Genomic DNA, 57,671 nt, shown 5'->3' with positions numbered 1-57,671 from the left:
CTCTGCTGCAAATCGGCAATCTGACTTTGGCCGGTGAACTGGCCAGCACTCTCTATGACTGGCCGGTGACCGACCATCCCATCATCGCCTATCGCACTGAAGCAGCCTACAGCTCGTTTATCTCTGATATTCCGACACGCTATTCAGTCAGCTGGAGTGAAGGACGCCAGGGCAGATCGGGTACACAGTTCGAATTCAACCGCCAATTGGTGGTCGGTGTGGGAATGAAACTCAACCCGAATGCTCTGTTGACTCTGGAGTACGTCCGCAGTCTCGGCTTCGCCCCACTGATGAATATTACGACGGTTAGCGACAAAAGTGTTAAACAGGACAGCCTGGTTGCCGGCCTGACGATCGTCCTGTAATCATATGAACACCGTTCGAACAGCAGACACTGCTGTCCGAACGGTACTCGCTGGTTTACGAACTTCACGACTGTCGAGCAGAAGCGAGACTGTCGATACATTTCGAACGTGCGGACTCCTTCCTGGAAACCTGCGCTGATGTTATCCGGATCTTTCGTGGCGCCGGGTGCGTGATCGGCACGACACCAGTCGGGATCGGGCCACCAACGGGCAATACTACATTTCAGCCCGGTCCGGATTAGATTGACGGTCCAGTCCGGGTTTTGTCTCTGTGGTCGTGCTGCTCACGATTCATCCGAGAGAATCTATGATCCTTGCCGCCACTGAGTCTCTGCCGTTAATTGTCGATTCGACAGCATTGTTCGTATTCTTTTCGGGTTTCGTTGCGTGCATTTTCTTGGCGGCACGGACGCCAAAAACGGCCGTTTTATTTCACTATATTCCACCGATTGTGTGGATCTATTTGCTTCCGGTTTTCGGTACAACATGGGGGATCACTCCTGCAGAGTCCCCGCTGTACGACTGGTGCAGCCTGCATCTGCTGCCGGCAGCGCTGCTGCTGTTGACGATCTCCACCGATGTCAAGGCAATTGCCCGACTCGGACCGCTGGCAATCGGCATGCTGCTTGCCGGAACTGCGGGGATCGTGGTCGGTGGTCCGATTACGTTGGCGATTTTTCAGTCGCACCTGGATCCGCAAACCTGGAAAGCAATGGCCGCGCTGGCCGGTTCATGGATCGGTGGCGGCTCAAATATGCTGGCGATTAAGGAAGGCGTTCACTGTCCGGATGACATTTTCAGTCCGATTATCATCGTTGATTCCGTGGTCGGCTATGGATGGATGACGATTATGATTGGCTTCGGCCGGTATCAGGACAACGTCGATCAATGGAATCGCGCCGATCGCCGCGTTCTCAACGAATTGAACACACGTCTGACTGAATACAAAGCAGCCAACGCCCGACCGATTACATTGCCGGGTTTTGCAATGATATTGGGTACCGGGTTCGTCGGCGGCTGGTTGTGCATGTGGGGTGGCAATCAGATTCCGGAGATGGGGTCGGTCCTGTCACACTATACGTGGGGAATATTGCTTGTTGTGGTCGTCGGACTGGTATTGTCTTTCACACCGGTCCGCCGCATCGAACATGAAGGCGCTTCGCCCGTTGCCTATGGAGGACTGTATCTGCTGGTTGCCACCATGGGAGCCACTGGTAACCTGCGGGCAATTGCTGAAGCTCCACTGCTGTTACTGACGGGAGTCGTCTGGATTGGAATCCACATTCTTTTCCTGACCGTTGCTGCCCGAGTGCTGCGCGCTCCCTGTTTTCTGTTTGCCACCGGCAGCATGGGAAATGTCGGTGGCGTTATTTCGACTCCCGTTGTCGCCGGCGTTTACCAGCCGGCTCTAGCACCAGTCGGAATCCTGATGGGTGTACTCGGAAGTCTCGTCGGAACTCCAGCCGGTTTGCTGTGTGCCCAGTTAATGTCGTGGGTCGCTGCTGCACATTTCGATGAAAGGGTGATTAACGGACTTCCCTGACCGACGTCCGCCAGCTCATTCATTACGATCACAATTGACGAAAGACGCAGGGGGGTCACAAAGTACGTCACAGTGATTCCACTGGTCTCTGAAACCTGGCTACTAAAGCAACTTACCCGCTATTGCCGTACGAGTTTTTCTCAACATTTTCCTGAGCAATTATGAATTGAACTTCAGCGAGTACAGGTCAGCCTCCTGCATCATGAATCGCAATCTCACAGGCATTCCGGCCAGTCGGCTGAGATCACCGCCTGTCCACGTAACGGACTGCTCGACTGCATCTCCGACAAGAATCTGACACGCGGCAAGGTCGAATCCAGGCAGGGGCTTACCGTGGATCGTCTGCAGTTCAACTTTGAGGTGTCCGCCACCGCTGGTTGAATAATTCACCACCAGTGAACGACCGTCGAAGCGGATCGGATGCGTTACCATTTCGCTGCGGTCTGGGCCTGCGTGAACTGAAGCAAAACCATCCGTCCGCAGAGTAAAGCGACGGAAGGGCGTCGTGTAGATCGACATCTCACTCGAACCGGTGGGGACCACATTCAGCGCGGCGTAATTCGCGCGGTTGCCCCAGCGGTCGATGTCCAGTCCGGGTCGAATGAATGCTTCTCGAAAGGTGCGGTCATAGGGTCGGTCGCCTCGGGCGGTCATGAACACGATGTCCGTACTGTCGCCCCGACGGGGATGAAATCGAGTGGGCAGTGCCACATAAATATGAGGCGCGCGAAAATACGGATGAGTCTGATTCGTATACAGATGCTCGCCAGGAAAATTCGGTTCCAACACGACCGGTTCACTCCATGACAGAAAGTCCTTTGAAGTCGTGCGGCTGACGGATCGCAGTTTTCCGTGAGTTGTCTTCCATGTGCGGAAATAGCAGACGTAGCACTGTTCGGTTTGAGACCAGAATGAAACATTCTGCGAGTCAAACGCGATGTCATCGCTGGAGGTAATCACGGATTTGTCGCTCAGCTTCGTCCAGTGAATCCCGTCATCCGATGAAAACGCAAACAGGCCGCCGTTCGGACCGACACCAATCCCCCCCAGTGCCTTGAATCGACGGTCAACGGCAAGATGGTCGTTGGGAACTTCCGGACGGCCGGGAATCCAGAGTCCCGGTCTTGTATCGAGAAACGGTGAAAAATTATGGCAGGCCCCGACTTCGCGCAAAATCACATTGTTCTGTCGGCTGCCGTCGACTTCGTGCAGCCCCAGAACCGGTTTTGTCCAGTGAATCCCGTCTTTGCTCTCGCAGTACCGAGTGACCTCCGTAACGTCGCCGCTCTTGGTGGCACCACGTGCATCACGAGTATACAGCCGGAACAAATCGCCATCTTTGATGACAGTTGCATATTCCAGCTTGTCAGCCGGTTCGGTCATGGGCGGAGCCAGTTGGGGCTCATGGAGTTTGAGATGTGTTCCGTTCAGCCGATCAATCAGAAAATGATCCACAAACAGTTCACGTCTCGACCCGATATCAACAACATTCTCCGGTGTCGACGCACCCGTCCCGGGAGCACCGACGGCCTGCTTCACAAAGGTCGTGGCACCGATCGCCGTTGTCGTTGTCAGCCAGTCACGCCGTGTCAGAAATTGTTTGTCGATATTTTTCATGTTGACTCAGTCTGTGATGCCCGATTCGCTGTTACCAAACGGATCAGATTCAGATGTGGTGTCGATCGGCCGGGGCCTGACTCCCATTCACACCCATGTGGACTCAACCTCTTTTATCTTGGTGACTGAGGATTTGCCAGCACTCCAATCGCAGCATGTCCACCAACGGTCAGATAGCCCAGCTGTTTGGCGTTCGCATCCAGTGCCTGATGGTCCGGCCAGAAAGTATTGTATTTTTCACTAAGGAATCGCTGTTTCATCACATGAAGCATTTCGGTACGCCGAGGCGAAAATTTCGCTGCAAACGCCCACGATTCCGGATTTTCCGAACCACCAAACCAGCCGCGAACACGGAAGCGATGCATGATGTAGTCCGCATTTCTGTTCGGAGGATCGAGCAGGAAATCGGCCATCTTCGCGAAAAATCGTTCGACCCGGCGGTCTCCGGTTAATTCCCAGTAGTGCATCAGTGCCGGGTTCATGTCATATCGCGCCCCGACTCTGGCCTGGCGACTGGCGGCAAAATACCAGGCGGTTTCCACAAAACCATCCTCAGGGTCCTGCAGACGCAATCCGTAATCCGCCAGACGATGGGCTGTCTGCAGATATTTGTTGTCCCCTGTAATCTCATACGCTGTGCACACAGTCTGTAACGGCAGTCCGAATTCCCGTACCCCGTCATATGCTCCAAATGGCGGATGACTCTCCCCCCATCGACTCAGCACGACCTGCGAATAGGAACCATGCGGCGGCATATTGTCGAGCACGAAGTCTGCCATCTCCACCGCGGTATCTTTAAGCCGCTGATTGCCCGTTAACAGATGTGTCCACAACAGAGCATCAGCCCCATGAATATGTGCGAAGTTTGGCGGTTCGATCTGATGTCCTTCGCGGATGTCGCCGGAATGCGGGTGTGAGCCGCCGGTCCAGCCTTTTCGTGTGGAGTAATGGCAAACGTCAATATCTGCATAATGCGCCGACGCGGCCTCAAGTACAGCGAGCTCGGACAAATCTGCGGTGCGGACAAAGTGCCACACTTTGGCCGGTAACTGACCGTATTCCTGATTGCCCCACATTCGTGTTGTTCCACGAACGTAGCCGGATCCCTGAAAAACGTCTCCCCAGTGTTCATGACCGTAACTCATCGCCTGTGTCAGAGCTCTGCGGTTCATGTCCTCGATACTTTTTTCGTACGGCAAAAATTCTTCGACAGGGGCAGGAACCAGAGCAGCGTGAAACACCGAAGCATTGCAGTAATGAGCAGCGGGCAGGATGGCTCGCAGTGGATTCAGAATGGCGGCCAGCGCGACTTCACGTTGATTCCGATCAGTTCCTTCGTGAAGATAAATTCCCAGGTCGACCGTCAGTCGTGTTCCCTGAGACCAGCGGAACGTTTCGGCGTCGGCCGGCCAGATTCCGACCTGAACAGCCAGTCGTCCGTCTGAGTTTTCCACGGCCAGCGACTTTGGATATTTCTCTATAAACTCACGAACGGCGACCCCCACCCCCGCACTACTGCTGCAGATGTCCGTCCAGCCCTCGGTGCGACGGCCGGCTGCCCGCTGGTGTCCATCGACTTCAAGACTCCACTGTCCGGCAAAGGTCTCCAGACTGGGGCCACTGCCGTCCTGCCTGAGAACCTGTCGTCCTTCAGCCGGAAGGCTTCCGGACGGCCAGACCATTTCCTGTGGACAAACCTCGATGTTGTCAATGATCAGCTGCAGATCCCGAAGTCCCACTGCAGGTGAACAACCGGCGTCCGTTTGGTACTGTTCGTCGGACATGTTAACCACACTGAATGTGAGGCCCAACACACCAGGCGCCCGTTCTGCCAGCCATGCTTCGAACGCAACCGGACCAGCCACGCCGTCACGACCGAGATATCCGTGAGAATACAGGGTTGGATGCGGTCCGTTGTTCTCAATCATCACGTTGTTGGTGATAAGTTCATCAAGCACCATACCGGTCTCTGTTTCACACCGAATGCCTGGCCCTCCGCTGATCAGCGGCTTTCCCCGAAACAGAATCGTGTCCCAGACATTGTGTTCCGCACGGACTTCCACATCGCCCAGATCCAGTATTGCCTCGTTTCCAGCAGAACGACCGGCTTCATTTGGCAATGTCACGGATGATGAATCCGCTCCCTTCTCCAAGCGCAGAACACATTCCCTGTCAGACATATCGTTGGCCTGGAATTCAACGCCCAGCCACTTCACGCTTCCGTCGCGCCAGGAAAGCAGCGGTCTGGCAGTAAGATTCTTTGCAGCATCGCAGGAAACCCTGTCGGCCGGATTGAATTGTCCGGGTGCAAAAGGAATCCCGCACCAGACCCATTCATCCTTTCGCCGACTGACCTGCTGACTGACCAGACTTACGTTTAAGTCCAGCACGGACGAAGGAGTCTGAACCGTCTGTAGTTTCTGCGGCTGCTCTATCCCGTTCTCCGGTACATACACAGGCATAAAACGAACGTAATCCACGTAGATGGGGCCGGGATTAACGGAAGTCGCATGACGATGGTCGATCCAGAGTCTGAATCCGTCTTCACCCACGTCCACGAGCCCGAGGTTCAGTTCACCGTTTCCTCCCCGCACTGTTCTCCAGTGATGACCATCTAAAGATATTGCTGCGTCTCGGCAGGTGTCAGACAGAAAAACCTCATACTGACCACCGTAAAGACTTGTGCAGTGCAGCTGCAGAATTCCTGTGGTCCCTCCCTGTTCTCGTGGCGACGAGTCGGATTTCAAAACCGAATATTCGCTAAACAACCACGGATTTTTGATTGGGAACATTTTTGGATGTTCCGGCTGGGGCAATTGAATCAATGACCACTGTCCGTCTCCATCGACATCTTCTGAGGTAAGGAGCTGCAAGTCCGTCGCAACGGCCTCGGCCTCGAAGAGTCTGCCGGTGCGGAAGAATGTATCGCCGAACCAACGATGGTTCCTGATGCCGATCCCGGTTTCGAACGTTGAGACCGGTAACAGATTTCGGTAGACCGCTACTTCCTCAACCAGGGTCTCAATACCACCGCTGCCGGCAATCTCAATAAAAACCTCAGTCGCCCGGTCCGGGGCGAAAAACACGATGCTCAGATCGACGAACTCCTGGTGCGACGAAGGCATGGTGAACAACTGAGCAATCGACCTCGCTCGTTCACCGGCCAGACCAACGCGCATGGACGGTGAATGGGTCGGATTGAATCGATACGCCCGCGACGTTCTGTCCGTATCGGCGGCATCAACCAGATCGACTCGTATTTCTCCGTAGTAGCCCTGCATGCGCAGACGAGCCGTGAGCGTGTACTGCATCCGGGATGACAGTGCGAATGTCTGCCGACCTTTAAGTTTGAGGCTGGCTCCCTGGCGATTGTCAAAATACAGCCGTTTCACACCGGCCGGACTGTCTTCAGATCTGAGAACGGGGCGCTGAGTGCCTCCGGTGACTTCCACGTCCCAGTTTTCTTTCCAGTGCGGGTCCTCATCAAATCGGTAGCGATACACTTCCTGCAGGGAATCTTCATGTTGAGAGCCGCAGAATGCGGGTACAGCGGACAGCATCCCGATAAGGACACCGATGACCGAAGACGCAACAGGGCGTCCGGAGAGTAAAATTGCGTATCGTCCGGACTTGTTCATGATGATCCTCACTCAAACACCCCGTCTTCCGGCAACCGGAATCACGAAGCCTCCCCATACCCCCCTGCGGTACCAGCCAGGATTAATGCCGTTCCCGGGACTGACCCCGGTATTTTTTTGTCGCCGTATTTTCATTTGTTCTGTACGGGTCCCTTAAGGTTGGGGAAAGCCTGATTCGTGTCTGAGCTGCACAGATCCGGTTGCCCCTTTAACGCACTCCAACGACTCAGAGCTTTGCTCCGCGTGTACTCAAAATCCGACAACTAAGGATTCGTTCGTTATTCTGCATGGTGACATACAATTCCGTCAGGATTGTTTGCGGTCTACCACAGAACGTCCACCATTCGCATTGCTTCAGGAATGCATCACAATAGCCATGCTAACGTGACGTTTGCAGCACATCTAATAATCCCGTTCCAAAAAGATCAGGCCACACCAACGGCTGAGGTCCAGGCCGTGAACCGGCAGACTGATGAACGCAGCGGACCTGTCGGAGGAAACATGTCAATGACCGGTTTATTGAATTTTGTGTCGTTCCGGAGAGTCATTTTTCTGCTGAGCGTTGTGCTGCCGTCGGTGGGTTCGGCTTCCGACGCGCCCGGCAATTTTTCATTGACGCTGCAGCACTCACCCAACTCAGATACGGTGGTCGAGTTTGCCGTTTCGGAACTGAAGCACTATCTGGAACGGGTCTATCCCGTGAGCATTACGATTCAGGAACGGGAGAATCTGCAGCCCTGGGAGTTATGCCTTCACCTCTCTGATCTGAGGGAACCGAACGTTGAAATCCCGAACCTGCCGCCGCATCTGCAGCCAATCAAGCCGTGTCATCTTGAGGTTCCGGGGATTGACGCGTTCATGTGGAAGACGGGCAACGGAGTTCTGACTCTTGTGGCCACCCGAGGCCGGTCGTTGCTGTACGGAGTGTATGACGTGCTGGAAAAGGCCGCTGACTGCGGCTTTTACACCCTGGATCCCGGCGACGAAGTCGTGCCCGTCCGGCCTGCAAAGAAACTCAAGGTCTGGCTGACCACCAGGAAACAAAGTTTTGAACAGGCGGCCTTCTCGTTTCGCGGTCGATGGTATACGAATGAAGGAGCCGGTGAAGGACGAAACGAAAAGGTCAGTATCGAACGTTTAGAACGCGAAGCCGACTGGTTTGCAAAGTGCCGTGACAACGTTTTCATCTTCGACAACTGGTCCTATGTGCGCCATGAAGAGCTCTGGAAAGAAATTCGTCGGCAGGTTGTTCCGGAACTGTTGAAGCGGGGGATCATCATCGGAGTCGGCGGGCATGAAACCTATCGGATGTTTCTCCCGCCGGATCGATACGGCATTAAGCACCCGGAATGGTACGCGCTGAAAAACGGAAAACGACTGGCGGGATTCCGCAATCCACAGACCGACACCGGCTACCAGTCCTTCTGTACGACAAATCCCCAGGCAATGTCTGCCTTCCTGAACAACTTCGAGATGTTCCTTAACGAGAATCCTGAAGTCCAGGTCTTCAATCCAATGCCGCGTGACGGTCTGGAAGGCTGGTGTGACTGTCCGGAATGCGGAACACACACTGTTGCCAAACGTTACCTCGATCTCAATTCCGCTCTTGCTGAAAGAGCCCGGCGCGTGCGGCCAGGAATGAGAATCATGCACATCGCCTACGCCACCACAGTCGATCCGGATCCGATCGCCCGACCTACCGCTGCCATCGATGTGGATTTCGCACCATGGGGACGCAACTTTGCCTTTCCATTCCGAGACCCGCAGACAAACAGATACAAGTTCGGAAAGTACACTTATCAGGAAGCCTGCGACAAATGGCTGGAGATCTGTCGAGACACCGGAGCGGGCATGGTGTTCCATGAAAAATACATGCGTTTTCGATACCTCGGACTTCGGTTGATGCCGCTTCCGAATCTGGTGCAGGACGTACAATACCTCCGCGAACTGGGAGTGGACGGTTTCGAGCAGCACCAGGAAATGGAGGGCTGGTGGACCAAAAGTTACAACAAATTCGTGGTTCCACGTGTGACATGGAATCCCGACGTCTCTGTCGAACAGCTGGAACGTGATTACTTCCGCCGCTACTGGGGGAAGACCGCTCAGGAGATTCGGGACATCTACAAACGCGTCACAGCCGCGCTTCCGGAACTGCTTTACGGAAGTGGTGGTGGTTCGGCAACACAGTCGGCCTGGACACCGGATGAACCGCTCAGCCAGGAACGCAGGATGACGTACCTGAGAGACAAGGACCACGCCATCAGCGAGCTTCAAGAGTGTCTTGAGGAATTGAACGAACTGAAAGCCAAAGTCAGCGAGGAACGCCAGCTTCTGCGGCGCATTGACTATCTGCAAACCGCGCTTGATGGATCCGTTCTGACTCTTCAACTGACCCGGGCACTGGTCGCGCTGGATGAACAGCGGTCCAGAGCAAATGCCCAAAACGGCGTTGCCCGCAAAGCGACGATCCGACAGGCTCAACAAATTCTCGAAGAAGCTGAGACTGTGCGAGATCGTTTCCACGCTGCATGTCAGGAGGAAGAAAGAACACGAGAAGGTCTGCTGTGGTGTGGCTACACTGCCTGGCGAATCACCATCGACGAAGCTTTAGCGGAGTGGCAGGCCGAAGTAAAGAAGCTCGACGAATCCGGCTCAACCGAATGATTGATCATCTGAAGCGAACCAGGACCGTTCCGTTGCTATAAATGCGATATTGAAAAAACATTCAATCCCGGCGGTACTGTGCCTGTTCGGTTTGCCGGACCTGCGTTTGTGCCGAACGAAGACAAAACTCATCCCGAACTAATACAGTACCAGGCAGGACAGAGCGTTCCGGGAAAAGCGACAGGCCCCTCTGCCGCGGGTATCAATCGGCAATTATGAATCAGGCATCGATGGAAAGGTTCAATCATGACAACCGGTCGAGACTACGATGCAATTGTTGCAGGAGGCGGCCATAACGGGCTGGTTTGCGCCGGGTATCTTGCCAAAGCCGGACTGAAGGTCCTTCTGCTGGAACGCCGTTCTTTCGTTGGTGGTGCGGTTGCCACTGAAGAACTCTTCAGCGGGTACCGCCTGTCTTCCTGTTCGTACATTTGCCACCTGCTTCAGCCGAAGATCATCGATGACTTCAACCTGCATCAGCACGGATTTGAGGTGTATCAGCTGGATCCGGCTCGATTCCAGCCTTATCCGGATGGCCGCAGTCTGATGCTGTGGGATTCCGTCGAACGCAGCCAGGAATCAATCGCGCAATTCTCCAGGCACGACGCCGACGCCTATCCGAAGTGGCAGGCATTCTGGCAGCGGGCAGCCGAACTGATCTATCCCTATTTCCTCAGCTCCCCGCCAACCCTGTCCGAACTCGCCGCAAAGGTTCGGGGGACAGCCGACGAGCAGTTTCTGGACCGACTACTCACGACCAGCATGAAAGATCTGGTCACGGAATTCTTCGACTCCGATGCGGTGCGTGGGGCATTCATTCAGGCTCAGGACGTCGGTGACCCGGCCGCATCGGGCAGCGCCTGGTGCTACACCTACATCAAGTGTGACATGTTCAGTCGTCCCGCAGATGTTGGAATCGTCAAAGGAGGTATGGGATCCATCACCCAGGCGCTGGCCGATTCAATCCGCACACTCGGTGTCACGATTCAAACGGACGCCACCGTCGAACAGGTCCTCATCGAGCAGGGCCAGGCGATCGGCGTTCGGCTGCAGGACGGGACAGACATCACGAGTCGAATTGTTGTGAGTAACGCCGATCCGAAACAGACTCTGCTGAAAATGGTCGGCGAGAAACATTTACCATCAGAATTTTTTCGCCGGACGACCAGATTAAAAACCAACACCGGCTATCTGAAATTCCATGCTGCACTGAGTCGTCTTCCGGACTTTTCACAGTCTGTTGCTGAAGACTTCGACCCGCGCTGCCTGGCAAACATCAAGATCTGTCCGTCAGTTGAATACTATGAAAAGAGCTGGAACGACGCTCGTCAGGGGCGGCCCGCGGATGAACCCGTCATGGAAATCCAGATTCCGTCAGTCTACGATCCTACGCTCACTGCGGAGGGTCAACACGTGATGTCAATCTGGGCTCTCTACGCTCCCGTCCGGCTGTCCGAAGGGACGTGGGACAGCCGCCGCGAGGAAGTTGCCGAAAAACTGATCGATGTTGTCAGCCGGTATGCGCCGGACATCCGTGACTGCATTGTCGATCGGTCACTGTTCACGCCCATCGATATTCAGCGGAGAGTTGCCATGACGGACGGTAACATCCGGCATCTGGACATGGTTCCCGATCAGTTCCTTGCCAACCGACCGCTGCAGGGATGGTCCAGCTATGGCACACCCGTTCAGGGCCTCTATTTGTGCGGCGCGGGGACTCATCCCGGCGGAGAAGTCAGTGGCGCTCCGGGTCACAACGCGGCGCAGTGTATCCTGTCGCAGTGGCAGCAACCGGACAGCAACGGACATCCGTAATCGTCAGTACGAATGATACTCCGACTTTGAAGTCACCCGAAATCTGTGATGAACCACTCATTTGCGTCGTAGACAACGTTGGCCACCCGACCCATAATGATGGCCCGGTCTGCTTCATGCGGCCGAACAGGTTATCTCTTCTGAGGAATTCAAAACGCTATGTGTCACAGCCTTTTCACTCAACGTCGCTGCAGCAGAGCTGTCCTGCCTGGCAAACGAACGCTCCCCGCCCTCATTTTGATACTCAGCGTCACCGGACTGATCACCGGTCGGACGCCGCTTGTGGCGGCACCTCCGGAGGTATCGGAAACGGAACAGCCAGCGGACTACTTTCCGCCACCTGAATCTGAAGGCGGCTGGCGCAGTCTGCTCCCGTCTGACGGTGTCCCCAACGCAGTGCAGAAGCAAACAATTCGAGATAAAGCCGGCATCGACTGGGACGCGCTGCAGTCAGTCTGGGAGTACACAAGACTGGCGGGCGGGAACTCCGGTTTCCTCGTAATTCGACGTGGTTACGTCGTCGGTGAGTGGTATCACGGCTGCGACCGATCGGCGACATACAACCTCTACTCAAGCTCAAAATCCTACACCACTGCGGCATTCGGCATTCTGCTGGGCGATGTTCGAGCCGGCCGCCTGACCGGGTATGAGGATCTCAATCTGGAAACGAAAGTGTTCAACAGCAGGTACCTGCCCGAAGCACTGCCGCTGACCGACCCGCGTAAAGCCGACATCACTCTGCGGCATCTGCTCAGCATGACGGCCGGTTTTGCTGCTCAGTCGCCGCCGAAGACCATGCCGTTTGAGTGGACGTTCGGCGGAGTGGATGAATCACCGATGGCACAGCTGGCTGCGGATCCCGGTACAAAGTTCTATTACAGCAACGGCGGCGCTGCCCATCTTCTGCCTCTGTTTCACAGAATCGCCGGACAAGACCTGTTCCCGTTCCTCAACGAACGCATGTTTGTCCCCATCGGACTTCGGAACATCCGCTGGCTGCAACTGGGTGGAAACCAGGATATTGGCCCTTATAGCCAGGGATACAGCGGCGTACTCACCACAGCACGCGAACACGCCCGCTTCTGCCACCTTGCCCTCCATCGGGGCAGGTGGGACGGCCGGGAAATCGTACCCAAAGAATACTATGACTTCGCATGGCAGCCCACCGATCCTTATCCCGAGTATGGCGGTATGTGGTGGATCTATCATGTGCCTGAGCGGGTCGTCTGGACACGCGGTGCCCGTAAGAACAATGGTTTTGTTGTCCCCGACAAAGATCTGATCTTCATTCGCGTCGGTGATGCAACGTCCGATAAATTTCCCGAAGATTTTGGACGCCATTTGGCGACCAAAGTGGTCGCCACAATCACAGATTAGCGTCCCGCGACAAACAATCTTCAACTCGACACAGAATCATACAGCCGAACTGCAGGAGTCAGGATGAGAAGCAATCATCTGGTCCGCTGGAAATCCGCCAGTCTGTTTGTCGCTGCCTTACTGCTCAACGCAATTGCAGCCGGCAGTGAACCCTCCGCCGCAGACCGCTTATGCGTTAAATTCAGCGACGAGGGTGCGGAGATTTCAGAGGGAACATCGCGGATTCTGTTCTATCAGAAAAAGCCGAAGTCACTCAACGGTGAACATACGCGAGCCGGTTATGTTCACCCACTGTACGACCTCGACGGAAACGTACTGACTCAGGACTTTCCGGAAGATCACCTGCATCACCGAGGAATCTTCTGGGCGTGGACACAGTTGTATGTCGGCAAGACCCGCGTGGGTAATCCATGGTGGTGTCGTGACTTTCTTGCCGACGTCGAACGTGTGGAGTGCCTGGAGGACCATGAAGATTCTGCTGCCGTCCGCGCAACCGTCTACTGGACGTCCCCGCAGTGGACGGATCCGAACGGCCAGCCCAAACCGATTGTCCGTGAGGTCACTACAATCCGTGCTTACCGCCGTCAGGCTGACACCCGCGCTATCGATTTCGAAATCCAGCTGCTTGCTCTCGAAAAAGACGTAAGCATCGGAGGATCCGAAAATGCAAAAGGCTACGGAGGCTTTTCCCCGCGGATTCGTCTGCCGGACGGCATTCGTTTCACCGCCGACTACGGTGAGGTCGAACCACAGCGGCTGTCGGTCGAACCAAGCCCGTCGATGGAGATCACTGCCAAATTTGGAACGACAGACAAGCTGAGCGGGATTACGATGCTTGCTCATCCTTCGCTGCCGGACTTCCCGCCACGGTGGATTTTACGTAGCAGCGGCAGCATGCAGAATGCCGTGTACCCCGGCCGCCACGCCGTTCCCCTTTCCGATGAAAACCCGTTAGTACTCAGGTACAGGTTTGTGCTGCACCGTGGAAAAGCAGATCCGGCTGCCGTCGCAGGATGGACGGCTGACTATGCAAGTAATGACAAATTGAAAGTGAGATCCGGAAATCCTGTCGTGGTAGACCAATATGATGGACCACCGGCGGATGCAAACAGTCAGGCGTTTCACTTTGTTCGACTGCACCGGGCAGGCAACGGTAATCTTGTCGCGTTCTATCGTCTCCGTCCCGACGAATGGATCCCCGAGGATGCGAACCTCGAAGAATACCATACCGACGACGTCGGATACCGTGTCTCGACAGATGACGGACAAACATGGGGGCCCCGGCGATATCATTCCTGGGGAGGCATGGACGGCTGCACACTGCCGGATGGCAGCCTGCTGTTGGCGCACTTTCGCACATTTTGGGTTAATGAACACGAGTGTCGCACGGTTTTTCACCGCAGCTGCGATGGTGGAATCACGTGGAGGCAGGACGATGACGTCCGGGTACGATTTCCATCCGACCGTGTGTTGACTCGCCGCGGACGCAATGAATGTTCGATGCGTTTCTGGTGTGCCACCATTCTGGCCTGTGATCTTGACAGCAGGCACCTGCTGGCATCGATCCACGGAGCATTTCAAGACAGGGACCACAGTCACGCTGTGCTGATCGAAAGCACGGATGGCGGCCACACGTGGGATTTCGTTTCCTGCATTGCCGGAGACACAACACCGATCCACGGAGGTTATTTTGGTACCGCTATGGTACGGCTTGAAGACGAATCAATGCTGGCCGTCGTGCAGACCGAAGCCGCAAATCCTCGCATCCTTGTTCAGTGCCGCTCAAACGATGATGGCAGAACATGGACGGAACCGATTGTTTGTCCCAATATCCCTGGCCTGGACCCGGCCACGTTTCGCTATACGGCGCCGGACGGCCGCCCAGGCTCGTTCTCAGGTGCCTACCAGCATCCACAGCTTCTGCAGCTGGACAATGGTGTGTTGGCGCTCAATTACGGTCGGCCCGGAGTGCATGTTTCACTGAGCAGCGACGGTGCGGGACGGAATTGGGACACCAAACTGACAGTCGTGCCGCATGCCGCACCGTATTCTTACGCAACGATCGGCGCCAGCAGTCACAAGCAGGGAATGGTTTCCGGGGGACCAAACCGACTGCTGTTACTCCATGACGTTTATCGATACGCTCAAAACAGTACTGACACGCCGCGGAATACCGTTTTTCTCCGTGAAATCACAGTGCAAAAAATCACAGTGCAAAAACAGTAACGGGAGTACCTGGGTCCTGTCCTGGCAATTGTGCACGTTCACGTTTTGTTTCCAGCGTTTTTGTCCCTCAGAACACCACGGACAATTCACCGGGCGTCTTCATGCACAACCACGAGAATAACAGGTTGATCGGGGGTGAGGTTTTCCACAGCGAAACCAGGCAACTCACCGCCGGCGACCCGCACGGCAATTCGAATTCAGCAGCGCCCCGCAGCGCCGCACCTGATGTTTATGAGATGCTTGGTGTCTGCCCGATCATAAATGCGGCCGGAACAATCACGACCCTCGGCGGCTCACTGATGCCGCCGGAGGTTGTCACTGCCTGGCAGGCCGCATCCGGGCATTTCGTCAATCTGATCGAACTTCAGGACCGAATTGGCGAACGGATTGCCAAACTTCTCAATGTGGAAGCTGCGCTGGTCACGACCGGCGCAGCGGGGAGCATCGTTGCCGGCACATCAGCAGCGATTACGTGGAAGGACAGAAGCCTGATTCCGCAACTGCCTTTGCCGGCCACAACGGGCATTGAAGTGATCCGGCAAAAGTCTCACCGCGACTGTTATGACCATCAGATGACATCCTGTGGTGTGAAACTTGTGGATGTTGAATCGCGGGAAGATCTGGAACGATCTATCAGTTCCCAAACAGTGATGATGTTTTCCTACAACTTCCTGGAAGGCGAAAGCGCAATTGATCGTTCGGCATGGATCGATACGGCACGTCGTCACGGCATTCCAACACTGGTTGATGCGGCCGCCGACATTCCACCTCTATCAACGATCTCAGACTTAACGAACGCCGGCTATGATCTGGTGGCAGTCAGCGGAGGAAAGGGACTTCGCGGTCCGCAGGATACCGGTTTGCTGCTCGGACGTCAGAAACTGATCGAAGCTGCCAAACGGAATACGGCTCCGTACTCCGGCAACATTGGTCGCAGTATGAAAGTCAGCAAGGAAAACATGGTGGCACTGTGGGCAGCCATCGAACGGTTCGTCTCACTGGATCATGTTGCCGAAGAACGTGAGTGGAATCGTCGCATTTCCGTGATTGAAAAAAAGCTCGCCGACATTCCCACGGTCCGCGTTGAACGGATAACACCCCCACTCGCCAACCGCATACCGCACGCTCTGATTCACTGGGACGAATCCCGTGTCCGCACGACGCCCCCGGAAATGAGTGCTCTGCTGGCTGCCGGAAAACCGTCAATCGTCACCGCCCGGGTACACGGTACGGGAGACGAGGGATTCCTGGTCTCTGTGTTCACGCTTCAGCCACCCCAGGAGGAAATGGTTGGTGAGCGAATTCGCGACGTGATGAAGCGTACACTGGTATCCGCGTGATCAGGATTCGATGCTGTGACTCCGGACAGAAAATGGTCACTTCAGACCGGACAGTCGTGAGTGACCTCAGTTGCTGAGGATCGGTGAAACCACACTATGGAGTGCACAGCCGACCACATTGCCGGCGTTCCGCACTTAATGCCTGACCCGCCGCTTCGGAACCGGCACACGCCAGACCGGTTGTTTTTTCTGTTCACTGCTGAGCAGTAGATAAGTACCGTCCGCCGAAAAACAGACCGACTCCCCCTGCATCCGGGCAGGCACTCGGATGCGCTGAATCGAAGCTTTCAGTGCTTCTGCCCACGTCTGCTGTGCCGTACGTTGACAAATCCAGCCGTCCCACATCGTAACCGCCGCCAGTAACCGTCCGTCGCGGGAGATATCCAGCCCGGTGGCAAACGGGATCTGCAGCCGGACGATTCGTTTGGCCGTCAAATTCTGTTCGCGGACATGGATGTCCAGTGGCAAACGATACAAACCACAGGTGAAGGGCAATTCTTTCGTCAGCAGCAGGATTTCACGTCGTTCCACGTCCACCGCAATACCTTCACAGTTGTGAGGTCCGTCCTCGTATTCAAACCGGAACCGCACATCCCATTCGACGTTTCGTGTTTCTTTTATTGAGGGTTTCGGCTCACGCAGCAGATACAGGGTACACGGAGATTTCTTTTTCGTTCGTTGCACATGGTTGTCGCCAACATCACCAATCAGCAGATACGACTGGTCGTCCATCCGAAACGAACACATATCTTCCCAGTCAACAGCATCGGCACTCCTGATACGGCAGACACTCCGTGTTAAACCATCCTGCCCAACCAGAAACAAACGGGGTTGACCGCCCGAATCATTGTGCATCCAGACCGCATCATCCGTCAAACTGCTGAATGCCAGACCGCTGCACTCATCGATCCGCTCGTCCTGAACCAGGGCAAGCCGTTCCGGGTCCGCCGCCCAGGCAGACGAAATCAGACTGCTTAGCCCCCACAACAAAGCAGCAAGAAAAAAATTCATGGCCGGTCACTTTCCCGCTGCAACGGAATACTGACTCATTCAGTCCGGGCTGTGGATATTCCCTGGAGTCATTCCCGCGGCTCAAGGCGACATGTCGCCGAAACTCTGAAGTCTCGATCAATTGCGATCAACACAGACCTGTCCCCGCGCGTCTCCAACATCGTTCTTATCAACCATCTCTGTCCACCAAATCGGTACCGTGCAGCCGTTGATTTGTGATCGAAAACAGGCGGAATCCAGATGAATCATGCAACATCCCGGGCTTACTCAAGTGTTCCAACAATCTCGCTGACACTGCTGACGCCCTGTTCCTGCAGAACCTGCTCCAGTTCCGCCACCAATCGACTGGAAATACCGGGATCAAAAAAGCTTGCTGTTCCAACCTGCACAGCAACTGCACCCGTAACCAGAAATTCCAAAACATCATCGATTGACCGGATTCCGCCCACACCGATCACCGGGATATCAACCGCCTGAGCGACCTGCCACACGATACGCAGAGCCAGTGGTTTGATCGCCGGACCACTCAGTCCCCCGAGCCGGTTGCCGAGAATCGGTTTGCGACGTCTCCAGTCAACGGCCATTCCCTGAAAAGTATTGATAAGTGACACAGCATCACACCCGGCATCAGCCACTGCCTGAGCAATCGGTACGACGCTCGTCACATTGGGTGTGAGCTTGGCAATCACCGGCAGATCACCGGCACTGCAGACTGCGGCCACAACTTCACCCGCTAATTGCGGATCCGTACCAAAGTCGACTCCTCCGGACACATTGGGACACGAAATGTTCAGCTCGACAGCAGCAACTCCGGACTCTCCATTCAACACCGTCGCCATTCGATGAAATTCATCCATCGTTTTTGCGGCAATGTTCACAATTACGGGTGTACCAAGTTTGAGCAGATACGGCAGTTTTTCTTCGATAAACTGGTCGAATCCATCGTTGTCCAGACCGATCGAATTCAGCATCCCCCCCGTCGTTTCAACGGTGCGAGGCGGAGCGTTCCCGGGCCTCGGCTGAGGTGTCACGGTTTTTGGAATAATTCCACCCAGCGCCGCAAATTCAACGAACGCCGTCATTTCCTTCGCATAACCAAACGTACCCGACGCCACCAGGATGGGATTGGGAAGTTCGAGACGATTGAGTCGAACAGCAAGCGGATTCATCGGGGGACAACTGCAGAAAAGTGGACACGACCTCAGCGTGGATATCCACGGATGTTAGTGAATGTCTGCCGGAACCGCGGTCGTGTTCCCACAATTTTCCACCGACAGGGAATCGGAATTCAGTTTCGGTGTCAGCGACCACGTCTGAAAATCTGCCGGAATTCTGCTGTCGATAGTGGCCAATGATCACATTCAATGATTATCGCCGGAAAAGAAGCCTGACCGGCGTCACGGATTACCAGGCCTCCATCTGTTTAATGAGACTGAAGCCGCCCGGTTGAACGCCGGTCTGGAACTCCAGCAAACGGGATCAAAGGGTTGATGGCCCGGAGAATTCACAGCTGAAACTTCAATGTCACCGATTCACCGACTAGACTGAGACAGTGGTGGTATCGGACGCCGTTCGTCACCAAAGGAAAACGCTGAATCTCACCGTTTTTCGCATAGGCAATAAGACGATTCCGGCCTGCCAAATTTTTTTTTGAATCTGAGGTTACCATGATTCGTTTGCGACAAATTCCGGTGCTGTTGGTTTCTGCCGTTCTCTGCTGCCAAATCGGGGGAGCGGAGGAATCCGCTGAAGTCGTGGAAATCCCCGATGATGCATTACGAAAAGCGTTGCTTGAACAAAAACGAAAACGACAGAAGGAAGGCGACGACATCACCGTCGAAGACCTGCACGCCATCTATTCATTTGTGGTGGAAAACCGCGGGATCTCCGACCTGACAGGACTGGAACACTGCATCAATCTGGGAGAAGCCCGGTTCGGTAAGAACAACATCAAAGACGTGACGGCACTGGCCGGTTGTAAGAATCTGCAGTCACTCAGTATTCAGCACAATGAAATTGCAGATCTCACGCCTCTGGGGAAACTGGCAAAACTCCAGTATCTAAATTTTGAACACAACAAAGTTGCGTCGCTGGAAGGCCTGGAAACTCTGGATCGCCTGACATCACTGTACGGTTCCCATAATCAGGTCGAATCCCTCGAACCGACATCCGGACTCAGGAAGCTCTGGACACTGTCACTGAACCACAACAGGATCAAAGATCTGGCTCCGGTCACTGAACTTCCCCGACTGGACTCGATTGGTTTAGCGCACAACAACATCGAAGATGTGTCCATGCTGCCTCCAGGAAAAACAGTCTATTCGACCTACCTCCAGGGCAACAAAATCCAGAACATCGGACCGCTGGCCGATATGGCCCAGGCTGATGCCACAGGCAAACGCCGTTTTGCCTCATTCTGGAAGTTATATCTTGCCGGAAACCCCCTGAACGAAGAGTCGAAATCAACACACCTGAAAACCCTCCGGGACAGTGGAGTGCGACTGAATCTGGATTACGACAAATAACACGGATCGTCCGGCAGCAATACAGCGGATTTGTGTTTCCACGACTTGATTAGTCGGCAGGAGTTCGGCTTATCTGCGGGCTCGTTGAGATCTTCAAGGTGCGGTCAGAGTGATTCCGAGTGAGGTTCGTGCACCTGATTTGTCACCGGTGGCCAGCCCGGCTTCAGGCTGAGAACGGCCACGCTGTGTCCCTGCAGCGGGAAAAATTCGTTTGCCGACAACGGAGTCCGGGAAATTTCATGAACAGGAACGCTGGTATCCAGAATCGTGATCCATCGTTCGGAAGGCTTGTGTCGTGGAAGCAAAAACGGAACAGGGGCCGGCAAATTACTCAGCAGCAGCAGCAGTGTTTCTCCAACGATTTGTTCACCTTGTTCGTCCACTTCATTCATCGACTCTCCGTTCAGCCGTACTCCCAGTGAGTGCATGGCTCCCGAATTCCATTCCTGGTCGGTAATTTCACCTCCGTCCGGCATCAGCCACGCGATGTCTTTGACTCCCGCACCGCGGATCCGGCGTCCCTGAAAGAAGTTTCTTCGTTTCAGCACCGGCTGTTCGTGCCAGATCTGCACCACCGACTGGCAGAAGCTCAGAAATTCCTGTTGAGAATCATCCAGATTCCAGTTCAGCCAGCTGATTTCATTGTCCTGGCAGTAAGCATTGTTATTGCCATGCTGCGTATGACTCAGTTCGTCTCCGGCGCGGAGCATAGGAACTCCCTGCGACATCATCAGCGTCGTAATGAAATTCTTACGCTGCTTCAGACGAATTTTCCCGATCTGCGGATCGTCTGATTCGCCTTCCGCCCCGCAATTCCATCCATTGTTGTGGTCCTCACCGTCACGGTTGTCTTCCATATTGGAAAGATTGCGCTTGTGGTGGTAGGTGACCAGGTCACGCAGACAAAACCCGTCGTGTGCCGTAACAAAATTAATGCTGGCGGACGGACGACGTCCATTGTGTTGAAACAAATCGCTGCTGCCTGTCAACCGCGTTGCAAATTCGTTGACTGCACCTCCGTCACCCGCCCAGAATCTGCGAATTGTGTCTCTGTATTTTCCATTCCATTCAGACCACAAGTGAGGAAAATTTCCAACCTGATAGCCACCCAGACCCAGATCCCATGGTTCGGCAATCAGTTTAACCTGAGACAGCAGCGGGTCCTGCAGAATGATGTCAAAAAATGCACTCAGTTTGTCCACATCATGCAGTTCCCTGGCCAGAGCACTGCACAGGTCGAAACGAAATCCATCGACATGCATTTCCTGCACCCAGTACCGCAGACTGTCCATAATCAGCTGCAGGACACGCGGACACTGCATGTTGAGCGTGTTTCCGCAACCGGTAAAATCCTGGTAGTACCTCTGGCTGTTCGGCATCACCCGATAGTAGGAAGCATTGTCGATACCTCTGAGTGACAACGTGGGTCCAACATGATTGCCTTCTCCCGTATGGTTGTAAACAACATCCAAAATGACTTCGATGTTTGCTTTGTGCAGTCGGCGAACCATTTCTCGAAATTCGTTGATCACGTCAGCCGCGTTATCTGCGGCGGCATACCGACGATCCGGGGCGAAGAATGAGAGTGTGTTGTATCCCCAGTAATTCGAAAGACCGTTTTGTTCAAGATGGCGGTCATTGACATTGTAATGCACCGGCATTAACTCCAGAGCCGTCACCCCCAGCCGCCTGAGATGATCAATTGCCTGGTCTGACGCCAGCCCCTGATAGGTGCCGCGAAGGGCTTCCGGGATGTCGGGGTGCAGCTTAGTGAAGCCCTTCACATGAGCTTCATAAATAAACGTCTTGTGCCAGGGTGTCCTGAGCAGCGTATCCCCCTGCCAGTCAAATTCCGGGTCAACCACAAGACCCAGTGGCGCAAACGCCGCGTTATCGCTGGTTGAAATCGAAAGATCATGCTCGGACGTGATGTACCCAAACATGCTGTCCGACCAGGTGATACCGCGTCCAAGTGCACGGGTATAGGGATCCAGGACGACCTTATGGGGGTTAAATCGATGCCCCTGGTCGGGGAGGTAAGGACCGTGAATTCGATATCCGTAAAGCTGTCCCGGACAAATATTCGGAAGATAACCATGCCAAACCTGATGGGTTCGCTCGGTCAGTGACAAACGATGGGCCTCCTGAGTGTCCGACTCAGAGTCAAACAAACACAAATCAACAGCCGTCGCATGTTCCGAGAAGATGGCAAAATTGACACCTTGTCCGTCCCAGGTGGCTCCAAGCGGGTCGGGTTGTCCAGGCCATACTCGCAGCATGGTACCAGCAGGTTTCATGATTGACTGAGTTCCTGAATTGGATGCAATTGACGACACAGGATTCCATATTCGGGTTAGACACACGACCGGAACAAAATGTCAGAACAACTGCCCCCACTCATAAGCTGGCAACTTTAGTGTACATGCGTATACTATATATGTGAGAGTAGGATAAATACGTCACCTGAAGCGAACAGCATAATTATTCAGTCACGGACAAATATCCGGATTAGCTTCGTACTTACTCAGTCAACGTTGGCTGTGGTCGATATTCAGACAAGGGAGCAGGCTGCGCATGCATCGATTTGATCAATCGGCGGATGCGAAGCTTTGTTGCGACCTAACACCGATTTGGCCATCAACCTGCCGAGTGCCCGACTGGGATCGGTTTGTTATTCCAAATCGATTGGATGACTCACTTTCTGTTTGACTCACTTTTTGTGAGCTGCGTATAAAAGAGCCAGTTCCCTGCAAATTGGCGTCGTTTTTATACACACTGTGCTCACCGGAACAGTTGAAGCGTGTTTGGCAAGATCCTCCTTGTTTTTACTGCCGTTGTGTCGGTTCTTTTGGCCGGCGTGTCAATGGTAGCGTATTTTGCTGTGCCGGGCATGACACAGGCAATGGCAGAACTGCCTGACTACTCGTTTGAGCGCCAGTACGGGGAAACAGTCAGATGGAGTGTTTCGCGGCGACTGGGGGATCGCAAGTCTGTGGCCTCCAATCAGACAGTATTTGAAGCCGTGATTGCCGCAACAAACGATGCACAGGGGCAGTTGCAGGCTGAATCCGGTGAGGCTGCGACACAACTCCAATCAGTCAATGCACAACTGGAACAGCACAAAGCTGAACAAGCTCAGGATGCCGAGGCAATGAAGCAGAGAGGCGAGCAGCTCCAGTTAGTCGCAGTCGATTATGAAAAGCAGGTTACGGACATTTCGGGTGAGTTCCAGAGACTGTCGGTCGATGCTCGAATCGTACGTGACGAAACGAACAGTCGACGTCAGGATGTCGCCCGGCTGGATGAAGAACTGGAAGAACTGCGTACACACAAGTTCGAGCTCCGGGAACTGGAACGAACACTAACAGATCAGTTGTTGCGACTTCGACTGGACATTCAAAATCTGCAGCTGCGGGCAGACCAGGTCCGGCAGCAACTGGATCGCTGAGACTGATTTGTTCGACTTTGGATAGAACAGAAGACAAATTCAGCACATGTGCTGAACTGGAGAATCCTGGATGAATGCCGTCGGAAAAATGCTGATTGTCCTGCAGCTTTGTCTGAGTCTGCTGTTCGTCTGCTTTGCCGGAGCAGCGTATTCACTGCAGGATACATGGCGTGAGAAATTCAACGCTGCAAATACTCAAGTGACATCGCTGCAGGGAAATCTCAATGATGAAGTCAATCAGCGAAAAACAGAAGTACTTGCGGCCAATCAACTGCGTGAAGAGGCTGAAAGTTCGCGTGATACCGCCGAAGAGCAACTGAGGTCCGCCAGAACAACAACGGAAACTGCTGAACGACTTTTGGCCGACGAACGCCAGGCCCGAAACAAGGCAATTGCAGAAAGTGAGCGAGCTGCCGCAGAATCAGACGCCAGACTGGCTGAAACCCTGGCTCATCGCCAGGAGATTGAAGCCAGAGGCGTTCGACTGACACGCCAGCTGGCCGATATTCGCGAAAAAGACAGTCAAATCCTGGAACTCAACAAATCACTCAATGTCTACCGACAGGCGGAAGAGCGCTATCTTGCTGAAAATGTCCGGATGAAAGAACTACTGCGTGCAAACGGAATTGATTCCACACAGCGCGTCGCCGTCAAAAGTTCAGAACCAATTGAAAAGGTGGACGGTTATGTCGTGGATAAACTCCAGTCTCGAAGCCGCACACAGGAATTTGTAAAAATTAATATTGGCAGCGATGATACGATCCGGGAAGGAATGACAGTACACGTATTCCGTCAGGATCAGTTCGTATGCGACGTCCGGGTATCTCTCGTTGAACCGGACAGTTCCGTCGGTATCGTCGTAGCCAGTTCACGTCGGTATAATGTTCAGGAGGGCGATCGTGTCACCACCAAACTCTGATCCCGGTATCTACGATGGCCTGATGTTCGTCTCACTTGGCGCAATCGTCGTGGCAATCACGCTGCTGGTTCTGACGTTGAACAGCTACTCCTGACTCGAACGGGATTCGTTAACGCCCCGGGCATCCTGCGGCTGTATCGATCCGGGTCTGTTGACGAGAATTTCGACAGACACCGTGACCATCTCAGTGGAGTCATTCGCGTACAGTGTCACGACTCCTTCCCTCGTACCCGGCGATGGTGATTCACTGACCGTGAGGGCCAGACTCACTGTCTGCAGTGCGCCGTTTGATGTCTGCTGCCATTCACAAAGCAACTCGGGCGGGAAACAGTCAACATGTGAAATCACCCAGTGCTCGGGGATCTGCACCTGAACAAACTCCGGAGTAGTCTGCTCTGCCCGCAGTCGCAAACGGGAAGGTCTGACAAGCACCGGCTCAGTGCGTTCAGGTCCCTGAATTCTGACGGGCATCACGACCGTGGAAAACTGAGGATCATCCGTTTGACCATGAACCAGCATGCGATGCGTTCCTGCAGGAATTTCACCTTGAATCTCTATCCCAATCCGAGTCTCTCGCCCCCCGTCTTTGACCGACTGAATCCGGCCGTGAATCCAGGGTGACGACGACTCCACTGCCTCAACCCTGAGTGGTTGACCCCGATTGTCATAAACGGTGAAGTGGTGAGTGATTGGCTGCCCTGCGGTTCCGCGCTGTGAAACGTGCATTGCTCTGGGTATCACATGGATTTCAGGCTCCGGAAATACGGCCTTGATAAGAACGGTTTCATTCCGTGGTTCAGGGGCCGTGTAATGAACGGTCAGCTGGAATTCATGAAACCCCTCAGACTGCTCGGCCAGAGGTACGGAGACCTTCATTTCACCGACTTCACCTGGTTCAAGCCGGCGATGGCTCAATTCCGGAGTCAGGCATCCGCAACTGCGTTCGATTTCCCCCAACTGAACAGGATTTGCTCCCACGTTCCGAAACCGAAACCGACTGACGAGCTTCGACGTGTGAGAAATCGGGTCCTGGCCGTGATTGAAACAATAGCGGGCGAACTGCAGTGGACGCCGGGGTGTCCCGGTTCTGTCCAGCGGCGACGCTTGATGAACCGCCGATCCCGTCAGAAGACAGGCCACCAGTGGCAGCACTGCCAGCAGTCGTGACATCCACACTGATCGGCGCTGATCGGTTTTCTGCAGCCGTTCCGGCATCGTTGCCCCTTCAGTCACCCAGCTTCAGAATCGTCTGTCGCTGCATAAACACAACCAGTTGCTGTCGGTCATCCGGATCCGGAACAGCATCGGCAATCTTCCAGCCTCGTTTTCCAAGGTCAGCCAGTCCACGTCCGAGAAAAACATTTCTGTCCGGATCTTTCTGCAGATAGACAGTCCGATACTCCATTTGAGGCGGCAGCATCATGTCGAACACCAGTCGCGTCACCAGTTCCGCTGACCAGATCGTAAGAATCAGCAGAAACAACTGTTTGTAGGTCATGATTGGTCCTCTGACGAAAATCAACCGCGAAGTTCTGTGGTGTGCGGACTCAGTCCGTGGAACGTGGTTTTTATGGAAATTCAAAGATTGTGAGAATACTGGTTCTGTATCCTGCCACTTGATGAATTCGTGTCCATAACCTGCCACCAGCACATGATTTGCAGGCCGCCCCCTGTTCAATACACTGCCGCCGCCTTCCGAATCCCGTCCATCCGTATGAATCTGATCTTCAACACCAAGACCTCAAATGCCTCGCTACGACTCAAAACGCATTGAACACAAATGGCAGGAATTCTGGGAAGAAAACCAAACGTTTGTTCTGCCCGACAGGATTCCGACGGATGCTGCTCAAAAGCTGTATGTGCTGGATATGTTTCCCTATCCGTCGGGAAGCGGACTGCACGTTGGCCACCCGGAAGGCTACACGGCCACCGACATCGTCGTTCGACACGCTCGAATGAACGGCCGGCATGTGCTGCATCCGATGGGCTGGGACTCTTTCGGTTTACCGGCAGAAGAACACGCGGTCCGAACGGGTACTCATCCGCGCGAAACGACCGAACAGAACATTGAAACATTTCGTCGTCAGCTGAAGATGCTGGGCTTCAGCTACGACTGGTCACGCGAAATTGCCACAACAGACCCCGAATACTATCGCTGGACACAATGGATCTTTCTGCAGTTGTTCGACACCTGGTACGACGCTGATTGCCGCTGGAACGGTCCGGATGGGATCAGTCGTACCGGCAAGGGTCGACCAATTGCAGAGCTCACGATTCCGAAAGATGTCCAGGACAAGGGAGATGATGCTGTTCGTCGTTATCAGGATCGGCATCGCCTGGCATACATCTCAGAAGCCCCTGTCAACTGGTGCCCCGCACTGGGTACTGTGCTGGCAAATGAAGAAGTCATCGACGGACTGAGTGAACGCGGCAGTCACCCTGTGGAGCGGATTCCTCTTCGGCAGTGGATGTTGAGAATCACAAAATACGCAGACCGCCTCGAATCGGAACTGAGGGATCTGAACTGGCCGGAATCCATCAAGCTGCTGCAGCGCAACTGGATTGGTCGGAGTACCGGGGCCAATGTTGACTTTTTCACCGGTGATGGTCCGTTCGATGCCTGGAGGACGCAGCGAACCAATGAGGGATGGCCGGAGGAACCGTCCGATGATGTTCTGCGGGTGTATACGACTCGACCGGACACACTGTACGGAGCCACCTACATGGTGATCGCTCCGGAGCATCCGCTGGTCAATCGGTTAACAATCAGCGAAAATCAAACTGCCGTGCAGGAATACTGTCGCACCGCATCACTCAAAAGTGAACTGGATCGCACAGACCTGGCGAAAGAGAAGTCGGGAGTGTTCACCGGTTCTTATGCGGTCAACCCGGTCAACGGACAACAAATTCCGGTGTGGGTCGCCGACTATGTGCTGATCAGTTACGGCACGGGAGCCATCATGGCGGTGCCTGCCCATGATCTGCGTGACTTTGAATTCGCCGTTCAGTTCAACCTGCCGATCCTTCCCGTCGTTCAGCCACCTGAAGACTGGACGCCGTCCAAAGACGAAGCCGCACTGTCCATTAACAGAAACGGACAGAACCTGACTCCGTTTTCAGGCCTGGGAAAAGCGATCAATTGCGGTGAACATGACGGCACTCCGACTGTCGAGTTCAAAGCAGCGATCACGGAGACACTGACATCCTCGGGACTGGGGCAGGCTGCCGTTAATTACAAACTGAGGGACTGGCTGTTCAGTCGTCAGCGGTACTGGGGTGAACCGTTTCCAATCTGGCATGAACTGGATACCGACGGCAACCAAACAGGTTTGATGCGTGCGGAATCAGAAAAGAATCTGCCCGTGCCACATCCTCATATGGAGGATTTCAAACCCACCGGCACCCCTCAGCCAATGCTCTCCAAGGCTTCCGAAGAATGGCTGTACAAAACGGCAGAAGACGGGACACCCCTGAAGCGGGAAACAAACAGTATGCCTCAGTGGGCCGGCAGCTGCTGGTACTACCTGAGATTTTGCGACCCGCAGAATTCAGATCAGTTCATTGATCCTGCCAAAGAGAAGTACTGGCTGCCCGTCGACCTGTATATCGGAGGAGCTGAACACGCGGTGCTGCATCTGCTGTACGCGCGGTTCTGGCATAAGCTGCTGTTTGATCGAGGACATGTTTCGACCCCTGAACCGTTTAATCGCCTGGTGAACCAGGGCATGATTCTGGGAGAGAACGGCGAAAAAATGTCCAAATCACGGGGAAACGTGATCAATCCGGACGACGTGGTCAACGAATACGGAGCTGACGCACTGCGCCTTTATGAAATGTTCATGGGACCTCTGGAACAGGTCAAACCGTGGAGCATGAAGGGTGTTGAAGGTGTCTTCCGCTTTCTGGGACGCGTTTGGCGTATGGTCATTGACCAACGATCTGAAGATCTGATTTTGAACGCTGCGGTCTCTGACTCAGAACCGACAGAGCAGCAAATGCGGATCCTGCACAAAACCATCAAAGCGGTGTCCGCTGACATTGAACGAATGAGCTTCAATACGGCAATCAGTCGTATGATGGAGTTCGTCAACTTTATGGGACACGAAGACATCCGGCCGAAAGCCGTGCTGGAGCCATTTGTGCTTATCCTGAGCCCGTTTGCTCCGCATATTGCGGAAGAGCTTTGGCGCGTATTCGGCCATACGGAATCACTGGCCCGTGAGTCCTGGCCGGAGCATGATGAATCACTGCTGATCGAAGACACCGTTGAAATACCGGTGCAGGTCAACGGTCGACTGAGAGCAAAAATCCATGTACCGGGCGACGCGAATCAGACTGCGCTGCAGTCTGCGGCGGAGGCAGATGCGACTGTCCAGCAGCAGCTCGAGGGAAAGAACGTGGTTAAAGTGATTGCTGTCCCCGGCCGTATGGTCAACTTCGTGGTCAAATAGAAAAGTATTCACTGCTGCGTATTCGACTGCCGCAGGGCCGGTTTCCGATACGAAACCAGCGCCACCACAATGATGGAGGGGATCCACCACCACCAGGGTCCGAAAACCGCAGTCGCATTGAACATCATAAATGCGGCAAAACCATGCATATACGTCTCGAAGACAGGCCGCCTCAATGACGGATGACCCAGTATTCTCAGACTGCGAACCGACGAGACTCCCCAGCAGATCAGGAATACGTAGTTGATATACAGCCCGCCGCCCCAGTTGATCCCCACAACACGTTCGGTCATCTCTGCTGTGTGTTGAAGTGCCGCAGAATGGACCCAGTGATGCCTGAACTGGAAGGCACAGACCACGTGCAGCACACAAAACAACCATGCACCCGACCAACACAGAATGTAAAGGCGATCAGCCGGTCTGGCGGCAACAGGATCAGAAGCCAGATTCCGGGTCCCGGCAAACAGCCAGCGCCACAGTGCAATCACGTAACACGCGACACTGGCCCGGGCTGTCCACAGCATCAGATATTCACCGGTCTCGGGACTCATGCACCACGTCTTTGCAACAAAGAGTGACGGACCGCTAAGGAAGAAAACCTCGCTCGCGAAGTTCCTGCAAATTATCCTGAGCACTGGACATGACACGCTGCGATGCATATTTGAACAGGGCAAAACCGGCCAGTCCTGGCGGGGCCGTTAGAATGGCGGTGTGCTCCTCTTCCTCACCATCCAGCCGCTGATTGAGCTGATCCACCGCTTCGGCAACAGTATCGGTAACGATACGTTCGCTGCCCTGATGATTGCTGAGTTTCAGATTCGAAAAAGCGGCCGTCCGGGCCATCAGAAACTCGGCAGCCCCAAACTCATCCGAATTCTCAAAGAAGTTCTGAAACTCAGGGCGCACGTTATCAGGAGTCAGAATCTTGGCCCGCGATATTGTTACCTGCCCCTGACGCACGGAAACGGTCTTGTTTTCGCCGTCCGAGGGCATCACCAGAAAATAGGGCAGGTCAGAATCACCAAAGGTGAACAGCGAAAACCTCACCTCACGCTCAATTCGTACGGACTCCCAAAGCTCGTGGAAGAATCGTTCGCGTTCGTGGTCCTCAAACATAAGCAAATGCCGCACTCGCGTAGCTTCGTATATCGGTGAATCCTAACGCCCACGTTATGGCCGCAGGGAATCAAAAGTCAATCCTCTGTCCGGGATTCCTGTTCACCGACGTCAACTCCCTGTGACCAGGCAATGTTGTCCGGCAAGACCACGTCTCCGGCCACGTCCACACCTCCTGCGGAACCACCGGAAACCTCCACTCCGGAACAGCAGACGGAAAGCCGCCATTCACCTGAATTTTCAGGTCCGCAGCAGCGCCAGAGCTTCGCCCAGATTTTCCATAGCCCGATCGATTGTCTCGATTGACTGGGCAAAGGCAAAACGCATGTGTCCCGGACGGTGAAACAGTGTACCGGGTATGGTGACAACATGTCTGGTCTCAAGCACATGACGTGACAGGTCCATATCGTTTTCAATCACCCGACCGTCGGCATCCCGCTGACCGATGTATGCAGTCATATCCGGAAAAAAATAGAATGCCCCCTGAGGCCGGTTCCATCTGGCTTTGGGTGCAGCCTCAGCAAACCTGCTGAGCAAATGATCGCGGCGGACACACAACTGATCCCGAATGGAATGGCGTTCTGCAAAATCAGCATCGGCCCGCAGAAAACGCGCGTAGCCCTTTTGAGTTGGCAGATTAACACACGAAGAAGCATTTCCCTCCACAACCGCCACAGTCGCGATGTGCTTTTCAGGTCCGGCGACAAAGCCCAGCCGCAGACCGGTTCCGGAAACCTCTTTTGACATTCCACTCACAACAAATGTCTGCTCCGGCAAAAGCGGAGCGATACTCGCATATTCCGCGTCGTCGTAGTAGATCGTCCGGTAAACCTCGTCCGAGATCACGGCAACGTCTTCGTGTCGCGACAGCACATCAGCAAGATCACGCAGCAAAGGTTTCTCATAGATGGCCCCGGTCGGATTATTAGGAGAGTTCAGCACGACCGCTGCGATGGTGTCATCGGTCTTCAGCAGTTCATCGAGCTGTGAAGGATCCGGCAGGAAATTAGAATCCGTTGGCAGGATGACGGGAGGATCTCCTGTGACAAGAATCGGAACATTTTCGAAAGACTCATATCCGGGCGTAAACATCAGCAGCCGTCGCCGCCGCTCCGTTGAATTCAGAATCGTCAATGCCACCTTAAAGATGGCATCCTTAGGGCCGGGACAGACGACAATCTGTCGGTCAGAATACGAAAGACCGAAGCGGGCGAGATCTTCGGAGATCGCGGAAATGAGTTCCGGGTCACCCCGTTCCGCCGAATAGTGGGTCGCGTCCGCATCAAGTGCGTCGACCATTGCCTGCTTGATCAACCCCGGAACCGGGATCTCCGGATTCATTTCGCCGATACCCAGATCCAGTACCGGCACACCGTCAGCCCGCAGTTGATCGGCAACCGCTTTGACCTCAAGGGTGGGCGACGACTTAAGTTGCCGCGCCCAGGGAGAAATGCGCACAGGCATTTTGTTGTTCTCGTGATTATCAGTTTAGCGAATGTGAATTCCGGAACCCTTCGATCCGATCATCTGAATACTGTTGTAGATCGATGCCGGTGTGCTGGCTCCGGTCACTCCGGAGATTGTCTCGGAACGTTCGATGTCAAGAATGATACCGGGAGCCCGGGCGTGCACGGCCACAGTCGCCGTATTCCAGGCCGGATTCACGATCAGTTTCGCGTTTGTACGGTCAAACCCCAGACTGGCATAGGCAATTGTGGCGATCGTGTTGACATTGCGAGGAAACTTCGGACAGATGTCACGCACAGGACCGTCGTACAGGGTGGTTTCTTCAGTGATACTGTCAGGATCAATCCCGATCGCCGCGCAGTCGACGTTTCCGGGCGGCTTCTTCATGACCACACAGACTTCTTCCCAGACATCGCGGTTTTCAAGCAGAGCGTCCACTCCCACACCGCCGCCATGAGGCAGCCAGGCACGAGTGCCGTGCCGGCGAGTCGTCTGCTCAAGGCTTTCCTCAAAAGCTTTATCAGCAAGAGCGGTGACCGAAATCAGCATGTAATTCGTCTTCTCCAGTATGGTCGTCGCCCACTGTCGACTGACATCCGGATGGGCCATCTCCACAATCAGATCAGCATTTGCTGAATCAAACTCAGCAAGATCGGTCAGCACCAGCCCGGACTCAACGTCCTTCAGTCGCGACGAATCAACATCATGAACGAATGCGACTTCCATCCCGTTTTCTGAATCAGCATCGATCAGTCGATGGACCGCATTTCCAATCGTCCCGTAACCGATCAGACCAACTCGCGTGTTCACTTTGGTCATTGATGGTGTTCCTTATGAAATCCTGAGCAAATCAAGTGATGTGTCCCCGATCAGCCATACAGACCGTCTGCAAGTTTTATTCAATTGCACAGCCCAGGCAAACCTGTGGCCAATCGTAACAAAGATGCTGCCCGAAAGTGACGAGCAGCAGCGGTCAAAATGAGTTCAACGATGCAGGGCAGGTGGTCACCACTTTTTGCCTGGTCGTCTCCTTCGCCTGATGACCTTCTCCCTCCGCGAAAAAATCGACCGGCTGCACCAAACTGCCAATGGTCGTTCGTTGTCGAATACGCCGGATAAAACTGCAGGTGGCCTGTAAGCCGGGTTCTGTCGTGATACCGAAGCACCACGGGTGTTCATTTATCTACGACGCCGGTTACCCGACGTCTCCAGCAGCCCACCCGACGGTCAAACGGTCTGAAGCACCCCGCTGGCTCCCGAAGGAACTGATCCCGTCTGTCTGGCCTTGCTCCCGATGGGGTTTACCCGGCCGACTCAGTCACCTGAGCCGCCGGTGCGCTCTTACCGCACCATTTCACCCTTACCTGGAAAACCACGAAGGTTTTACCTCGAAGCGAACTTCTCAGGCGGTTTGCTTTCTGTTGCACTTGCCCGGTCCTTGCGGACGGTGGACGTTATCCACCATCGTGTTCAGTGGAGCCCGGACTTTCCTCTCCGCCGAATTTCAGCGCAGCGAACACCCGGCCACCTGCGACACAAAGTCTAGTTTTCAAATAGAGCTTTGCAGTGTTCCGTTTGCAGATTTCCCTGGAATCCCGTGAATTCCTGGATGTCCGGCTCCGCATTACGCTTGAACACAGTTCGCACGTCGGCAAACACCCCCCTCAAACAGGAACACTGCCTGCTCTGTTGTCCGACATGTATGAGTGCGATATCACACAATTCTCCCCAGATTCGTTTACGGAAAACGACATCATCGCTGCCCGTTTCGCAATCGGTATTGATCTTGGCACCACCAACATCGTGATTTCATACGTTGACCTGGACAACAACGAACTACAGGCTCAGTTTCTGCTGATTCCTCAGCTGGTCGGCGGCGACAATATGGATTTAGCACTGGCCCACTATTCGTCCGGATTATTCGCTGAGCAGGGAGTCTGTCTGGAGCTGGACTACTCAGCAGTCACCAGTTTGATCGCTGACAGATTCGTTCCCGGGTGTGCCGTTAATGATCGTCCGCAACGGCCTGTTGCTGGTACATTGGAATTGAAACATCCGGCTGGCGGTACCTGGCGCGCCACGCCCCCCAACGTGCCATGTGCGTGGTTCCGCAGGGAATGGAAGAAGGAACGTCGTGCGACGTCCCGTCTCCGGACATCAGTCTGGCTGTCGGAGAGCGGGCACATTTCGGATTTTGGTTCCACAATGCGACCGAAAGACGCGATCGGAACGCGTCTACAGTCCTGGTCACCGGAAGAACTGGTGGAATCAGCTCCGGTTGAAACCCGGCTGGAAGCCAGTGACGCCATCAATGAAACCTGGGTACCGGTCCGATTTCATTCCAACGTTACAGAACTGGGCGTGCTCGAATTGGGGTGCGTCAATCCGCAGACAGATCAGCGATGGATACTGGAATTCAGTGTCAAATAATGAATCCAGCGTATGGAAAACGCTGTCAAACCTGTGACTACCGAACCCGGAAACACTCACTTCAGCCGGGCTGTCCCTTCATTTTGCCGTCCATCCCCCGTCCACGGTCAGCAGACTTCCGGTCATATAACTGCTGGCCGGACTCGACAGCAGAATCGCCGGACCCTGGATTTCGCTAAGGTCTCCCCAGCGTTCCAGAGCCACTGCTCCCACAATGTGCTTCCTGGTTTCCTCCGACTCAGCAAACGGCAGATTCATCGGTGTCAGGAATGGTCCAGGACAAATCGCATTACATGTGATGCCGGTCGTAGCCAATTCCAGTCCCAGGGCCCGAGTGAGCTGAATGACGGCCCCTTTGCTGGATGTGTAAGGAGTTCGATTGGCCAGCCCTACCATGCCAAGCGTGCTGGCAATATTCACAATGCGTCCGTATCCGGCGGCTTTCATGTGCGGGATCACTTCGCGACAGCACAACCAGGTACCGTCGACGTTTGTCTTTTGAACCTGCTGGAAATCTTCATAGGACACATCGTCGATTGCCCCGCGAACATTGATCCCTGCACTGTTGATCAGAATGTCAATTTTTTGGTGACTCCCCATCACCCCGTCCACCATGTCCTGGACGTCCGCCGGACTGGTCACATCGGCAGCAACACCCGCTGCCGGCTGACCGTAGGTGTCTGAAATTTCCTGAGCAACCTCCGCCGCCTGACCGGCATCACGTCCCACGACAATTACAGTCGCACCCGCTGATGCAAGTCCCGCTGCCATGGCGGTCCCCAGTCCTTTCGTACCGCCGGTGATGATGGCCACATTGCCTGTGAGGTCGAACTGATTAACGCCAGGAAGAGACGTAGGCATCGATGTACTCCGAATGAAAGAATATGACGAATACGGGTAACATACAGACTGGAACCACATCCTGGCAGCATGCTGCCAGGAACGGGCGATCGCCCGGAACATCAGGCACGCATAAGCCGGATATGCGGAATCGGTTGCGGATCTGTCTGCGGATAATCGCTGCGTGCATGAACTCCACGGCTTTCACGGCGTTCCTGCGCCGCAGTTGCCATGACTCGACCAACCAGCATCATATTCTGCAATTCCCAGCCTTCCGGTTCCATCAGGTCACGGCGACACACATAATTCGCCCAGAAATCCAGTTGCTGTTCGGCTAATTCCAGTGACTCTTCGTTTCGAGTGATACCGACGCTGCGCCACATCAAACTTTTTAGCGAATTGCGAATGTCAGCAAGGTCAAGCGATTCATCGGCCGTGTCCTCAACCGGAGCCGACGTCATTGCCGGTGCCGTCAAACTGTCCGGAATCACGGTCGCCGCCTGAGATGCATTTCTACCACACTCACGCCCGAAGACCACACCTTCCAGCAGACTGTTACTGGCCAGGCGATTGGCCCCGTGCAGCCCGCTGGATGTCACTTCACCTGCCGCCCACAGATTCGGCAGACTCGTTTGACCGTTTGACGCTGTGGTGACTCCGCCAATCATATAATGCGCACCCGGCCGGACCGGAACTTTGTCACGTGTAATATCCAGACCAAAATCCGCACAGACTTTTCCGATATGAGGAAACCTCAGCCGAATTCGGTCTTCGGCAATCGGTGACAAATCCAGATAAACACAGGGATGTGAGGTCAATTCCATCTGCCGGGTGATTGCCTGCGAAACCACATCACGCGGGGCCAGTTCTGCAGCTTCGTCATAGTCCGGCATAAAACGACGCCCGGTGGAGTCGATCAGATGAGCACCTTCGCCGCGCACTGCCTCAGTAATCAGATGCCGTGAACTGCCGGCGATGTACAGGACCGTGGGATGGAACTGCATAAATTCCATGTCACGAACTTCACAGCCGGCTCGGAATGCCAGTGCGTGTCCGTCTGCGGTCGCGATGGGCGGATTCGTGGTTTCACGATAAAGAGCACCGGCTCCACCGGTACACAGAATCGTCTGCTTGGCCCACACGAAGGTGCGCCCATGATCCGGATTCCAAACCAGAGCACCGCGGCAGACACCGTCCTGCGTGAGCAGATCAATCGTATAAGTCTGCTGCCAGATGTCCACATTCGGAGCACTCTGTACCGACGCATACATGGCCCGCATAAGTTCCTGTCCGGTCGCATCACCCAGCGCGTGTGCCACTCGGGGATAACTGTGGCCGCCCTCCAGTGTCAGCGCCAGTCTGCCGTCAATCCGATCAAATTCGGCTCCCAGATCAATCAGTTCCCGTATACGTTCCGGTGCATCGTGAATCACCTTCTCCACAATATCCACATGACACATTCCCTTGCCGGCCGCGATGGTATCGGCCACGTGACTTGCAAAATCATCAAGCGGATCCAGTACGCCGGCAATACCGCCCTGGGCATAGGTGCTGTTGGATTGCTGCAGCTGATCCTTGGTAACAAGGATCGTCTGCAGTGCCGGATCCACAGCCAGGGCCGCCCGGGTTCCGGCAATCCCGCTGCCCAGAACCAGTATGTCGGTGAACAGATGTGGAATCCTGCGAGGATCAAACGGCACAAGGTATCGCCGAAGCACAGGGACAGGGATCGGAGCAGATGACAAGACGTGTCTCCAACAGGCCGCTGATTGTCAGCCGGAAATTTCGGTGATGCGGTGAGTCGGTTCCGGACGTCCGGGCCGGAAACTCCGGGTACCCCGGAATTCAGCAGTGGCTCCGACAGATGCCAGTACATTTCCCACAACAGCCATGACGATTGATTCCAGCTGCTTCGGGTCACAGGCAACTCGAGCGTTGATGATCACATCAGCACTCGCCACACTGCAACTGGACGGCAGAGACAATTCCACCGGCGAATCGCTGCTGACCAGATTGGCGACTCCGAAGAAACCTTCCCACAGTCCGATCGCTTTAAGGTGAGCCGGCTCCGCAGACTCTGTCTGCAGATTCAGCTTGAGCTGCTCAACAATTTGCAGCAGCAGAGCATCGAGCTCAAAGTCGTTGTTCGAACGGACCCGCAGACTACTGTTCAACCAGCCCAGCTCTGCCTCACCTTCAGCGTAAGTGTCATAATCAATATCCAGCAGCCGACGTCCGTAGTCACCTTCTTGGGCAAGCAGTTCGATGAACTCTTCAAATCCGGTTCCCGTCCGGGCCGACATTCGCAGAACCGGCCTGTCGTCCACATGTGTGCGGACCAGATTTTCCAGTTCTCCAGCTTCCGATTCGGTCAGTTCATCCACACGATTGATCAGTACCAGATCGGCTTCTTCCAGTTGTTTGGTAAAAATGTAGGCCGCTTTGGGAGAAAACCCGGCCTGCTGCTGTTTCCGCAGAATTCGTTTTCCGTGTGACGGCTTCAGAATCACTGCGTACGGTGCGATACGAAACTCCGCATCAAACAGCTGTCGAATGGGTTGAATCACCGTTGCCACCAAATCGGTACAGCTGCCCACCGGTTCGGCCAGAATAATGTCCGGACGTTGTTCCCTGCCCAGGCCGCGAACCGTACTCATCAGATCATCGAAGCTGCAGCAAAAGCAGGCGCCCGCGACTTCACCCACATCAAACCCAAGGGCACGCAGCATATTGGTATCGACCAGATCGGACGCCTGATCATTGGTAACAATGCCAACGTTCAGTCCCTGAGAAGTGTAATACTCCGCCAGACGGGCAAGCGTGGTGGTTTTACCGGCTCCCAGAAACCCACCTACCATGATGTATTGAATTTTATGCATCATTATCTCTTTGAATTCTCAATGGAGAATAACTGCTGTTGATCACCAGATCACCGAATCACACCGCAAAAACAGGAGCATATCCGAATTGCCTGGCGGATTCCGAATACAAAATTCCCGCAGACAATTTGTCGCGGCGTCTACGGCTTTCGCGGATCACCGGCGGCATCAATTTTTCAATCCGACCGGCATACAACATCCGCACGTGCGTGACAGCAGAAAAGTTCAACAGCAGCGGACCGAACATCCTGAATCCTGACCCTGGACCCACCGGCGAACCACGTTAGAATCAATTTGTTCAGGCAAATTCGACAATCGGTCGACCATGGCTGATGTAGGTTAACGACTTCGGCCAGTGCATCCGACACAAAATACACAACGTGCCCTCGTAGCTCAGCTGGATAGAGCGTCGGATTCCTAATCCGAAGGTCGTGAGTTCGAATCTCGCCGGGGGTAGTGTGTTTTTACAGCTCAAAGTGCTTCCGAAACATCAAGCTTTTGCCGGATGTCACCTCACTGAATCAGATCAGTGATCATCGCAGCTGTGCCGTGGACATCGACAGCCTACTTTTCGGCCATCGCAACGGTCCGGTCTCGCATCAATTCCTGCGGCACCATCAAGTATCATGCGGAATTTTGCACGAGCCGTGTTGTTTTCATGCAATGCGGCCAATCCCGTGATTGTTTTCAAAATTTGGCGACTCGCTGATGTGGCAGGCAGGTTCATTCCTGAGAACCTCAACTTCCTCCGATTCAGAGAGAAACCCCGTGAAACGTATCATCACAGCAATATTGACCCTGGCCCTGACCGCAACCCTGAGTACGAACAACGCGTTTGCAATCGCCGCCAACACCGACTATCCAGAGACTCTGTTTACCGGCATCGTGGACTCTAATGACTGTCCGAACATCATGGACCTGTGGTTTGAATTAGTGGATGCCGGATACAGCGTCGACGAAGTCTTTGAAATAATGGAAATCGTGATGGACCAGAGGTTAATCGCAGGCAGCGGGCGTTCACGTTGAAAACGACAACATGCACACGATCCGAATCATCGCACCGCAAACATCCCCGATAATCTCATGGACTTCGAATCCCCGGATCGGTTGAGTGACCGCGGCACAGCGGACAACGACAAAGATCGGATAAAGGAGTCACAGAGCCCCTGTAAATTTCAAGTGGACTCCTGTCTCTGTCCGATCAGCCGCATACAAAATCTGAACCGAATCGAACACAGACTGTAGCGGGTGATCGGCGCCGCGGTTATTCGCTCTGTTTCATCAGCCACACTTCGGAGGCGATCGTGCCCCATCCTCCACTGTTGCGCCATTGTTCTCGTTCGACTCGTGGACCGTCGGCGACCCCTTTCGCCTTTCGCAGTGAAATGAAGAGCTCACCATCGCTGGTGGTTTCCGGAGGAACATCAAAGGTGAAAAAGTCACTCATCTGTTCCGGCAGTTCCTGTTCCTCAGTAAGTACCACGTCGTCAGCCAGAATTGCCTGGGATTTCTGGTTCATACGCATCGCGTAGCGTGACTGATACCACGGACGTACAAAAGTGAAGCGAACACGATAGCGGGCCTCAGGATCAAGATCACGATAGTGAAGAGTGACTCCTTCGGTTTCGTCCTGAGTGAAATGCATGGATCGCTGACTGGGTCGGTTGCCTTCGGAAAGCATTTGAGCAACGTACGGCTGCCCGTGATCGTACGGATAACCGTGCACGACCCGCGGAGCATGATTGCTGGTCCCCAGATTGTCGTAATAGCCGCCGGGACCGGGATTCTCATAATCAACGATCATCCGCAGCCGGTCGATACGGTCTGACCCGGTTGCCTGTCCGGCATTCTTCAGCTGTCGTTTCAACCATCCCAAACCAACGAAGTCGTGATCAAGATTGAAATAGCCTTCGTTTCTCACCCCGAACAAGGTGTTACTTTCTTCTCCCAGTCTGCGTGCTTCTTCACGCAGAGCCGCCATCTCCGCCGACTCCGTCAGCGTCTCAATTGCTGCCAGAGCATCTTCGATCGCGCGACTCATGTCGCCGTCCTTCAGGGCATCCGTGATACCACGTTCGATGAGCAGCTTCACACGGGTCTGTTGCCGAACCTTAAGCTGGACGTACTTGTCCAGCGCGGCCTTCTGCATGAATTGTCTCCACAGCCAGCTGGTACGGCGGTGGAACTCAGGAATCTTCCAGCCGGCCTCCTTCACCAGCACATAGCAGCGATCGATCCCGTCCTTCTCTGCAAGCGGAATCGACGGATCTTCCTCAAGGTTCTCCTCAAGCTGAAAAATCGCCTGCGACATGAGGTCTGCGGCTTCCGGCCCAAACCAGGTACGACAGTATTCCTCGACAACGTCTTCAACGCCGGTCCGCGGTGACCAGAGAAGTCGCTGCCACATCCACTGGTTGAAGTGGTCGTGGTGACCACTGGAATGAGTCACGTCACCCACGCTGTAACGCATGAGATCATTGAACACCCGATGGTAGTACCGCGGCCATGCAAAAAAGGTGAGTCGGTCGTAGACCATGGTGAGTGCCTGGTCCGGCCGCCTCTCATAGATGAAATGACCGGTCCGCGGAGGCAGGTCACCTGCACGGTCGGCGCGGGGATACATCTGAATGTAACCATGCTGAGAATAACGCCAGTGGGTTATTTCGTTGTAGTACGTCAGCACGTGACGAGGTGGCAGCTGACGCAGGATTTCGCGGGGATAAAGATCGAACGGCCCAAATCCCGGATAACGAAACAGATCCATTCGATGCGTCTGGCGATGACCTGGCTGCCACGTTGCCGCGTCGGATCCAGGACCGTAACCCCAGGCCCAGAGCCAGTCACGAGGCTTTTCCTGCAGGTATCGAAAGATCGCGTTGTCGTCAGCGTTGTCGAATTTCTGATTGGTGAAGTAAATTTTTGTTGCCGGATGATACCTGTGAATAATCGCAGCCATCTGCTCCACGACCCTGATAAACGTGAGACCATAGGGATCGCACAGGTCACATTCGCAGCCTCCTCCGTCACCGCCGTGAAATTTGATGTAATCATACGAGGGACTCGTTCGAAACTGATTTTCGCAACGTTCAAGCTGAGCCGCTACAGCTTCAGGAACAGACAGGCAGATATATCCGATCCGCCCAATCGACTCCTTCGCGTTCCATTCCGGCGGACCGGACCCGGTGTTCGCACCGAATCCGCCCTGGGTCATCAGACCGAAAGATTTGATAAAATCAAACAGAGGCCCGGGCGCTACGGGGAATACATTCGCTCCGGCCAGGGCGTAATCCATGATCACACGCTGAGTCTCTTCTGAAGTCCAGTCGCGCACTCCCGCCAGACGCCTGGCAATGTGGCTTTGTCCGAACTGCGTGCCGCGGACTTCGAATGCCGGCGCCGTGCGCACGGTGAATGTATCAGGAACTTCGACGGTGTGCTCATGAACAGTCAGTTGTCGTAACACTTCCCCCGCGGCATACAGCACTCCCCGCCGGTCAGATCCCGCTGCGATCAGCACACCGTCGTATTCGTCAGACATCGCCACGAGGAACCCTTCCGGCCCGGGGTCGCGGTCGGACAGCCGTTTGATGTGATGCGTCTCAAACAACCGGCGGATCTCGTCGTGGTGCCCGGGAATACCAAGCAATATAAGAAGCCTGTTGTTCGGGGACGACTCCGTGTCTGATTCGGAACCTGTTCCGGAATCCGGTTCGGCACCTGACTTAACCTGAACCCGTATGCCGGTCGGTTCGGTGATGCGGCGAGCCAGCAGGGCGGCCACGTTGCGTTCGACATCGTCAGCCTGCGAACCGATACAAATCTCTACGGAATCAAATTCCGCGCTCTGAGCCACAGCGGTCAGAAACAGGACGCTCACCGATACAATATTCTTAAGAGAAAACTTCAAATGCACTGTGTCCTCAGAGTAATTTTCCCACAAACGTGACGGCTCCCGCACACCTGCGGAATCAATGTCGAACGGTCACGAACAACGGTCGGCAAGGATACCCGCACTGTCCGGCAAGTAACAGGACCGGTCCTGAAGTGTACTGCGATCGGACAAACAAAACGTTCAAACACAGCCGTGACGTTTGTCTGATTCATGTCCCGGACTGTTGTCCGAAACGGAGCCGGCTGTTGAGGCATTGATCGCAACATCGTCTTTTGCAAAAACACCGAAGACTCACACAATGCCGCAGTTCATCCTGCAGATGATCAGTGATGAACGCACCGGATTTGCCGGCACCCCGTAAACTCACACAGTGAAAAACTGTGATCTGCCTGGTACACGATCCGCTTCAGTCCACGATACAGACGCGTTGAGGACGGGCGCGTGCCTGTAAAGGAGACCGTGCCTGTACTTGAGGTGGTCTTTGATGCATTCTAAATTAACACTGGCAGGATCCCGCGAATCTTTTTTTGCGTTCCGCTGCTGCGTGCGGATGACTGTTGTGCAGTTTCACCCGTGTTGTGCCCGGCTGCGGACTGCTTGTTGTGTACTCAAACATCCCGGTCGCACTCCTTTCGTATAGATACTCGTGCTGTCAATGAGCAAATTTCACCTGGGTATCAATATGGGACACGACCGCTCCGCCGCCGTCGTTCAGGACGGCAGGGTGGTGGTTGCGATCGAGCAGGAACGCCTGGACCGGGTGAAGCACAGTGTGGGGTTCATGCTGCAGTCCCCTGATCAGATGGGTCAAATTCAGGTACCTGGGGAAAGCATTGCTTACTGCCTGAACTACCTGGAACTGCCTCTGTCAGCGATGAGCACCATCACGGCAAACATGCCGGGTGTCGATATGGCACCACAGATCATGCGAAGCAAGTTTTCAGACGAACTGGCTTCACATGTGCGGCAGGTCCCCAGCCATCATCTGGCCCATGCCTATTCGGCCTTCTGGCCTTCCGGATTTGACGAAGCCCTGGTCCTGGTTGTGGATGCCAGCGGGTCAACGATTTCCGATAAATACGGGCGTCATACGGAGTCTTATACGCTGTACGAAGGCCGCGGCACCAAACTAACGGAACTGCACAGCGAAACGGTTCAGTCTCACCTGACGACTCTGTCGACTTTGGGGTTTGTGTATGAAGCTGTTGCCAGAAAAGCCGGTTTTGTCACCCAGCTCAATTCCGGGCTCAGTTTCGCCGAAGCCGGCAAGCTCATGGGACTTGCTGCATACGGCGGTCCCCAGCCAAACTGGAACCGCTGGTTTCATAAAGACTTAAACTCACGCAGCATCCGAATATCGGCGTATGATATTTTTCTGGAGATGACAGCCCTGGAAAAACGCTACAACAGCGGACAGGGAAAACCTTATTTTCGACCATGGCTGGTCGACCTGGCATGGAAAGTACAAAACGAACTGGAACAGGTTTTGTGCGCTCTGGTCGAAGAAGCAGCAAAACAAACGGGACTCACACACCTGTGTCTGGCTGGCGGTATTGCACTGAACTCTGTGGCCAACTATCAAATCCTGACACGCTGCAAACTGGATGACATCTTTGTCTTTCCCGCCGCCGGCGACAACGGAATTTCGGCGGGTTGTGCGCTGTGGGCGTACCACACTCAGGAATCCGGAACCGCACGTCCGGCTCTCCGGTCCGCCTGTTTCGGGCGCCCGTACAGCTCCGAGGAAATCGACAGAGCTGTCGACGGTTTTGGTGATCTGCTGAAGGTGGAACAGTTTGAATTCGCTGACATGACTCATCGCGTGGCAGACGCCCTGGTCAAAGGCCATGTTGTTGCCCGCTATGAAGGAGGCTCTGAGTTTGGACCGCGTGCTCTGGGACATCGTTCGATTCTGGCCGACCCCACCTATGAACGCATGAAGGACGTTTTAAACGCCAGAGTCAAATTTCGCGAAGCCTTTCGCCCGTTCGCTCCTTTCGTGCCTCTGGAACGCGCAGCAGATGTCTTCGAACTGGGTTCCGAATCACCGTATATGCTGCTGGTCGCGCCGGTCCGGGAAGAACTCAAATCACTGCTGCCGTCCATCACACACGCAGACGGCACCGGTCGCGTGCAGACCTGCACCGAGCAGGACAATGCATTCTTCCATGCACTGTGTCTGGAAGCAGAAAAAAGGCGGGGTGTTGCACCGGTCCTACTGAATACCAGCTTCAATGTGGCGGGTCAGCCAATCGTGGAAACACCTCAGGAAGCAATCGAAACGTTCCTGCGAACCGACATAGACTATCTTGCTCTGGAAGATCGATGGATTCGACGTCGGCACCAGTCGGTCAGAGAATATGACCGGCATGTTTTCAATCTGCCTGTGGAAAAACTACCTCGCGGTCTGGATGCGCAGCAACCGTCCGTTGTCCCGCTGATGACCGAACTGGATGCAGCCCTGTTCGATCATGACGGCAGTCGGCACTGGACCGAATCAGAACTGGCCAGCATCGCCGACCATGGAGGCCTGCTGAAGGAAACCAGTCTCTTATTCGGCAAATCACCGTTTCTTGTCCCTCTGGAAACTCAGCTTAGCCCGCAGACAACCATTGTTCTGAATCCCGGGGGCAACTCAGTACTTGTGGATGAAACCGGACGCCAGGCAAAAGTGCAGCTGACTCTGCGTCAGCTCGAAGTCCTGCTTGCGGTCCGCCATGATCCCCGTTCACTTCGGGAAGAACTGCGTCTGAAACTGTGCGCAACACCGGCAGAATTCGATGAAATGATCGCGGAGGTGACTTCCGTCCTTGAACAGTTTCAGATTGCAGTTCATAACGGCTGGCTGGATACGGACCATCGATCACTCATCGATCTGTCCGGCCTGAAAAGCAGGCAGACTCTGGACTCGTTCCACAGTTCCGATTTCAATATTGAGTACGAACTGCGACAAATCCGGCAGACCATTCTGAACGCCGGCTACGCCGAAAAAACCATCTGCCGGCTGCTGAGTGTTGACTCCCTGCAGTCGATTGAACCAACACGACTGCACTATTACGACACACACCTGCTGCCCGAAACTCCTCTGAGTGATCTGGTCCGACTGTTTCAGCTGAGAGCCTCGGTTCCCCGGAAACGTGTGGAAAATCTCTTTGACGAAAATCAGCGGCACTGCCTCGTTACAATGGGAATTCTGATCGAACAGGAACATCACTTTCGGGGGGGTGTTGACCTGTTCTGTTCAGGTGGTCTGCTGATTGCCACCGATCATCGCTACATGATCTTTGAAGATGACCGACTGGACGAAGATCCGGTCATGTATATTGGCATGGACAGTCACGGTCTTGTGCAGACAGCGCCACGTCAAATATGTGACGCATTGCTGGACCTGTGCTGCGGATCAGGAATTCAGGGACTGGTGGCCGGTCGCTACGCGAGAAAAATCGTTGCTGTCGATGTGAACCCCCGAGCCATTCGTTTTTCACGGTTCAATGCTCAGCTGAATGGTATTCGCAATTATGAAGCACGTCAGGGAGACCTGTACGAAGCCGTCAAAGACCAAACGTTCGACTGCATCCTCGCAAACCCGCCGTTCGTTCCCAGCCCGGAGGAGAAATTCAGGTTCCGTGATGGTGGTACAACGGGAGAAAGAATCCTGCAGGAAATTGTACGCGGAGCAGAACAACACCTCAGCCCGGACGGAAGACTTTGTGTTGTCACCGACCTGGTCAATCCTGAAACGTATGAGCAAAAACTTAAGAACTGGCTGAACGAGGCGGCCGCCCACGCTTTGATTCTCTCAACCGCAGATCGGGATGAAATCCTGTTCTCCGTCCCGCACTGCCATGCACCGTTCTCGCAAAGTCTGGAAGACTATCACGCAGAACTAGACCGCTGGATTCAAAACTTTCGTGACGAAAATCTGCAGAACGTGAATTTTGGATATATTCTCGTCTGGCTGAACGCCCGATGTTCCGGCTCTGATATTACAACCCGCACCATTCACAATCCTGCGGAACCCGTCTGGGAACATGTCCAGGAATGGATTGAGCAGCGCCGCCTGTGGGACAGCAGGGAGGCCGAATCCATGGTTCTGTCCGTCCATTCGCAACTGCGGCTGGTGGCCACACAAAGCCTGTCGCGCAGGGAAACGGACTACGAACTGCGTTTCCCGGGTAACCCCTTCTTCACTACCTATGAAATTACAGCCGGCATTGCCGACGAACTCGAACGCTTTGAAAGAACAGCACCCGTTTTGTCACAGTACAGTGAGGAGTTCGAACGAAGCTGGATTGAAAAGCTGCATCGGCTGGGAATCCTGCAGCTGAAAAGCTACCAGCAGAATGCCGCTTCGTCGCCGACGACAGATAGCCGCAAAACAGACATGTCTGTTGAACAGTCTGCAACAAAAACGACCCCCACCTGTTTGTCCAGTTACCTGGGTTGACCGACATCCACTGCATACAAAATCAGAACCGCCCCGGTTGACTCGGGACATCCCCGCAATTTGAACATCAGATCCCCGTCTCCACTCAGAAAGTGAGAACGCGACACCAAAACACGGACGGCCGCTCTCAACGATTCGTCCTGTTGGCACTGTCAGGATGGTTATCAATCAGCCGGCGGGCATCACGGGCAATCGCGCCGGCACACGTCTCGATCCACTCTCTGCCCTGACCGGCTGTCGCCTCCAGCGCATCATCACCGCAGCCAACTCCCTGGTATTCCTGTTGTTCCCGCAGCTCATCCAGATCAACGCTGTCCGGTTCGATCGCCATGGTGATGCTGGTTTCCCATTGACCACCGTGATCGCTGATTTGGAGTCCGGCGGCGTCAAACTCACCACCGCAGTCAATATTGATCGGCTGATTTGCTGCCCACGCAGCGCGAGCAAACGCCATTGCAACGGGCCTGGCCCAGTGGATCAACGGATTGTGTCCGCACACAATATAGACCGACTTGAATCCGTACCCTGCGATTTGTTCCAGACTCATCCTTAGCAGCCGCTGGTAGAACAGCCATTGCTCCTGGATGTCCATACCTCCGTGAGACGAAAAACCGCGCACCCGCTGCGTTTGGGTTTCCAGGGCTTTGGCCACTGTTTCGGACAGATCACCGAAACTGCTGGACTTGTTGACAAAAAAACTGTCCCGAGGCACCCCCCAGACCAGGGCAGGAAACACCGCACCCCCACCAAGTTCAGCTGCTGCCATGCAGCTGATGTGATGAGCCTTGATGGCATCCACCCCCAGAGGATTATGCACACCGTGCCATTCAATGGCCCCCAGCGGCAAAAATGCCAGATCCGCCCGCCGCCGACAAGCCGCCACCTGCGCGGGTCTCATTTTCTCAATACAGATCTCTTGGTCATTCATAAGTGGTCCCCGTTAATGGGTTCAAATCGCGTGCGAACGTCGTCGGAGGTGGATCCAGAAAAAGAACACGATTCCCAGTAAAAACGGAACTCCGTATGGCGCCACCTCGAATCTCTGAGACGCGTTATCAATGATCCCGTCAAAGGAATGCAGCCGAGAGACCAAAAACATGACAACATAGCTCGTCAGGAACAGCCGGCCGGCGCGAGGAACAGCCGGTACGGGCAGCCCGGATCCTGAACACCACAGAGTCCGGCAGGCCACCACGCAACCGATCGCAGTCAGCAGAATTACCAGAGACAGGTCAACGCTCTCCATGAACGCATTTTTTTCCATGCCAAACCAGGAAAAATAGTATTGCGATTTTTTTTTGGTCACCACATAGAACGACACCAGCACCGGCAGCCAGACACCAATCAATCGTTCTGCCACCAAAATCCATCGTGCCGATGTCCCGACCTGCTGATCGGTACGGACGTCATCCGACCGCGGCCGATTAAACAGGTAGAAACTGACGCCCAGTGTGACTCCTCCCAGGACTCCACATGAGGACTCCCAGAATTTCCACAGGCTGCCGCTCTGGAACAGAGGAAGGTGCAACCACTCAAAAGCCGTAAAGGCACAACCAAACCCAAGCCCCGTGGTCAGGATAAACCCAACTTTGTTCCAGTCTCTTCTGAACACCTCGAAGATCAACCCGCCCACATAGAATCCCAGCCACATCATGGACTCCGCAAGCGTGCGCACGGTACGTCTGCAGTCGGGACACGCGCAGTCGGGGCACGCTTCAAGATTGCTGTAGTCCACCTGCCCGTACAGCGGCATAATCAGGTCCTGGCGTGCCAGAGCAAACTCACGAAACGCCCACGCAACTCCCACCACCAGACAGATCCGCACGCCCCACTGCCACCACGGGATTCGCCGAATGTATCCACTCCAACTCAGCACAACCCCGGCCACTCCTCCCCAGCCACAGCCACAAAGAAATACCCACCAGTAGCCGACCGCAGGAAAAATCTCGACCAGTTCACCGTCGTTGTAATTCAGATGAAACATCCCCTGAATCCAGGAATGAAACTGACCATAACCATGTTGACCGCCCAGGTAGAAACCCGCCACGGATGCCAGGACAAACCACCCGCTGCCATAGAGCCGCTGGCTGCGGTCATGACGCGATGTACTCAGGTAATACCAGGCGAGTCCCCAGATGAGCCCGTTGGTCCATCCGCAGCCTTCGTTGGACATCCGGACGCCGGACCAGTAACTCCCCCCGACCATCCCCAGAAAAAGACATGGCAGAACCAGCGAATCCCGCAAATGACGAGGCGTGACCATGCACCTGGCTCCTAAAACTTCAGCGATTCCCAGTACATCGACGCTCGAATCGCGATCAGCAGGCGGTCAATGTCCTCAGGAAAAACGTGACCGATCGTACCGATGCGGAAGGAGTCAATTCCGGTCACTCTGCCCGGGTAAATCACAAAACCCTGAGTCTTCAGCAGACCATAGAACCGCTGGAAATCGTAGTCCGGATGTTGCGGACTGCGGAACCCCGTAATGATCGGACTGTGATATTCAGCCGGCAGCACACAGCGAAATCCCAGTCGCTGCATGCCGGCCACCAACCGACACTGATTCTCGGTATAGCGGGCATGACGAGCCGCGATGCCTCCTTCCTGTTCCAGCTCAATCAACGCCTGATAGAACGCACGCACCACGTGCGTCGGACTCGTATAACGCCATTTTCCTTTGCCGTGTTCCATACACTGCCACTGGTCGTGGAGATCCAGTGACAGCGACCGGGCCCGGCCCTGCGTTTGCCTGATCTGCTCCACCCGTCCGATCACAAAACCAAAACCCGGTACCCCCTGAATGCATTTGTTTGCTGACGACACCAGGTAGTCGATGCCCAGTTCAGCAACGTCCATTGGTACGCCTCCAAAAGCACTCATCGAATCCACCAGCAGAATTCGGTCCTGCGACTTCACGATCGAGGCTATTTCTTCCAGGGGATTCATCATGCCGGTGGTGGTTTCGTTGTGCACCACAGCCACATGTGTGATCCCGGGATCATCACACAGCGTCTGACCGAGACGATCCGGATCAGGTCGTGCAAGCTCTCCGCTGTCCTGTACGATGTGATCGATATTGAGTCGTGCGGCAATCTGAGCCAGTCGATTTCCGTATACTCCGTTGACCAGCACTAACAGTTTACCATCCGCAGGAATCGTCGAGCCAATCATCGATTCCACCGAAAACGTGCCGCTCCCCTGCATCAGCACACAGGTATACTCGTCCGGCCGGGAGGCAGTGGCAAGCTGCACCAGCTTCTCCCGAATCGGTGTCACCACACCGACGTTGTAGTCGTCATCCCACGTACACCAGTCACGATTCATGGCAGCGCGAACCGTGGGAGACGTTGACAGAGGGCCAGGTGTTAAGAGTAGGTAATCGTTCTCGATCAGATCCATCATTGATATTGGGTTTTCACGAACTCGTTTTCAATGAGCCAACTATTATCAGGCAGGAGATTTCAGCCTCACAGTGATGATCCCCACGGCAGACTAAATGTCTTAACGTTGGTCATGAACTTCATCGTTTCGATCACACCTTCTTTAATCCCCAGTCCCGAATCTCTGACACCACCAAAAGGACTGGACTCGATTCGATAGCCCGGAACTTCATTGATATTCGTGGTTCCCGTCTTCAGTTCTCGAACCGCTTTCAGAGCCTGCTCCATATTATTGGTGACCACTCCGGTACTCAGCCCAAACGGCCCGTTGTTGTAATAGTCAATCGCATCGTCCAGATCCCGAATGGGAATGACCGGAGCCAGGGGACCGAAGCTCTCTTTTAATACCATCGGCGTACTGCGAGGAACATTGTTGATGACGGTGGGCTCCATCAGCGCCCCGCGACGATCGCCGCCCAACAGGACTTCCGCTCCATCAGCAACGGCCTGCCGGACTCGCTGTTCCAGCGTGATGGCTGCTGCTTCATCAATCACCGTTCCGACTCGCGTTGACCGATCCTCCGGGTCACCGGGCAGATACTCACCCGCCTTTTCCACAAACCGCTGAGTAAATTCCCGGTGGATCGATTCCTGCACCAGCAATCGCTTGACGGCTGTACACCGTTGACCGGAATTCCGGAAACAGCCTTCCGCCGCCAGCAGCACAGCTTTGTCAAGATCGGCGTCCTCCAGAACTATCAGTGGTGAATTGCCGCCGAGTTCCAGACACGTTTTTTTATATCCGGCCGTTTGAGCGACCAGTTTTCCGATCTCCACGGAACCGGTGAAGGAAACCAACTCCACCCGGGGATCTGTAATCATCGGGGTGACCACATCATCGATGTCACCCACGAACATACTCAACATCCATCCCGGCAGTCCGGCTTCATAAAGCAGCTCACAGAATCTCAGTGAGGTGAGAGGTGTTTTTTCGCTCGGTTTCAGCAATACAGGAGCCCCGGCGGCGATCGCCGGAGCGACCTTATGAGCCACCTGGTTCAGTGGATGATTGAACGGTGTAATTGCCGTGACCAGCTGGACCGGCTGACGAAACGTAAAGATCTTCCGGGCTTTTCCCTGAGGGGAAATATCACAGGAAAAGATCTGACCGTCATCCCTCAGGGCTTCGATGGCTGCGAACTCCATAACGTCCGAGCTGCGGCCTGTTTCGTACAGGGTTTCCTTCATACACAACCCGGATTCACGACAGATCAGCTGCGCCAGCTCTTCCCGATGTTCTGCCAGCAGCGCCGCGGCACGGCGCAAAATATCGTGACGCTGATAACGTGTGAGGGGCTGTCTCCCCCCCTCGATCGCAGCCACAATCGCCCGTTCGAGATGTACCGGACCTGCCACAGCAACCCGACCCGTCAGGGAGTTGTCCCAGGGATAGTGCACATCAAGCCATCGATCGGTTCTAACGGCCTCACCGGCAATGTAACTCGGCAGTTCAATGACCATCATCTGTTCCGTATTTCAGCAGGTTCCGTTACAGGCGAAGTCGAAGACATCAAAATTACGGGGATCACCCTGAGCCTTGCGGATGTATTCGCTTTTTAATGGATGTGAAATCACCAGTGGGACCATTTCTTCGTAGCGCCCGCCGTGAGATCGCAGACCCTGGTGTAGTACCTTCAGGTTGTGGTACTCAGGTGTCTTGCCAAGGACCACACTGCGTCCACTGAGGACCACAAGATCACCGATGCGATCTGCGGGCAGTTCCAGTTTCGCAGCAGCCTGGTCACGTGTCAGAACTTCAGTGACGCCTTCCTGGTCGAACAGAAACTTTGCCACTTCCCCCGCCATTGCAGGTTGGTCAAGATGGACCATCACCAGAGCTCCCAGAGATCCGTGATGCACGACATACGGATCCGTAACCGGACAGATCACCCGACAACCTTCGCCGAATTCCGCGCTCAGCAGCGATTCCACATAAATCACATTGGGAGTTCCGTCGTCCCTGTTCTTGGCATTCATTCCATGATCGGCGGTTGCAGCAATGATGCAGCCGGCGTCCAGAAGTCGGCCGATTTGTTCATCCATTGCAGCATGGAATTCCAGGCTTTCGGGTTCTTCCGGAGCAAATTTGTGCTGCATGTAGTCCGTCAGCGACAGATAAAGAAAATCGGCTTTGTGCTGTGCCAGCAGGGCGGCTCCGGCTTCGAGAACATAGACAGAAGCATCCGCGGAATAGATTTCAGGACGTGGCCGGCCAATGATCGATTCTGCGTCGTCAACACCATGTGTTTCCTGTCGTGCCTCATCAACTTTCTCAGACGAAAACGCGATGCCGCCTCGTTCGACAATTCCATCACCCAACACGGTGCGGAGTTTCTCCTTGGCTGTGATGAACGCAACTTTTCGTCCTGCATCGGCAGCGGCGGTCAGCAATGTTCCACAACGACGATATTCGGGAGAATTCATCATCACTTCTTCCCCGGTTTCCGGGTTGAGGAAGAAGTTGCCGGAAACACCGTTAATCGCCGGCGGAACGCCGGTCACGATCGATGCGTTATTCACATTCGTAAAAGTCGGCACCACGCCTCGAACCAGTCCGCGATATCCGTTGCGGGCCATGCGCTCCATGTGAGGCATCCGGCCGCGATTGATCGACACCGACAAATATTCGTCACCGCATCCGTCGATACAGATGACCACAATCGGCTGGTCAGGTGGAGCATACCGACGACCGTTTGCTTCAAAGACAGCAGGCATTTTTATTTCCAGTTCGGACGGACCGTGCTCAAATACGGTCAGGAGAAATCTTCACGTTCAATTCGCATGGCCGGTATTTTGGTCCGGCCGTATTCAGTCAGAATCCGGAGTGTGACTGACCACAGGTCGTACACCAACATTTAACAGCCAGGCGACTGCCGGACGTGTGTTGATTTGGAAACCACAAAAGCGATCCGGCATATCGTCCCGCCTGAGTCAGACAGAAGTCTGAAGGCTGGCAGAACTCAAATCACTGACGACGCCTCGCAGGAAATGCGTTGAGCGAACTGGTGAGCCGGCTGCTTCGGGCCACAGAAATCGTCCCCAGGCCGAACAGAGCCCAAATGTTAAGATTGATGTCTTCCGAATACCAGTTCCACACGCAGACGCATCGCATTTCACTGCCCGGCTTCAATCCAGTCGGTCGTCCGCACATAAAGCCGGAAGTGGCGACGCAGATTGACTAGATGTCTGTCAGATGACTTAGGCTGCTAAACGTCTGCATGACTCACCGATAATCGAATGCAGTGAACTTCACGTTCAGCGATGAGTTGGATATTCTGGAAGTCCTCGGTTGTCGCAGGAACCCATTGCCATCTGTTGATCCTGCACACACCGATGACCGCACTGCACATCCAGAAATCCACATTTTTCCGGCCATCCAATGAATGCTGTTGCTGCTGTCTTCCGTGAACCAAATGTTCCCCTGGAATTGAAATCCATTCCGCTTCCCAAACTGGGCGACGGGGAAGCGATTGTGGAAGTTGACTGCTGCACACTCTGCGGAAGCGATCTGCATTCCATCAGTGGTGCTCGCAGCGTTCCGACTCCCACGATTCTGGGACATGAAATCATGGGACATGTCAGCGATGTCCGCGGAATCGTCCGTGATCTTAATGAGAAACCGCTCTCCTCGGGAGACCGCATTTGCTGGTCTGTCACCGCCACATGCGGGTGTTGTTATTTTTGTTCCGAAGGACCACCGCAAAAATGCGACCAGCTGTTCAAGTACGGTCACGAAGAAATCACAGATAAGTATCCGTTGAGCGGCGGGCTGGCATCTCACTGTCACCTGATTCCCGGCACCGCGATCATCAAGGTTCCCGACACCCTGCCGGATGTGGTGGTCAGCCCGGCCGGATGTGCCACAGCAACCGTTGCGGCTGCGTTGAGAACGGCCGGAAACTGTGAAGGCAAAACCGTGGTGATTCATGGTGCCGGAATGCTGGGTTTAACGACTGCGGCCATGGCTCGAAGTCGAGGGGCTGCAAATGTGATCGTGACGGATGTGGTGGAACAGCGCCTGCGTCGGGCAGAATCATTTGGGGCAACTCATTCCTCCCTGAACGAGCTGTCTGAGATCACAGCCGGACGAGGAGCAGACATTGTCGTGGACATGTCCGGATCCCCCGATGCCATGGAATCGTCTGTGGATCAACTGCGAATCGGCGGACGATTGGTTTTAGTGGGCGCTGTGTTTCCCAGCCGCCCGCTGTCACTGCATGGGGAACTGCTGGTAAGAAAGATGCTGCGTGTGCAGGGCGTCCACAACTATCGGCCCGATGATCTGCAGTCAGCGTTGGAATTCTTGTCTGAATCCGGTCAGGACTATCCGTTTGCCTCACTGGTTGATCGGGAATTTTCGCTTGAACAAATCAATGAGGCGATTGCTTACGCTCAAGGGGATGGTTCATTCCGCGTTGCTGTGCGACCACATCAAAATTCCAACCACTCCTGAAGTTCCGGTTTTGCTGACATCAGCCTCCCGACAGATTCAAACAGCAATCGCCCGTGATGACGCAGGACAGCACGCCACTTCCGACCGAAGCTGCTTGAGACGCTTCCGTTATCGTCGAACCGCACAGACCCCGCCACCCAACCTGTCCAGTGTGACGGCAGTTCGCTGACCGGTGGCCCCGACGACTGTCATCACCATCAATCGCTCCGGCTGTCGTCACGAGCGGACTGTGATTTTGAGAGATCCGCGAAGAAATGAACCTGCCTGGCCACCTCGCGAAATCCGATGGATGTATACAGGTGTTGACCCACCTCATTCTGGGCCAGTGTCTCGATCCTGGCGTGAGACAGCCCCGCATCGCGGAAACGGTCCAGAGCCCGCTGGATCAGCAACCGCCCCAGGCCCTGGCCGCGCCACTCGGGTACGACCGCCAGGTTGTGTATGTAGCCGATCCCCGCATCGACATCCTGCCAGGTAGTGATGTAACCCACCACCTCACCTGCGACCGATTCCACCACCAGGATGCCTTCCACCTCACGGGCCACGTCGCCATCGATGTGGCGGGCTTTCCGCCACTTCCAGTCATGACCGTTAATCGTCCCGCAGACCAGTTCGGCCGCCTCGTCAATCGAGACTCCGCTGAAAGCCTCAACGGTAATCTGCCTGATGACCTCCAGGTCATCGGGCCGGAACGCGCGAATGGTGATCTGTAGTTCTTCAGGAGTCGACATCAGATGTTCTCGTAACTCACCATGCGGTACGAAGTCGTCAGGTGGTTAATTCCATTGAAAAGACGTGCATATGGGCAAAGGGGGAAGCCAGGCTGAAGACCGCCGCACCTGTTTTCATCATAGCAGTTACACCGCACCTGTTTTCATCGTAGCGGTTAATAAAGGGTGACAGCACACTCTACGCATTGCTGAACTTCCGCGACTGCTCCCCACGGGCATGGACAGAATTAACCGCACAATGTGCCTGTCCGAGTGCTCGTCTCGCAGCATGTGTTTGCTACTTCAGCCACTCCCGAAAATAGCGTATCCAGTTTCCGTGGAAGATGTTGTCCACATCTTCGTCGGAGTAACCCCGTTGGCGGAGCATCGCGTCCATCTTGTGCAGGTCCACCGTTGTGAGCAAATCACCTGGCATATGATTGGTACCGCCGGTGTCAGAGCCGATTGCCGCATGACTCGCGTTTCCGGCAATTTGGCAGATGTGGTCAATGTGGTCGACCACCGCGGCCAGACTCACACTGTGCGGATCCGATTCGCCATGAATCCACCCGGGCACCAGCATCCACGCATCCAGTGCTTCTCCGATGACCCCGTCCCGGGCGATCATCATCCGGATCTGCTCGTCGGTGAATTGACGATCGCCAGGCACCAGCGCGCGACAATTTGTATGACTGGCGATCACCGGACCGGAGAACCGTTCGTAGGCGTCATAAAAGCTTTCCTCGGACAGGTGTGTCAAATCAAGAATCATTCCAAGTCGTTCGAATTCCGGCAGGATCTCCCGGCCTTTTTCGGTCAGAGGTCCGTAGGCCAGAGTGCCGGCCGCATACTGACTTGGGCCAAAGTGTGCCAGCATCACACTGCGTACCCCGTCCTCCCACCAGGCTTCGGCCTGCGCCGGTTCGACAATCGGATCCGCACATTCCATGGAAACAATGATCCCGATCGGAAGACGGTCATCGGCATTTTCTTCCCAGCGGCGCCAGTGCGCGTCCAGCTCCGCGGCCGTCCGAATCAATGTGACTTCACCCTGCTGTTCGAGAATTCGATAGTAGGCCAGTTGTCCCTGTGCTGCAGCATAAGCAATCGCCTGAGTTCCATAGTCCAGATCGAAGCGACTGGTGGGACGCGCTTCCCGGTTCGTCCGCACGGCAACCGTTGACTGACACACGGCAACTTTTGCTCGCCGCATCTCCGGCAGACTGATTGCGGCGTGTCCGCGATTGAGTGCGTCGGTGAGCCCGAATTCACGAGCATTCATGGTGGCCACCTCTTCTGTCTGATCACGATTTTCCGCCAGAGCAAACAGAGCCAGATCCAGGTGAGCATCGAATATCAGACGCATCGTTCAGTTCCTTGCAAAGATCTTCGGGTTACGCTTGATGACACGAAGCAGAACAACGGCTCAACATACTGAGACCGCCGACAATTTCATTGCGGAATGCTCCGAACAGACTTCAAAGAAGGTCGGCATACCGGGGTGCAGCATACATCGGCGGACCACCGTGGCAATGCTGTGGGAATCTGCAGAGACCTGGGTGCGAATGAGTACGATCGAATGCAGAGACTGGCAACCGTCATTGAGGCCCTGTATGCTCGGTCAGAATGTGCGGCTGTGGTGTAGTGGCAACACGCCAGCTTCCCAAGCCAACGTACTACCGCTGCTATCGGGCACAGTCGCAGAATCACAACTTGTTTCCTTTCCGTGAGTTGCGGAAACCTGCTCTACCTGGGCAGTGAGGAAGATCACCAACGACTCACCACTTCCATACTTGCGAAGTGGTGAGGACAACGTGAATACCTCACTATCGGGAGTAGGTTTCAATGGCACGCAAACCAGTCTACGGACTACACAGCACGAGCGGACAAGCACGCACAACCGTCAACGGGAAACGCATTTCCCTCGGCAAGTACGGTTCGCCAGAGTCCAAAGCAAAATTCGATGAAGTTATGGCTCAGTGGGAAGCTGATCACGCCGAACGGAATCCCGCGGTTCAGGTGAGCCTAACTGTCAGTCGGCTGGCTTTGCTGTTCATGAAGCACGCCATTGAAGAATATGTCGATGTTGACGGTGAGCCGACTGGGGAAGCGGACAACTTCAAATACGCACTCCGGTCCCTCACAAACTATTTCCACGGCGTTCGAGTCATAGACTTCGGACCGAAGAAACTGAAGGAACTACGGGATCGATTGGTTGATGAAGGACTAGCCCAGGGAACCATCAACAGCCGCATTCGACGCATCAAGCAGGTGATTGAATGGGGAGTCAGTGAGGAATATGTATCAGTGAACCACTTTCAGGCACTCCGAACCGTAAAAGGTTTGCGGGCTGGGAGAACGAAGGCAAAACCGCCGACACCGAAGCCTAAAGTTGAAATCGAGCATGTGGAAGCAGTCCAACGGCACGTAACAAGTCCTGTTTGGGGACTAATTCAATTTATGCTGCTGACTGGTTGCCGACCATCAGAAGCCTGTGCGTTGCGCTGGTCCAAAATCGATACCAGCGGACAGAACTGGGTCTACCAGCCGCAAAAACACAAGACGAGCCACCGAGGAAAGAATCGCTCAGTTATCATTGGACCACGCTGCCAGAAGTTACTGAACTCATTCCGCGAACACAGTCGGAGTGACTACGTGTTCGATCCTCAAGTCGGTCTGGAAGAATTCGTCCGTAAAGAATACGGGGACCAAGCTAAATCCCGAAAAGTGGGTGAATTCTACACGAAGGATTCGCTGTACACGGCGATTCAGAAAGCCTGTGACAAGGCTGAGATCCCACGTTGGTCGCCTGGTCAACTTCGCAAGACACGAGCGACTCAGGCGAGACAGCAAGCGGACCTGGAAACGGCGCAGCAGATTCTTGGGCATTCCAGCAAGACAACCACAGAACGGTCCTACGCCGAGATGGACCTCAGCCGTGGTCAGGAAAACGCTTTGAAGTTCGGATAGCATACACAGTACCAGGTCTACGCTGATCCCGGAAAAGCGGAACCCGAAACCGCCTGACCTGGTGCTTTTCATTTTCGTGCAGTCGATT

The 57,671-nt window shown here is 54.6% G+C and carries 39 protein-coding genes, 1 tRNA gene and 1 other RNA gene (1 of these 41 running past the window's edge); 18 read left to right on the top strand and 23 right to left on the bottom strand.

Annotated elements, in window-relative coordinates; genetic code table 11:
- Both MK110_12335 and MK110_12330 read left to right on the top strand, forming a co-directional pair.
- Positions 1–365, top strand: partial view of a hypothetical protein gene (locus MK110_12335; protein MCH2212083.1) — the 3' portion only. The gene continues 823 nt to the left of window position 1, outside the view; 365 of the gene's 1,188 nt are visible here — the last part of the coding sequence; its start codon lies beyond the left edge, outside the window; its stop codon occupies positions 363–365.
- 307 nt (positions 366–672) lie between these two features.
- Positions 673–1,908, top strand: a complete 1,236-nt coding sequence (locus MK110_12330; GenBank protein MCH2212082.1) for a DUF819 family protein — start codon at positions 673–675, stop codon at positions 1,906–1,908.
- A 159-nt stretch (positions 1,909–2,067) separates the two neighbouring features.
- Here MK110_12330 and MK110_12325 read toward each other — a convergent pair whose 3' ends face one another.
- Both MK110_12325 and MK110_12320 read right to left on the bottom strand, forming a co-directional pair.
- Positions 2,068–3,525: a hypothetical protein gene (locus MK110_12325; GenBank protein MCH2212081.1), complete on the bottom strand. Its 1,458-nt coding sequence runs from the start codon at positions 3,523–3,525 to the stop codon at positions 2,068–2,070.
- 113 nt (positions 3,526–3,638) lie between these two features.
- Complete coding sequence (locus MK110_12320; protein MCH2212080.1) at positions 3,639–7,163, bottom strand: hypothetical protein; 3,525 nt, start codon at positions 7,161–7,163, stop codon at positions 3,639–3,641.
- 507 nt (positions 7,164–7,670) lie between these two features.
- Here MK110_12320 and MK110_12315 point away from each other — a divergent pair.
- The 5 genes from MK110_12315 (at position 7,671) to MK110_12295 (ending at position 16,585) form a co-directional block, all read left to right on the top strand.
- Positions 7,671–9,827, top strand: coding sequence for a DUF4838 domain-containing protein (locus MK110_12315; GenBank protein MCH2212079.1), 2,157 nt, complete (start codon positions 7,671–7,673; stop codon positions 9,825–9,827).
- 246 nt (positions 9,828–10,073) lie between these two features.
- Positions 10,074–11,642, top strand: a complete 1,569-nt coding sequence (locus MK110_12310; GenBank protein MCH2212078.1) for an NAD(P)/FAD-dependent oxidoreductase — start codon at positions 10,074–10,076, stop codon at positions 11,640–11,642.
- A gap of 159 nt (positions 11,643–11,801) precedes the next feature.
- The gene (locus tag MK110_12305) at positions 11,802–13,019 is read left to right on the top strand and encodes a beta-lactamase family protein (protein ID MCH2212077.1); all 1,218 of its coding nucleotides are present in this window, start codon (positions 11,802–11,804) and stop codon (positions 13,017–13,019) included.
- Positions 13,020–13,082: 63 nt separating this feature from the next.
- Positions 13,083–15,245, top strand: coding sequence for a PmoA family protein (locus tag MK110_12300; protein ID MCH2212076.1), 2,163 nt, complete (start codon positions 13,083–13,085; stop codon positions 15,243–15,245).
- Positions 15,246–15,346: 101 nt separating this feature from the next.
- Entirely contained in the window at positions 15,347–16,585 is a 1,239-nt protein-coding gene (locus MK110_12295) for an aminotransferase class V-fold PLP-dependent enzyme (GenBank protein ID MCH2212075.1), read from the top strand.
- Between the two features lie 135 nt (positions 16,586–16,720).
- Here the strand turns inward: MK110_12295 and MK110_12290 are convergent, their stop codons facing one another.
- Together MK110_12290 and MK110_12285 are read right to left on the bottom strand one after the other, a co-directional pair.
- Positions 16,721–17,596 carry a hypothetical protein gene (locus MK110_12290; GenBank protein ID MCH2212074.1) on the bottom strand — a complete coding sequence of 292 codons (876 nt, stop codon included), beginning with the start codon at positions 17,594–17,596 and terminating at the stop codon, positions 16,721–16,723.
- A 263-nt stretch (positions 17,597–17,859) separates the two neighbouring features.
- Positions 17,860–18,765: a dihydroorotate dehydrogenase gene (locus tag MK110_12285; GenBank protein ID MCH2212073.1), complete on the bottom strand. Its 906-nt coding sequence runs from the start codon at positions 18,763–18,765 to the stop codon at positions 17,860–17,862.
- A 498-nt stretch (positions 18,766–19,263) separates the two neighbouring features.
- Here MK110_12285 and MK110_12280 point away from each other — a divergent pair, with 498 nt between their 5' ends.
- On the top strand, positions 19,264–20,121 hold the full coding sequence (locus MK110_12280) for a hypothetical protein (protein MCH2212072.1): 858 nt from the start codon (positions 19,264–19,266) through the stop codon (positions 20,119–20,121).
- Positions 20,122–20,225: 104 nt separating this feature from the next.
- Here MK110_12280 and glgX read toward each other — a convergent pair whose 3' ends face one another.
- The gene (gene glgX, locus MK110_12275) at positions 20,226–22,418 is read right to left on the bottom strand and encodes a glycogen debranching protein GlgX (GenBank protein ID MCH2212071.1); all 2,193 of its coding nucleotides are present in this window, start codon (positions 22,416–22,418) and stop codon (positions 20,226–20,228) included.
- A 503-nt stretch (positions 22,419–22,921) separates the two neighbouring features.
- Here glgX and MK110_12270 point away from each other — a divergent pair.
- Both MK110_12270 and MK110_12265 read left to right on the top strand, forming a co-directional pair.
- Complete coding sequence (locus MK110_12270) at positions 22,922–23,569, top strand: hypothetical protein (protein MCH2212070.1); 648 nt, start codon at positions 22,922–22,924, stop codon at positions 23,567–23,569.
- A 70-nt stretch (positions 23,570–23,639) separates the two neighbouring features.
- Positions 23,640–24,488: a hypothetical protein gene (locus tag MK110_12265; GenBank protein MCH2212069.1), complete on the top strand. Its 849-nt coding sequence runs from the start codon at positions 23,640–23,642 to the stop codon at positions 24,486–24,488.
- Positions 24,489–24,572: 84 nt separating this feature from the next.
- Here MK110_12265 and MK110_12260 read toward each other — a convergent pair whose 3' ends face one another.
- Entirely contained in the window at positions 24,573–25,703 is a 1,131-nt protein-coding gene (locus MK110_12260) for a DUF1573 domain-containing protein (GenBank protein MCH2212068.1), read from the bottom strand.
- Positions 25,704–25,713: 10 nt separating this feature from the next.
- Positions 25,714–25,986, bottom strand: a complete 273-nt coding sequence (locus MK110_12255) for a hypothetical protein (GenBank protein ID MCH2212067.1) — start codon at positions 25,984–25,986, stop codon at positions 25,714–25,716.
- 247 nt (positions 25,987–26,233) lie between these two features.
- Between MK110_12255 and leuS the strand changes: the two genes are divergently transcribed.
- On the top strand, positions 26,234–28,939 hold the full coding sequence (gene leuS / locus MK110_12250) for a leucine--tRNA ligase (GenBank protein MCH2212066.1): 2,706 nt from the start codon (positions 26,234–26,236) through the stop codon (positions 28,937–28,939).
- An 8-nt stretch (positions 28,940–28,947) separates the two neighbouring features.
- On the opposite strand, the gene MK110_12245 is transcribed toward leuS, so the two are convergent.
- The 5 genes from MK110_12245 to rnpB form a co-directional block, all read right to left on the bottom strand.
- Positions 28,948–29,490: a hypothetical protein gene (locus MK110_12245; protein ID MCH2212065.1), complete on the bottom strand. Its 543-nt coding sequence runs from the start codon at positions 29,488–29,490 to the stop codon at positions 28,948–28,950.
- Positions 29,491–29,524: 34 nt separating this feature from the next.
- Positions 29,525–30,070: a hypothetical protein gene (locus tag MK110_12240; protein MCH2212064.1), complete on the bottom strand. Its 546-nt coding sequence runs from the start codon at positions 30,068–30,070 to the stop codon at positions 29,525–29,527.
- A 225-nt stretch (positions 30,071–30,295) separates the two neighbouring features.
- Positions 30,296–31,519: an aminotransferase class I/II-fold pyridoxal phosphate-dependent enzyme gene (locus tag MK110_12235; GenBank protein MCH2212063.1), complete on the bottom strand. Its 1,224-nt coding sequence runs from the start codon at positions 31,517–31,519 to the stop codon at positions 30,296–30,298.
- Between the two features lie 24 nt (positions 31,520–31,543).
- Positions 31,544–32,341, bottom strand: coding sequence for a DUF108 domain-containing protein (locus tag MK110_12230; protein MCH2212062.1), 798 nt, complete (start codon positions 32,339–32,341; stop codon positions 31,544–31,546).
- A gap of 300 nt (positions 32,342–32,641) precedes the next feature.
- An RNA gene (rnpB, locus tag MK110_12225) (RNase P RNA component class A) lies at positions 32,642–33,054 on the bottom strand.
- A gap of 34 nt (positions 33,055–33,088) precedes the next feature.
- On the opposite strand from rnpB, the gene MK110_12220 reads away from it, so the two are divergent.
- Positions 33,089–33,952, top strand: coding sequence for a hypothetical protein (locus MK110_12220; GenBank protein ID MCH2212061.1), 864 nt, complete (start codon positions 33,089–33,091; stop codon positions 33,950–33,952).
- A gap of 78 nt (positions 33,953–34,030) precedes the next feature.
- On the opposite strand, the gene MK110_12215 is transcribed toward MK110_12220, so the two are convergent.
- The 3 genes from MK110_12215 to MK110_12205 form a co-directional block, all read right to left on the bottom strand.
- Positions 34,031–34,813: an SDR family oxidoreductase gene (locus MK110_12215; protein ID MCH2212060.1), complete on the bottom strand. Its 783-nt coding sequence runs from the start codon at positions 34,811–34,813 to the stop codon at positions 34,031–34,033.
- 101 nt (positions 34,814–34,914) lie between these two features.
- Positions 34,915–36,537, bottom strand: coding sequence for an L-aspartate oxidase (gene nadB / locus MK110_12210; protein ID MCH2212059.1), 1,623 nt, complete (start codon positions 36,535–36,537; stop codon positions 34,915–34,917).
- A gap of 27 nt (positions 36,538–36,564) precedes the next feature.
- The gene (locus MK110_12205; protein MCH2212058.1) at positions 36,565–37,671 is read right to left on the bottom strand and encodes a cobalamin biosynthesis protein P47K; all 1,107 of its coding nucleotides are present in this window, start codon (positions 37,669–37,671) and stop codon (positions 36,565–36,567) included.
- A 382-nt stretch (positions 37,672–38,053) separates the two neighbouring features.
- Here MK110_12205 and MK110_12200 point away from each other — a divergent pair.
- Together MK110_12200 and MK110_12195 are read left to right on the top strand one after the other, a co-directional pair.
- Positions 38,054–38,127: transfer RNA gene (locus MK110_12200), tRNA-Arg, on the top strand.
- Between the two features lie 312 nt (positions 38,128–38,439).
- A complete protein-coding gene (locus tag MK110_12195) occupies positions 38,440–38,697 on the top strand; it encodes a hypothetical protein (protein MCH2212057.1) in 258 nt (85 codons plus the stop codon).
- 238 nt (positions 38,698–38,935) lie between these two features.
- On the opposite strand, the gene MK110_12190 is transcribed toward MK110_12195, so the two are convergent.
- The gene (locus MK110_12190) at positions 38,936–41,584 is read right to left on the bottom strand and encodes a hypothetical protein (protein MCH2212056.1); all 2,649 of its coding nucleotides are present in this window, start codon (positions 41,582–41,584) and stop codon (positions 38,936–38,938) included.
- A 634-nt stretch (positions 41,585–42,218) separates the two neighbouring features.
- On the opposite strand from MK110_12190, the gene MK110_12185 reads away from it, so the two are divergent.
- Positions 42,219–46,010: a methyltransferase gene (locus MK110_12185; GenBank protein MCH2212055.1), complete on the top strand. Its 3,792-nt coding sequence runs from the start codon at positions 42,219–42,221 to the stop codon at positions 46,008–46,010.
- A gap of 127 nt (positions 46,011–46,137) precedes the next feature.
- On the opposite strand, the gene MK110_12180 is transcribed toward MK110_12185, so the two are convergent.
- The 5 genes from MK110_12180 to phnA form a co-directional block, all read right to left on the bottom strand.
- Positions 46,138–46,938: a creatininase family protein gene (locus tag MK110_12180; protein MCH2212054.1), complete on the bottom strand. Its 801-nt coding sequence runs from the start codon at positions 46,936–46,938 to the stop codon at positions 46,138–46,140.
- Positions 46,939–46,959: 21 nt separating this feature from the next.
- The gene (locus tag MK110_12175; GenBank protein ID MCH2212053.1) at positions 46,960–48,273 is read right to left on the bottom strand and encodes a hypothetical protein; all 1,314 of its coding nucleotides are present in this window, start codon (positions 48,271–48,273) and stop codon (positions 46,960–46,962) included.
- An 11-nt stretch (positions 48,274–48,284) separates the two neighbouring features.
- Positions 48,285–49,409, bottom strand: coding sequence for a 2-aminoethylphosphonate--pyruvate transaminase (gene phnW, locus MK110_12170; protein ID MCH2212052.1), 1,125 nt, complete (start codon positions 49,407–49,409; stop codon positions 48,285–48,287).
- A 68-nt stretch (positions 49,410–49,477) separates the two neighbouring features.
- Complete coding sequence (locus tag MK110_12165; protein ID MCH2212051.1) at positions 49,478–50,911, bottom strand: aldehyde dehydrogenase family protein; 1,434 nt, start codon at positions 50,909–50,911, stop codon at positions 49,478–49,480.
- 15 nt (positions 50,912–50,926) lie between these two features.
- Positions 50,927–52,165 carry a phosphonoacetate hydrolase gene (gene phnA / locus MK110_12160; protein MCH2212050.1) on the bottom strand — a complete coding sequence of 413 codons (1,239 nt, stop codon included), beginning with the start codon at positions 52,163–52,165 and terminating at the stop codon, positions 50,927–50,929.
- A gap of 664 nt (positions 52,166–52,829) precedes the next feature.
- Between phnA and MK110_12155 the strand changes: the two genes are divergently transcribed.
- A complete protein-coding gene (locus MK110_12155; GenBank protein ID MCH2212049.1) occupies positions 52,830–53,903 on the top strand; it encodes a zinc-binding dehydrogenase in 1,074 nt (357 codons plus the stop codon).
- A 197-nt stretch (positions 53,904–54,100) separates the two neighbouring features.
- Here the strand turns inward: MK110_12155 and MK110_12150 are convergent, their stop codons facing one another.
- Positions 54,101–54,634 carry a GNAT family N-acetyltransferase gene (locus MK110_12150; protein ID MCH2212048.1) on the bottom strand — a complete coding sequence of 178 codons (534 nt, stop codon included), beginning with the start codon at positions 54,632–54,634 and terminating at the stop codon, positions 54,101–54,103.
- A 277-nt stretch (positions 54,635–54,911) separates the two neighbouring features.
- Positions 54,912–55,979, bottom strand: coding sequence for a dipeptidase (locus MK110_12145; protein ID MCH2212047.1), 1,068 nt, complete (start codon positions 55,977–55,979; stop codon positions 54,912–54,914).
- 96 nt (positions 55,980–56,075) lie between these two features.
- On the opposite strand from MK110_12145, the gene MK110_12140 reads away from it, so the two are divergent.
- Positions 56,076–56,258: a hypothetical protein gene (locus tag MK110_12140; protein MCH2212046.1), complete on the top strand. Its 183-nt coding sequence runs from the start codon at positions 56,076–56,078 to the stop codon at positions 56,256–56,258.
- Between the two features lie 200 nt (positions 56,259–56,458).
- Positions 56,459–57,583, top strand: a complete 1,125-nt coding sequence (locus tag MK110_12135; protein ID MCH2212045.1) for a tyrosine-type recombinase/integrase — start codon at positions 56,459–56,461, stop codon at positions 57,581–57,583.
- Positions 57,584–57,671 lie beyond the last annotated feature (88 nt).

It is taken from the genome of Fuerstiella sp., from assembly GCA_022447225.1.
GTDB lineage: Bacteria > Planctomycetota > Planctomycetia > Planctomycetales > Planctomycetaceae > S139-18.
Note: the sequence above shows the minus strand (reverse complement) of the source record. Positions and strands in the feature narration are given on the sequence as shown.

Bases quoted from the DNA above. Each gene is read 5' to 3' on its own strand.
- MK110_12330 (MCH2212082.1), top strand. From the start codon at position 673: ATGATCCTTGCCGCCACTGAGTCTCTGCCGTTAATTGTCGATTCGACA.
- MK110_12185 (MCH2212055.1), top strand. From the start codon at position 42,219: ATGAGCAAATTTCACCTGGGTATCAATATGGGACACGACCGCTCCGCC.
- MK110_12150 (MCH2212048.1), bottom strand. From the start codon at position 54,634: ATGTCGACTCCTGAAGAACTACAGATCACCATTCGCGCGTTCCGGCCC.
- MK110_12165 (MCH2212051.1), bottom strand. From the start codon at position 50,911: ATGGTCATTGAACTGCCGAGTTACATTGCCGGTGAGGCCGTTAGAACC.
- MK110_12265 (MCH2212069.1), top strand. From the start codon at position 23,640: ATGAATGCCGTCGGAAAAATGCTGATTGTCCTGCAGCTTTGTCTGAGT.
- phnA (MCH2212050.1), bottom strand. From the start codon at position 52,165: ATGCCTGCTGTCTTTGAAGCAAACGGTCGTCGGTATGCTCCACCTGAC.
- leuS (MCH2212066.1), top strand. From the start codon at position 26,234: ATGCCTCGCTACGACTCAAAACGCATTGAACACAAATGGCAGGAATTC.
- MK110_12255 (MCH2212067.1), bottom strand. From the start codon at position 25,986: ATGACCTACAAACAGTTGTTTCTGCTGATTCTTACGATCTGGTCAGCG.
- MK110_12235 (MCH2212063.1), bottom strand. From the start codon at position 31,519: ATGCCTGTGCGCATTTCTCCCTGGGCGCGGCAACTTAAGTCGTCGCCC.
- MK110_12245 (MCH2212065.1), bottom strand. From the start codon at position 29,490: ATGAGTCCCGAGACCGGTGAATATCTGATGCTGTGGACAGCCCGGGCC.
- MK110_12300 (MCH2212076.1), top strand. From the start codon at position 13,083: ATGAGAAGCAATCATCTGGTCCGCTGGAAATCCGCCAGTCTGTTTGTC.
- MK110_12135 (MCH2212045.1), top strand. From the start codon at position 56,459: ATGGCACGCAAACCAGTCTACGGACTACACAGCACGAGCGGACAAGCA.
- MK110_12315 (MCH2212079.1), top strand. From the start codon at position 7,671: ATGACCGGTTTATTGAATTTTGTGTCGTTCCGGAGAGTCATTTTTCTG.
- MK110_12205 (MCH2212058.1), bottom strand. From the start codon at position 37,671: ATGCATAAAATTCAATACATCATGGTAGGTGGGTTTCTGGGAGCCGGT.
- glgX (MCH2212071.1), bottom strand. From the start codon at position 22,418: ATGAAACCTGCTGGTACCATGCTGCGAGTATGGCCTGGACAACCCGAC.
- MK110_12310 (MCH2212078.1), top strand. From the start codon at position 10,074: ATGACAACCGGTCGAGACTACGATGCAATTGTTGCAGGAGGCGGCCAT.
- MK110_12155 (MCH2212049.1), top strand. From the start codon at position 52,830: ATGAATGCTGTTGCTGCTGTCTTCCGTGAACCAAATGTTCCCCTGGAA.
- MK110_12260 (MCH2212068.1), bottom strand. From the start codon at position 25,703: ATGCCGGAACGGCTGCAGAAAACCGATCAGCGCCGATCAGTGTGGATG.
- MK110_12145 (MCH2212047.1), bottom strand. From the start codon at position 55,979: ATGCGTCTGATATTCGATGCTCACCTGGATCTGGCTCTGTTTGCTCTG.
- MK110_12140 (MCH2212046.1), top strand. From the start codon at position 56,076: ATGCTCCGAACAGACTTCAAAGAAGGTCGGCATACCGGGGTGCAGCAT.
- MK110_12325 (MCH2212081.1), bottom strand. From the start codon at position 3,525: ATGAAAAATATCGACAAACAATTTCTGACACGGCGTGACTGGCTGACA.
- phnW (MCH2212052.1), bottom strand. From the start codon at position 49,409: ATGGATCTGATCGAGAACGATTACCTACTCTTAACACCTGGCCCTCTG.
- MK110_12175 (MCH2212053.1), bottom strand. From the start codon at position 48,273: ATGGTCACGCCTCGTCATTTGCGGGATTCGCTGGTTCTGCCATGTCTT.
- MK110_12290 (MCH2212074.1), bottom strand. From the start codon at position 17,596: ATGAATTTTTTTCTTGCTGCTTTGTTGTGGGGGCTAAGCAGTCTGATT.
- MK110_12320 (MCH2212080.1), bottom strand. From the start codon at position 7,163: ATGAACAAGTCCGGACGATACGCAATTTTACTCTCCGGACGCCCTGTT.
- MK110_12305 (MCH2212077.1), top strand. From the start codon at position 11,802: ATGTGTCACAGCCTTTTCACTCAACGTCGCTGCAGCAGAGCTGTCCTG.
- MK110_12280 (MCH2212072.1), top strand. From the start codon at position 19,264: ATGATTCGTTTGCGACAAATTCCGGTGCTGTTGGTTTCTGCCGTTCTC.
- MK110_12285 (MCH2212073.1), bottom strand. From the start codon at position 18,765: ATGAATCCGCTTGCTGTTCGACTCAATCGTCTCGAACTTCCCAATCCC.
- MK110_12295 (MCH2212075.1), top strand. From the start codon at position 15,347: ATGCACAACCACGAGAATAACAGGTTGATCGGGGGTGAGGTTTTCCAC.
- MK110_12215 (MCH2212060.1), bottom strand. From the start codon at position 34,813: ATGCCTACGTCTCTTCCTGGCGTTAATCAGTTCGACCTCACAGGCAAT.
- MK110_12180 (MCH2212054.1), bottom strand. From the start codon at position 46,938: ATGAATGACCAAGAGATCTGTATTGAGAAAATGAGACCCGCGCAGGTG.
- MK110_12230 (MCH2212062.1), bottom strand. From the start codon at position 32,341: ATGACCAAAGTGAACACGCGAGTTGGTCTGATCGGTTACGGGACGATT.